The sequence below is a fragment of the Enterococcus bulliens genome, assembly GCF_053761865.1.
Genome location: NZ_JBSMXK010000007.1, coordinates 57672 through 103963 on the forward strand (window position 1 = coordinate 57672; position 46292 = coordinate 103963).

Below are 46292 nucleotides of genomic sequence, written 5' to 3' on the forward strand. Positions count from 1 at the left end.
GAATCGATATGAACATTGAAGCTGGTGAAGTCGTTGTGATCATCGGTCCTTCAGGAAGTGGGAAAAGTACGTTTTTACGCTGTTTAAACTTACTAGAAACCCCAACAGACGGCAAGATCATCTTTGAAGGAACAAACCTTTTAGATAAAGGGGTCAATATCGATCAATTGCGTCAAAAAATGGGAATGGTATTTCAAAGTTTTAACTTATTCCCACATAAAACCGTGCTAGAAAACATTACGATCAGTCCAGTCAAAGTTAAAAAAGAAGCGGATGCCACAGCCAAAGCGGAAGCAGAACGTTTACTAGACTTAGTTGGTCTAAAAGATAAAAGCCAAGCCTATCCTTCAAGTCTTTCTGGTGGGCAACAACAACGGGTAGCCATCGCACGTGCCTTAGCGATGAATCCTGATGTGATGTTGTTTGACGAGCCGACTTCAGCACTAGACCCAGAGATGGTCGGTGAAGTATTATCAGTGATGCAAGGTTTAGCCAACAATGGGATGACGATGGTAGTCGTAACGCATGAAATGGGATTTGCCCGCGAAGTAGCCGATCGTGTGATCTTTATGGATGAAGGGGTGATCCAAGAAGAAGGAACACCAGAACAAATTTTTACTAATCCTGAAAACCCACGTACACAAAGTTTCTTAAATAAAGTGTTATAAAAGGAAGTCAACTATGGATCAAACAAGAGTAGCCAAACGGTTTCAAACACCGGAAGAAAATTTGTTGATGGATATCGGGATCTTAGCCAAACAAACAAGTGGCTTGATCGATTTATCGATTGGCGATCCTGATCTAAATACCGATGATGAGATCATTGAATACGCGATGAAAGCGGCCAAAGAAGGCCATACGCATTATACGTTATCTGATGGTAGTGAAGAGTTCCGTCAAGCAGTCGCAGACTTTTATCAACGAACGTATCAGCTTAGTGTCGATAAAAATCAAGTACGGGCTACAGTCGGAGTTTCTCACGGTCTGTATCTGGCTTTGATGGCGATCTTAGACCCAGGCGATGAAGTGATCATTCACGAACCGTACTTTTCGCCGTATAAAGATCAAGTCGAATTAGCAGAAGGCATCCCAGTCATCGTACCTACGTATGAAAAAGATAGGTTTCAATTAGATCCTAAAGTGTTAGAAGGTGCGATCACCAAAAAGACTAAAGCGATCATTATCAATAATCCAAATAACCCGACAGGTGCAGTCTTTAGTGAAGCCACTTGTCAGGCGATCGCAGATCTAGCGATTCAACATGACTTGTTCATTTTATCTGACGAAATCTATGAGGCGTTCTCATTTGATCAGCCATTTTATCCAATGGCGGCATTTGCTCCAGAGCATACGATTACGTTTAGTGGATTCTCAAAAGCCTTTGCGATGACTGGATGGCGTATTGGGTATATGATCTCACCTGTTTTTGTAAATGATGTTGCGCGTTACTTGAATGAAAATATTTCGTATTCAGCTAATGCGTTATCTCAACAAGGAGCGATCTATGCGTTAACACACGCCGATGAGATCGTACCGAATGTGGTCAAGATCTTTAAAGAGCGTTTGGCCTATGTGGAAAAACGTGTTGTAGCCCATCCACGCTTACACATGAATCCAATCAAAGGGACGATGTATGCGTATATCAATGTAGCCGATACAAACATGAATGCTTTGGAATTTACAAAAGTATTATTAGAAGAGGCGAAAGTTTTAGTGATCCCAGGGGATGCGTTTAGCCAAACCAAACCGACGACGCATATTCGTATTGCAGTCACACAAGATCTTGAACAATTAAAAGAAGCCTTTGATCGAATCGATCAGTGCGTATAAAACGTTAAAAAAAGAAGCGAAAATTCGCTTCTTTTTTTATTTTTTTCAACAGAAATACGGTTACATGAGAAAGCCTATGCTATAATGAGAAAAATATTAAAGGGGGCACACCAATGAGAGCGGTATTAACAGTAATTGGACAAGATAAAGTAGGGATCGTGGCAGGTGTTAGCGCACAACTGGCTACGTTAAATATCAATATCGTCGACATGACACAAACAATCATGCAAGACTTTTTTACGATGATGATGATGCTAGAATTACCAGAAGATGTTGATTATGAAGTGATTCGTCAAGCATTAGATGCTTGTGGTGAGACATTAGGTGTCAAGATCACGATCCAAAATGAAGCGATCTTTGACGCGATGCATAAATTATAGGAAGAACTAGACAGGAGAGAATCATGGAGAGCAATCAAATATTAGAAACGATTCGCATGGTCGAAGAAGAAAATTTAGATATCCGGACGATTACGATGGGGATCTCTTTACTCGATTGTATCGATGCGGATGTCGATGTAGCATGCGAGAAGATTTATCAGAAAATTACCACAAAAGCAAAAGACCTCGTCGCTGTTGGGGAAGCCATCGAAATGGAATATGGGATTCCGATCATCAATAAGCGGATCTCGGTAACACCGATTGCGCTAATTGCAGCAGCCAGTCATGTAGATGCTAAAGAATGCGTGAAATTTGCCAAAGCGCTTGATCGTGCAGCCAAAGCTGTAGGAGTAAACTTTATCGGAGGTTATAGCGCTTTAGTAGAAAAGGGTTATCAAGCCGGCGATCTCCCGTTGATCGAATCGATCCCTGAAGCGTTAGCGCAAACCGATTTTGTTTGTTCATCAGTCAATATTGGCTCAACAAAAGCTGGTATTAATATGGATGCTGTGAAATTGATGGGAGAGATCATCAAAAAAACGGCAGATACATCTGATATGGGCTGTGCGAAATTAGTCGTGTTTGCCAACGCTGTCGAAGACAATCCGTTTATGGCAGGTGCGTTCCATGGTGTCGCTGAAGCGGATTGTGTGATCAATGTCGGCGTCAGTGGTCCTGGTGTAGTGAAACGAGCATTAGAAAAAGTCAAAGGACAATCGTTTGATGTCGTCGCAGAAACGGTCAAACAAACTGCCTTTAAAATCACACGTATGGGGCAATTGGTCGGACGGGTGGCCTCTGAGCGATTAGACGTTCCGTTTGGGATCGTCGATCTATCTCTTGCACCGACACCAGCTGTGGGCGATAGTGTGGCATTGATCTTAGAAGAAATGGGTCTAGAATCTGTGGGTACACATGGAACGACAGCTGCGTTAGCGTTATTAAACGATGCTGTGAAAAAAGGTGGCGTGATGGCGTGTAACCACGTGGGAGGGTTATCCGGTGCGTTTATTCCGGTTTCTGAAGATGCGGGGATGATCAAAGCGGTCCAAAATGGATTGTTGAATCTTGAAAAATTAGAAGCGATGACGGCGATCTGTTCTGTAGGATTAGATATGATTGCGATCCCAGGTGAAACCAGTGCCACAACGATTGCGGCGATGATCGCTGATGAAGCAGCGATCGGAGTCATCAACCATAAAACGACGGCAGTCCGTTTGATTCCAGCTAAAGATACCAAAGTCGGTGACATGGTAGAATTTGGTGGATTATTAGGAACGGCTCCTGTGATGAAAACCAATCCGGCACAGTCAAGTGATTTTATCATGCGTGGTGGACGAATCCCAGCACCGATTCATTCCTTTAAAAACTAAAAAAAGGCTGTGACAGATGTCACAGCCTCTTATAAAATAGAAGAAACGGCGTTCCAGAAGTAGCTCCTTAAGAAATAAGCCAAATAATTCCGATAATAGGTTTACCTATTTCGGTAATTATTTGGCTTATTTCCTGGAGCTGCCCACTTCTGTCACAGCCTCTCTTTTAAAATAGAAAAATATTGACGAACTTGAGTAAAATAAAGCCATAGATTGCAATTGAGATCGGTTTTAAGGTCAAAATAATAATCAAATAATCTTTAAATTTCATTCTTGAGATCCCAGCGATAAAACAAGCGATATCATCTGGCGCAAAGGGGATCAAGAAGGTCAGAATCATAAATCGTTTGATATTTTTATGATGTTTTGCAATCGATGCTTCGAAACGTTCATAGTTTTTTTTCGACAAGACCATTTTGACAAAGGCGTGACCGTAATGTTTGACTAAGTAATACGCGATGATTTCACCAATGATCAAGCCAATATAGCTGTAAATCAGCCCTTCGATCGTACCAAAAAGCAACATCCCAGCGACAGTCGAGATCCCACCAGGCAAGATCGGTACGATGACTTGAACGATTTCTAAGATGATGAAAAATAAAATTCCTAAATGACCAAATTGTTCAATAAAGGTTTGTAATGTTTTAGTGGATTTAAAAATCCCTAAGTGGATGCCATAGACGACAATTCCGATCAAAGCAGCTACACCAAGTAATGGTAGGATCTGTAAAAAGAGATGTAGCCATTTGCGCCAGTTTTTTTTCATCACGTAGAAAAACTCCAATCTAAAATACTTATCTTATTATTTTAAACGATAATCGATGTGATAGAAAGTCTAAATTGAGCAATTTGTTTTTTTTACAACTTTCCGCTACAATAGAACAGAATCAAAAAAGGTAGGGTGAAGATGAAGTATACACATTATATCTGGGATTTTGATGGGACACTTTTTGATACCTATCCCATTATTTTAAAAGGATTTATGGATACGTTACACGCGTATGGTATCCATGCCGATGAAAAAGAAATTTATTATTTATTAAAATCGCAATCATCAAAAGCGATTGCCGAAAAATACGATCTGGATTTTGCTGGATTTACACGAATCTTTAAAAAATTTGAAGCCAAAGATCAACGTGAGCCCGCGCCGTTTGCTGGTGCAAAGGAAATTTTAGAAAAAGTCATCGCTGAAGGTGGAAAAAATTATATTTTGACACATCGTGATACACCGGGGACGAAGCAATTACTTGATGAGTATGGCTTGTCTGCTCATTTCGTGGAGATCATTGGATCAGAACGCCCTTTCCCGCGTAAACCAGCGCCTGATTCATTGTTATATTTGATTGATACATACAATATGGAGAAAGAACAAGCTGTGATGATCGGGGATCGTTTTATGGATATCGATGCCGGAAAAGCAGCTGGGATTCAAACTATATTTTATGATCAAGATCAATTGCTAAAAGATGTTTCTGCTACACAAAATGTGGATGCATTACTCGATATTCTTTAACCTATAACTAGTTCGTTTTGTACGAACTAGTTTTTTTGCGTATTTATAGAGGAGTAAGGAGGGAGAGCTATGCCAATCGAGTCATCTATCTACCAAAAGATTCGCGCGCTAGTTATGAAGTATAAATGGCCATCAGGGATACTTGTTTTTTTAGTTATCTTAAGTCTAGTTAGCGTGACGATCTATTGGGTCCTCACACCAAAAACGACTGCTGTTTCAAGTGAGGTGTTGAAAAGTACCGAAATGACAAAACAAAGCGAGTCGACGAAATCGAGTGATTCAAGTACAAGTGAGATCTATGTCGATGTAAAAGGTGCAGTCAAACATCCTGGAGTCTACACGATCCATCCAAGTGCTCGAGTCAAAGATATCATCCAATTAGCTGGTGGAATGACCGGGCAAGCCGAAATACGTGCGATCAATTTAGCTCAAAAAGTAAGTGATCAAGCTGTGATCTATGTGCCAACAGTAGGTGAACAGGTCAGTGATACATGGTCTAGCCAGCAACAAAGTACAGGACAAGCAATACAAGCAACCGAAAAAATCAATATCAATACTGCAGATGCTAGTACCTTGATGACGCTAAATGGAATCGGCGAGAAAAAAGCACAGGCTATCATCGATTACCGAACACAAAAAGGCACATTCAAACAAATCGAAGAATTAAAAGAAGTTGATGGATTTGGTGAAAAGACAGTTGAAAAATTAAAAGACTCGATTACAATAGAGTAAAGTCAACTAAAATGAACGAAAGGAGACAAGAGATGACCAAACGAATTCCTTGGGATCAATATTTTATGGCGCAGGCCTCTTTACTTTCATTACGTAGTACATGTACACGTTTAGAAGTAGGCGCAACACTAGTCAAAGATAAACGGATCATTGCAGGTGGGTATAACGGTTCGGTTAGTGGCGATGATCATTGTATCGATCACGGTTGTTATGTGGTAGATAATCATTGTATTCGAACGATCCATGCAGAGATGAATGCGTTGTTGCAATGTGCAAAACTAGGGGTATCGACGAATGGTGCAGAGATCTATGTAACTCATTTTCCGTGTCTACAATGTACAAAATCGATTTTACAAGCTGGGATCACAACGATTCATTATTTGAACAACTATCGAAATGATCCATATGCATTAGAGCTGATCGAAAAAGTCGGCGCGAAAGTCCATCAAGTCGTACTCGATCCACAATATTTTGCGAAATTATCTTTTATTCCTTCAGAAAGTCGAGAAGATGAAGTATAAAAACTTCTTCTTCTTGCCTGTAGGTTTGGCGACCTGCTGTTTTTTTACCCTCATTTCATCCTTCTTTTTCACCGGATTACTTTGTATCTTCTTTTTGATCTTGTTACTGTATCGTAGACAGTGGGGATTGATCTTGATTACAGTCGCACTCGTCACTTTATTTTTAATACGGTATCATATGACTCAAGTTACTATCAAACAAGATATCCCTGTTTCTGGTCAGCTTAGCATCTATCCGGATACCATCGCTCTTTCTGGTGACCAAGTCATGTTTGATGGCGAATTGTCTACGCATAAAACTAAATTTCGTTATCGTCTGAAAACGAAAAAGGAAAAAATGCTTTGGCAAGATCGCAACACACGCTATCTTGAATTGACATTTACAGGAGCATTTACTTCGATCATGCCAAGTACGAATCAGCATAGCTTTGATTACTTCGCGTATTTAAAGAGCGAACATTATCAAGGTGTTGTGCAAATTGACCAGATTACTGCTGAAAGAGCACTTGATCGCTGGACGTTTCCTTTACATTATTTACGGATGCGCGCGATTTTTCATACTGAAAAACATTTACCAAATACAACGGCTCTTTGGCTCAACGGATTATTGTTTAATTATCGTCAAAGTGAATATTATGAGTTTTTGACTACGTTTACTCAAAATGGGTTATTGCATTTATTTAGTATTTCGGGCTTGCATGTTTATTTTTTTCTGGGATGGTTAGATTTTTTCTTTCGCCGTTTGGGGTTTACTGCCAAAAGTCAATTGCCGTTTTTTTTACTAGCTAGCGTGGTGCTTACCGGCTTATTTGGTGGCTCGATCAGTATCCTTCGCGCGGTATTGGCTTATCTAAGCTACTGGTTCGTGAAAGAGTTCCCTCTAAAGTTTAGTGCAACCGATCGTTATGCGTTAGTCTTAATGATTTGCTTAGTCATCGAACCACAAGCATTACAGCAACTTTCCGCACAATTGTCTTTTTTATTCTCATTTTTCTTATTATTTTTACGCCCTTCAGCTACGACGATCAAAGCGAGACTCTATGCTGCCTATCTATTCCCGATATTAAGTATTCCAATGTTGCTGTATCAATTTTACGATTGGCCTATTGCAAGTGGAATATGGACATTTTTTTTAGTTCCTTATTTTGAATTGTTTTTGTTACCTAGTGCAGTCTTACTGTTTCTGATTGCTAGTATCGAACCGATCAGTCATCCTTTAGCCTATGGACTCACAAGCAGTTTACAAGTGGTCGATTGGTTGATCACATGTTTTCCTTTTTTAAAGTGGTATGCTGGAGCGCTGCCTATATTTTGGGCGATTAGTTGTACAATAGCTGCTTTATGGGCGATCACTAAAAAACGAATTTTTTTATTTTTACTAGCAAGTGCAGGCGTTCCTTTGATCGTAACGTCGATTCATCCATTTGAAAAAATCACTTTTTTAGATGTCGGACAAGGGGACACAACGGTGATCCAAAGTCGAGGAAACCGTGAGATCTATTTGATCGATACGGGTGGTAGGCTAAGTTTTCAAACGGAAGCTTGGAAACAAACAAAACCTAAAGTGAATGCTACTTATTCGGTCATTCCGTATTTAAAAGGAGAAGGAATCCATACGATTACCGGTCTTTTTTTGACGCATGGAGATACAGATCACATGGGAGATGCTGCAAGTCTTTTGAGCCAGTTTCATGTGCAGACGCTCTTTCTTGCAAAGGGGAGTCAAGACCATCCGAATATCAAGCGCTTACTAAGAGCGTTTCCTCGTCAACGTGTCGAGCTGTTAACAGTCGATCAAGTTATAGGAGAGCGTTTCACTATCCACGTATTATCCCCTCTACAATTAAGTAAAGGAGAAAATAATGATTCATTAGTGCTGTATACTACGATTGCCAAACAACGCGTTTTACTGACAGGTGATTTAGAAAAAAGTGGTGAGCTTGATTTACTGAAGCGTTATCCTAGCTTATCTGTCGATTTGTTGAAAGTAGGACATCACGGGAGTAAAACCTCGACTGATCCAACATTTGTCACAGCGATCCAGCCGAAAATCGCAATCATCTCAGTGGGAAGAAACAATCGCTACCATCATCCACACCAAGAAACACTTCATGTTTTGGATCAAGAAGAAATCAAAACGTTACGCACGGATCAACGTGGTATGATCCAATACCGCAGTTTTGGATCGTTCGTAAAGCAAATTCAAGGATTAGATGACTAGAATTCATGGGAATTCCATGATAACATAAGGATGATAGTAGGAGGGTATATGACGATAAAACAATTAATCAAACCAATCGAGACAGATCCTTTAGCACCATGTTATTTGGTCGAAGGCAACGAGGAATATTTTCAGCAGTTTATTAGACAAGCTTTTTTTGATCGTTTAAAGATGGATGAGAATCATTTGAATTTTAGTCATATCGACATGGATACACAGACACTAGATACCTTGATCGATGAAGCGGAGACCTTACCATTTTTTGGCGATGAACGATTGATTTTTGTGGAACAACCTTATTTTTTAACTTCAGAAAAACGTAATGGTGCGCCGGAGCAAAATATCGAACGCTTCATAGCCTATCTAAATGATCCAGTTCCTTCAACGGTTTTAGTTTTTTTTGCCAATTACGAAAAATTAGACGAGCGTAAAAAAATCACGAAACTATTAAAGAAAACTAGTGTGGTATTAGATGTAAAACCACCAAGTGATCAAGAAGTCAAAAAAATGGTGCAAGCGCGAGTCAAAGAAGCTAAAGTCGATATAAACGCCCAAGCGTTAAACTATTTATTAGAAGCAACTGAATTGAATCTAAGCAAGATCATGCGTGAATTGGATAAACTGATCGTCTATGCAAATCAAACAAAAACGATCGATTACCAAGCTGTCGTTCAGCTAATTCCTAAGAGTCTAGAAAATAATGTTTTTGACTTAACACAAGGTATCTTGCAAGGGAAAACAGAACAAGCGATTCGACAATATCGCGAGTTAGTGTTGCAAGGAGAAGAAACGATCAAAATCAATGCGATCTTAATCGGTCAAGTACGATTGTATCTTCAAGTAGCACTGCTGATGAAAAAAGGGATGCAACAAGGGGCGATCGCCCAACAAGTCAAAGCACATCCTTATCGCGTAAAACTTGCCATGCAACAAGTCAAAAAATATACAACACGTGAATTAATGACGTTGTATGACGAATTAGTAGAAAATGACTATCAAATGAAAACAGGTCAAATGGTCAAAGAATATTTATTTGAATTATTTATTTTAAAGACAACACGTCAAACAGCATAAAAAAAGAAGCCTCTAGAGGCTTCTTTTTTTAGACTTATTTCGCGATTTTTTTGTTTAGGCGAGATTTGTCACGACTAGCTTTGTTTTTGTGGATTAATCCTTTAGTTTCAGCCATGTCGATAGCTTTTACAGCATCTTTGAATAACGCGTTAACGTTATCAGATCCAGCAGCTACAGCTTCGTCAAATTTTTTGATCGCAGTACGCATTGCGCTTAATTGTGAAGAATTTTTCGCGTTAGCAGTTTCGCTAGTACGTACGCGTTTGATAGCAGATTCAATGTTTGGCATATTTTTCACCTCCAAAAAAATTTCTTATACGAATACGAAAAACGTATAAATCAACACTAGTCATTATACCTAATGATAGACGTGATTGCAATTAAAAGTTGTAAAGAATGTTTACTTAACACAAAAAAAGAAAGCAGAGGTTCTGCTTTCCCACTAATTATTTACTCATCCACCAGTAACCGATCAAGATAACCCCTAAAACGATACGGTACCAACCGAATACTGTAAAATCATGTTTTTTGATGTAAGACATCAAGAATTTGATTGCGAGAACAGAGACGATGAATGAAACGATCGTACCTGTCAATAAGATGATCAAGCTTTCTGTTCCAAAGGTATTTCCCGCATGGAAGAATTTATACATCTTAAGTAAACTTGCGCCGAACATCGTAGGAATCCCTAAGAAGAACGAGAATTCCGCAGAAACAAAACGTGAACCACCTAAAATGATTCCCCCAAGGATCGTTGAACCAGAACGAGAAGTTCCAGGAATTAACGCCAGTACTTGGAACATTCCTACTAAGAAGGCAAATCGATAACTGATTTGATTTAAACTACCGATTTTTGGTTCCACGCCACGTTTATTGCGTTCTACTACGATAAAGGCGATTCCGTAAACGATCAAGACGATTGCTACCGAAATGAAGTTATAAAACGTCGCATCTAACCAGTCATCTAAAAAGAGACCGATAACAGCAGATGGAAGAATGGCAAAAATCACTTTAAACCATAAACTCCATGTGTCGCGTTTTTCTTCTAGTGATTTGCTTGGCGCGAACGGATTTAACTTTGTAAAATACAACACAACGACAGCTAAAATCGCACCCAATTGAATCACGACATTAAACATGGTCATGAATGCCTCAGATTCTTGGATTTTCAAGAATTCATCTGCTAAAATCAAATGTCCCGTACTACTGATCGGCAACCATTCGGTAATCCCTTCGATGATCCCAAAAATAATGGCTTTAATAAAGTTTTCAATAAACAAATAGTTCATTCCTTTCAAAAAAATTTCACCTTTTTCAGTATACCTTGTTTACATTCAGAAAAAAAGAAAAATTGTAGCCTATTGCCTATTCCGGCGGCATAAGGCTACAATTTTTCGCAAAATAATTAAGATTGTAATAAGGTACGTGAAATTTCTTTACCTTGTTCGATAAATTTAGTAGTTGCAAATTCTTCGATCGTAAATTGACCGTTTTCAAATACCAAGCGTGTGACTGAACCATTTTGGATATCGACTCTGACGTTGTTTTCATCATTGATCAGATGCATCAAAAAGGAAATCGTTAATCCATGAGAGACAACAAGGGCTTTTCCGCCGCCATTTTTTTCCACACGGTGTGCGATATCTTCAAATCCTGTTCGTACACGGTGGCTCAAGGTATCATAGGTTTCTGCCCAATTCGCTGTATCGACATCATAGATTGCTTCGCAAATTTCTTTAAACGAAACTTTTTTAGCAATCATGTCGTCGTAATCAGGAAAATTTAAAATTCTGGGAATGACGCCCCACATTTCAGCATCATAACCACCTTCTAATGAGCCAAAACACCATTCGCGAATTCTTGGATCGACACGGTAATCTAACTTTTGAGCACCAGGGTGTTCACCTAGGATGAGACGCATCGTTTCGATTGCACGTCCACTATCACTAGAAACGGCCTCAACAAACGGTGTATCTTTTAGTCCAAGACCCAAATAATGGACGTCTTCGATTCCAGACTTTGTTAAGGGAGTATCGCACCAACCTTGGACTCTTTGAATTGTATTGAACATTGTTTTTCCATGTCGAACGACATAAAGTTCTGTTTTTGCCATGATAAATTCCTCCTTTTATTCAGTGAAAAATGGATTCGTTTGTTTCTCATCGCCAATCGTTGTCTGCTCCCCATGTCCTGAGAGCGCGATCGTGTTATCGGGTAAGGTAAAGAGCTGTGTGGTAATACTTGTCAACAATTGTTCAAGATTTCCTGAGTATAGATCCGTGCGACCAATACTGCCTTTAAATAAAGCATCACCACAAAAAACAACTTCATCAAAGATAAAGCTCACACTTCCCATAGAGTGTCCGGGTGTGGGTACGACCGTAAATTCAAATGGTCCGATCATATATGGGGTAAATAATTCAAACTCATATTCTGCTGGCGCTAAAATCAAATCGTCCATTTCAGGATGGCGTCCAGAAAGATTTTTGATTGGATCTTGTAGCCAATCTTGTTCGAGTTCACTGACATAAACCGGAACGTCAAAGGTTTCTCTGACCTGCGTCACAGCACCGATATGATCATAGTGAGTATGTGTTAGTAAAATCGCCAATAGCTTTGTTTGAGTGTGCTTGATCGCTTGGATCAGTGTATTTGCTTCAGCACCCGGATCAATGATCAGAGAAGCACCATTCTGTTCTAAAAGGTAGCAGTTTTCTTGTGCTGCTCCAGTAATAAAACGCGTAATTTTCATCGCGTATCCTCCTTTAATCAGCTTACATCTAGTATAACGTAAAAGTGGAGACAAACAAAGGATCGCCCCTTTTTTTAAAATAGCGATAAAATAGCAAAAATTCACTAAGAAAAGACTAAAAAATCTCACAAAAAAAAGTGTTGGCCGTACAGATGCGCTATGATATGAAAAAAGGAGGGAGAACTGATGAAAACACAAATGAAAAAACAATTCATGATTGGCGCATTAGGTCTCCTTGTGATCGGGCTTTCTGGTTGTCAGCAAACCGTAGAATCTGAATTTGTCACGCAACCTGTCAAAGAAGTTTTACCCACGAAAGAAAATTTAACGACGCAACAAAATTTCTTGTTGTTACAAAAGGACAGTCAACTCTTTCCTCAAAGTCAAGGAGTGTACGACGTGGTCAAAGACCAACTGACGATCGTCAAACAATACGTTCCAACACTTGATACGAGTAAGATACGTGCAAATGCAGTCGTGATCGAACAAAAAAAATTAGAACAAGTCAAACAAGATTTCAAACGTAGTTTTCCTGGTTTGATCTATGAAGATGATCCGTATAAAGTTTATGAACAAAAGTTTACCCAAACGACAGTCGAACTGCATCCAACCTACTTTATTTTACGTGCCCAACCTGATTTTGAACAAAAATTCCAATTCGTCGATGAGAGTGATACAAAAGTGACGGATGAAAATGGCACGATATATGAAATTCAATATAGTACCTAACACATAAGAAAAAATCTTGTGTGTTTTTTTTGACATTTTTTCTGTTTCTTTCGTTTATAAGGTAAAGGAGGGAAACAAGATGATCGAGTATATCCATGAATTACGACAAGCAAAGGTTTTGTATATTTTAGCCATGATTGGTCTGGCGATGACACTTGATTTTATTAGTGGTGTATTGGCTGCACGCTACACGCGAACATTTACTTCTAAACAAGGAATCAACGGCCTGATTCGAAAAATGGCCAGTTTATGTTTGTTATTGTTTTTTCTGCCATTAGCATTAGTGATCCCCATGAAAGTTGGAATTGGGATGTTGTATATGTTTTATAGTGGTTACTTGTGGTTCGAATTGCATTCGATTTTAGAAAATTATCAAAAATTAGGGGTCGATACCCAGTTGTTCCAACAATTTATCACGCAACTTAAACAGTTGTTTATCGACTATATCAAACGCAAATAATGTGAAATACCTGTCCAAATCCTAAAAAAATCCTAACCAAAATGATCTTCTCGTTACCTTTTGTTTGAAAAACTGCTATGCTTTGAAAGCAAACTATATGGGTGAGGGAGTGTACAAAACGTGGCACAAAAAAAAGGAACGTTTGATTTGGAGCAAATCAAGAAAATAGTTGTCCTAGTCTTTACAGGAATCGCTGGAGCATTGAGTATCAATTTCTTTTTGAATCCAGCACACGTGTTTTCAGCGGGTATGAATGGATTGGCCCAGATTATTGTCGGATTAGCTCAACAATATTTAGGGATTTCGTTAAGTATCGGACTCTTTATTTTGATTTTGAATATTCCCATCTTTATTTTAGGATTTATTAAATTAGGTGGCAGTTCTACTTTTTTAAGTTTTATCAATGTGGTACTAATTTCAGTATTTACGATTGTGTTACCGGAAGGACAAGTGACTGATAATATTTTACTGAATGCGTTAGTTGGAGGCGTTTTAATCGGGATTGGTGCAGGATTCTCATTAAAAATGGGATTTACGACTGGCGGTATGGATATTTTGTCTTTAGTTTTTTCTAAAATTACCGGAAAGACAGTTGGCAGCTATATGTTGCTATTAAATGGGATCATCGTCTTGATTGCAGGATTTTTATTTTCATGGGAAAGTGCGCTATATACGATCATTTCGATCTATTCCATGAGTCGTGTAGTCGATGCGATTCATACGAGTCATCAAAAAGTAACGGCGATGATCACGACACGCCATGCGGATCAAGTGGGAAAGAATATTTCAAAACATGTCTTTCGCGGTATGACGCTTCTCCCTTCCATTGGTGGATACTCTGGGATTAATAGCCAAACGATCATGATGGTGATCACGCGTTATGAATTATATGATTTGGAACAAGCTGTTTTAGAAATCGATGAAAATGCATTTATCAATATTTTGCCGACGCAATCGATTATGGGACGATTTGCAACAGATGATGAACAACGGATTTTTAAAGCAACCGGAGCTTTTCCAGAATTAAAAAGAAATCGACGATAAGCAATTTACAAATTGTAAAAAAACAAGTATCATTTGTCTAAATAGAGGACAGGGGGATACGACATGAGTCAAGAACCAGAAGATATCGTGGTAGACGAAGAATTAGAAGAAATCAAAGAGCGTATTTTAATGGCTCTAGAGACGGTTATCGATCCAGAGCTTGGCATCGACATCGTCAATTTAGGATTAGTGTATGAAGTCGATTTTGCTAAAGATACAGGAGATACAGTCATCAAGATGACGTTAACCACAATGGGCTGTCCATTAGCAGATGTATTAACTGAAAATATCCACGATGCATTAGCAGAAGTCGATGAAGTCAATAAAATCGAAGTCAAATTAGTCTGGTATCCAGCGTGGACGACCGATAGAATGAGCCGTTATGCTCGAATTGCTTTAGGGATTCGTTAAACAACAAAAAGCTGCCTCCAATTTGGAAGCAGTTTTTTTATTGTTTTGGTTGTGTTATGATTTATTCAATTTAATTTTAATTAAAATTTCATAAAAAGCGAGGTTGTGAAATGAAACTAAGACAGCTATTCCTGTTACAAAAAATAAAGACTACGATAACGGTACTGTTGATTGGCCTTCAAGCAATTACACAGACGCTAGCTGCGTTGATTCTCGCTCTAGCCATTAATGACTTGATTGCTAAAGAATTACAGTCTTTCTTCATTCAAATAGGTTGGGTTATTTTGATGTGAGTGATCACGTTGAGCAGCTCTTATTGTGCCGCCTTTTTAAAGCAAAAAATTATTCAAGATAGTGCCGAGTATCTTCGTGAACAAGCGCTGACCAAAGCATATCAGACCACTGAACAATCTGAAGGTGAAGTGAAAAAAGCCTATTATATAAATTTAGCTACAACAGATATTTTGACCATTGAAACAGGTATTTCCAGTGTATTTGTGTTAATCGGTTCGATCATGGCTGCTATTTCTTCCAGCATTGCTTTATTTTATTATAGTTATTGATTAGTACTTGCTACGTTTTTCTTTTCATTGCTTTTTTTAGTGATTCCAATCGTATATAAAAAACAATTAATTGAAGTAACGCAGAACGTTTCAAAACAAAATAAATTAATTACTAAAGATACTACCAATTTGATTATGGGGATTTTTGATTTATTCAACGAAAAAATCAAGTCAATTCCTTAAACATGAAACATGTAAAATTGGCATACACTAAAGTAACGAATTTAGTGACGGTAATGATTGCTTTGGAGAATATTTTAAGTCAATTTTGTTTGATTGGTTTAGTAGGTTATCTGGCCTATCAGGGTCAACTAGGGTTTGGAGTCATTTTAGCTGTGGGCAATCTAGCAAATCAATTTTTCTCAGCAATCAGTGAATTGAGTGAAACCAATGCAAGTATTTTGAGTACACAAGCAATTTTAAATAAATTTGAATCAATTACAAACGATACAAAAATAAATAGACCACGAATATTTACAAAAGAGATTCGCGCAGTTCAACTTGAATATGTTTATCCAAATAAACAGGTCTCTTTTCCCGATATGCATTTTGAAAAAAACAAAAAATACCTAATCGAAGGCGAAAGCGGTTCTGGAAAAACAACATTGATCCAACTATTGACCCGAAGTTTGAAGCATTATAAAGGATCTTTACAATTTGATGGAACAGAATATGTGAAATTAAGCACAGTTGACGTGTTACAATCAGTGGCGTTGATGTCTCAACAAACATTTATTTTAAATGGAACCATCAAAGAAAATATCTGCTTAGCTCTTCCGTTTGATCAAATACGATTTGATCAAGTACTAGAAAATAGTCATTTGAATGAACTTATTGCTACCTTACCGCAAAAAAGCGATACCGAACTAGATAGTGATCATTTACGGTTGTCTGATGGACAATTGCAACGAATCGCGATTGCACGAGCATTTTATCATCATAAGGATATTTTGATTTTTGATGAAGGAACGGCCAATCTAGATGCTAAAACAGCCAAAGCGATTGAAGAAATCGTACTAACCACACCAAATCAAACCGCAATTATCATCAGCCATAGCTTTAAAGAAGAGCTAAAACGATTCATAGATCTTAACGTAAACACACACTTGCTACTTCTAAAACTATAGAAGTAGCAAGTGTGTGTTATTTAGGATTCGATTCTTGGAGATTACACACTAGCAAACAGGATATATACATTCGATAGAAATAGTAAACTACCGATGCCTATTAGACTACAGGAAAGTGTAATCTTTATCTTATGATTGTCGATTTTTTTAAGTAAAGCTAAGCTCAATAAGCTGATCAACCCTAAGGTGAAGAGATACGTTCGACCAGAGGATGCCCAAATTGTAGGTGAAAATGCTAAAATCATGCGCACGACGATGGCAGCACTAAATAGCAAGCTAAATAGCCATTTTTGCCCTGTAGTGATCATAAGGCGATGAAAACTAAACAGTACACCGATTACAACAAGGAATAAGATTAAATCTGGGATCCATGTAGTGGGGTGTTTAAATTGAAATGTTGTCCCATATTGATTGAATTGAGCATAAAAAAAGGTGCGGAACGTTTCAGGTACGATTTGAAATAGATTGTACGCCAATGCTAAACTTAAGCCCAATGGCACGACAGATCCAATAAGGTCGATTGGTTTGAGCGTTTTCTTCACCATTAAACAAATCAACAATATAATCAACAACAACACAGGTAAGGCCAACTGATCAAAAAACAAATGACGAATAGTAGAAGAAAATCCTATTTCTAACTTGCGAAAGAGACTTAAGCTTTCGTAGTCCGCAAACCATTGTGTCACTTCTGAAGCATACCGGACTTGATTTCCTGGAGCGAGTAGGATCACGATCAAATTGATCAATGTGATGCCTAAAAAAGGTAAAACTTGCATGACAGCAAGATCTGAGCGATAAAGCAAGTATGCGATTATCAAGACAAGATAAGTTCCAAATAGTGGTAACATTTGTTCATGATTCGTGGCATAAATACTGGTTACTAAACCGATTAGATATAAAGGAAGTTTGACTTGATGTTGTGCGATCTGCCAAACACTGTAACTTGCGAGTAAAGCGCATGCGTAGACCCAAAGGTAATTCGTGCTTGTCGCAATCCAACCTGTATCATAAAATAAAGTCAAAGGGATACATAAAAATAGCGCCGTTGAACAACATAAATCGAGTATACGAGGCGATCGACGTATAAAAAAAGCAGGCAGAATACTTGCGATCGTCATCATCAACGCATCAAGAAGACGCCAAAACCAAAAATGTGTGACACTATAAAGCGTAAACGTTTCGATCACCAATCGTGAGCTCCACGTATGATACCGATGTGTTAAAAAAGTACTATAATTTCCGTGGTACTGTGTGTGTAACGGTTCAAAAAATAAGACCAAATCGTCTTTTGCATGGGTCAAAGGGATCATAAAATGAAAGCCTAAAAAACCTAAGAAAATCAAAAAAATCGTCAGATAAAGCTTGCGATTTTCGTGTATCGATAGTCGATTCATCAAGACACTCCTAACATAATAAACATTCTAGTCCATTTTATCGGTTCTAAAATGAAAAAGCTAGATGTAAATAAATGAAATGAGGAACGTAGTTATGGCTTTAACCTGGAAAATCAAATCATTTTCAACATTAACTCCTAAAGAACTCTATAGCATCATGCAACTAAGACAAGAAGTATTTGTGATCGAGCAAGCATGTATCTATCAAGATGCGGATGGATGGGACGAGCAAGCATTGCATCTGTTTTGTTTAGATGGACAACAAATTTGTGCCTACAGTCGCTTATTTTTAGCTGGAGTGAAATATCCTCAAGCATCGATTGGCCGTGTTGTAGTCGCAACATCGCATCGAAAAACCGGATTAGGCCGCATATTATTCGCTGAAGGTGTACGCTATTTGACAAAGGAATATCAACAACAAACGATTTATTTACAAGCACAAGCTTACTTGGAATCGTTTTATGCAAGTTTTGGTTTTCAAACGATCTCAAAACCTTATCTAGAAGATGATATCTTGCATGTTGATATGTTGAAACAAGAAGAAAACTAGCTTTTATTTGCGTGAAACAAGGCTTTCAAGTATGATACACATAATAAGAAAGAAGGGAACGATCCTATGCAAGAACGACAAAATGACGTGCTGATCCGCGGGATTTTTGAATGTTTAGATATCCCAGCTGAAATCGCGAATGAAACAATCGAGAACAATACGATTTATTGTTATGAAAATGGTTCATGGAATCCTCATAAAAAAGAGCAAGAAGTTATAAAGGCTACTATGGAATTAGGGTTACGTCCTTTTTTAGTGATTCAACAAGAGCAACATACCATTGTTTTGTATGTTGATAAATTAGTAGAAAATGCAGACGCGATTAAAGAGACACAAAAAGAAGCACATGCGCGTGTCAGTCAATGGTTAGCCGATGCTGAAAATGAAAAATATCACGTATTGGTGTATACTGAAAATCATACGCAAGCAATTCAAAAAGAAGTCGTGATCCGTAAAACAGCAGAGGGAAATTATACTGTTTTGTAAAAAAAGACAAATATGAGAAAGTAAAGAGAGATGAATGCTTGATTGAAGCCGATTCTTCTCTTTTTTTAATGTTTTCTGAAAAAAATATTGCAAAAACTCACATTATTCTCTAATATGGGGAGGAGTCATTTAGATAGAGAGGGTGCGTTATGGAAAAGGAACGTTTACAAAGAAAACTCGGTGCACGTCAGATACAGATGATTGCATTGGGAGGAGCCATTGGAGTTGGCTTATTTATGGGGTCAGGAGCGACGATCGCTTGGACTGGTCCATCCGTTATTTTAGCGTATCTAGTAGCGGGAATGTTTTTATATTTGATTATGCGTGCGTTAGGTGAAATGCTCTACATTCAGCCAAATTCTGGTTCATTTTCTCATTTTGCAAGCAATTATTTAGGTAAACCATATGGCTATATTACAGCATGGAGTAACGTATTTGAGTATTTAATTGTTGGGATGAGTGAAATTATTGCAGTCGGAGAATACATGAAATTTTGGTTTCCAGACTTGCCGTCGTATATCCCAGGGATTATCGCGATTGCGACATTAGGACTTGCCAATTTGATTTCTGTAAAATTTTTTGGTGAATTAGAATTTTGGTTTTCATTTATCAAAGTTTTCACGATTATTTTAATGATCATTGCAGGTTTTGGGTTGATTTTCTTTGGTTTTGGTGATGGTGCGATTGGATTTTCAAATCTTTGGGCACATGGAGGTTTTTTCACTGGTGGATTTACAGGCTTTTTCTTTGCCTTATCGATCGTCGTGTCTTCGTATCAAGGGATTGAATTGCTCGGAATGACAGCCGGAGAAGCAGAAAATCCTCAATCGACGATTACAAAAGCGATCAAATCAACTGTTGGTCGAATTTTAGTTTTTTATGTCGGTGCGATTTTTGTCATTGTGACGGTCTATCCATGGAATGAATTGACCACATTGGGTTCACCTTTTGTCCAGATTTTTTCTAAAATCGGGATTACATTTGCTGCCGGACTGATCAACTTTGTCGTATTAACGGCTGCTTTATCCGGATGTAATTCAGGGATTTTTAGTTCAAGTCGGATGTTATATAGTATGAGCTTGCGTGGAGAAATGCCAAAATCCTTTAGTAAATTAACAGCTCACGGTGTCCCATTGTTTCCAGTAGTGACAATGTCTGCAGGTATTTTGATTGGGTTTGTCTTAAATGAATTGCTACCGTTTGTATTGCCAAGTGTCAATAATTTATTTATTGTCGTATATAGTTCAAGTGTACTTCCAGGAATGATTCCTTGGATCGTTATCTTATTAAGTCAGATCAAATTTAGAGAGCAACACCAAGACTTGATGGAGGATCATCCGTTTAAGATGCCATTTTCGCCTTATAGTAATTATTTGACGCTAGGATTTTTAGCGATCGTGTTGATCTTTATGTTTATCAATCCTGAAACAAGAGTGTCTTTAATAGTGGGAATCATCTTTTTGATTCTTGTACGTATCGATTATTACCGACGATTTGAGCGTAAGATGCGATAAAGAAAAAGAAGCTGTGACAGAAGTGAGTAGTTTTAAGAAATAAGCCATTTATTCGATTTTTAGAGGATGTGATCAATTTTTGTCACATCCTCTTTTTTTGATATCAAATGGAGTATAATAAACAAAAAAGGAGTGATTTTAATGGATTGGCAAACGATCATGAAAAGACGTGCAGAGCGTAAAGCGCGTAAAAAAGCGATGTTAAGACAAAAAAATGCTCAGCTTCGTGCACAAGGAAAAAATCCGTTAAAAGGCTGGGGGACAATGGTCGACAGTGGATATGGCGGGATAAATAACGGCACTAGTAAATTGGATACAAAACCCTTTTTACTAGAAGAACAACGAAGAATCCGAAAAAAATAGAGCCAGAGAACAAATCAGTGAAGTTAGACTATTGGTTTAGATGACCGGTTTTTGGCGCTCGTGAGCAAACATTCAATCTAAAATAGCTAGAAACTGACAGAACAAAAAATAGTAGAAAAAAGATTGACGCTAAAAATTGCTTATGGTATATTCTCTATAACGTTTTGACGTTACCGAAATAACCGAGTAGATTGGTCAATCCCTCTATCAGAAAGTCGATGGTTGCTGTGAATCGATGAAATTGACAAATTGAATTACATTAAAGTAGGTTACAATTGCATAGAGTCAGAGTGGAAAACGAATCGTTTTCAATTAAGGTGGTACCGCGGAATAAACTTTCGCCCTTAGCATTAGGCTAAGGGCGTTTTTTTATACCCTTTAATTGAATGACATTAGAACTGGTAATCAAGAAAGGAAGAAAAATATGAGTTTTGAAGCATTAAGTAGTCGCATTAATTTAGAATTAGTCAAAAACACTTCTACCCTAACGGCGGAACAAACTGCCTATAAACAAGCACGCGATATCGAATTAGCCAATATCATCAAAGGGGACGATCCACGCTTTTTACTCGTTATGGGTCCTTGTTCAGCAGATAATGAATTGGCAGTGATGGAGTACGCGAAACGTTTGTCACAATTACAAGAACAAGTCAAAGATAAGGTCTTTATCGTGCAACGAGTCTACACCAATAAACCTCGAACGAATGGGGATGGCTATAAAGGTCTATTGTACCAAAAATCACCCGAAGAAGAAGTCGATTTGATCCAAGGACTGGTTTCTGTACGTAAGATTCACCGTCGTGTAATGACTGAAACTGGATTAACGACAGCAGATGAAATGTTGTATCCAGAAAATTTTGAAGTGGTGTCAGATCTAGTGAGTTATCATGCTGTCGGTGCGCGTTCAGTAGAAGACCAACAACATCGTTTTGTAGCAAGTGGAATCGATGCGCCAGTCGGCTTGAAAAATCCAACAAGTGGAAATTTGTCGATTGCTTTTAATGCGCTACACGCGGCACAACGCCAACAATCATTTATCTATAATGGAATGGAAGTATTGACAAGTGCCAATCCACTTGCACATTTGATCTTGCGTGGTGGCGTCAATGAGTTTGGTAAAGTGATTCCAAACTATCATTATGAAGATTTACTGCAAGCGGCGAACCTTTACGAAAAAGAAGCCTTCCATAATCCGATGGTGATGGTTGATACAAACCATGACAACTCGGGTAAACAATATTTAGAACAAGTTCGGATCACCAAAGAAATTCTTTCGAGCCGTAAATGGAACGATAAAATCGCTAAGACTGTTCGTGGATTGATGATTGAAAGCTATTTAGAAGATGGCCGTAATGAACCAGGAAAACAAGCTTTTGGCCAATCGATCACGGATCCATGTTTGGGTTTTGAAAAAACTAAAGAATTAGTAGAATACATCTATAAAGAAGTTTAAATCAAAAAGAGACTGTGACAAAAGTTGGTCACAGCCTCTTTTTTGTATGTATTGATCGATTTAGCCTTCAAAAAAAGTAGCACAAGCATGTATTCGACTGAACGAGAGCGCTAGGTTGTAAAAGACCGCGCTTTTTTTATGTCTAAAAAGAGCGTTTTCATTTTTGCTTTCATATTGAGAAGGATTCTTTTGCCTAATTATTAGATTTTGATGATAAAAAATGTATTAAATTAAAATTAGATGAGTTAAAGTAGGAACAAGCCAAAGAGGAGACAACCAAAAGGAGGATCTGTTATGACACAATTTTTTCAACCGCAATTAATCGTTCAGTATTTTCCCAAAATTTTAAGTGCACTACCTGTAACACTAGGAATCGTACTGATGGCTACAGGGATCGGTTTAGTACTAGGTGCGCTGATTGCATTTAGCCGCATCGAAAAAGTTCCTATACTCGCACAAATAAGTACCGTATTTGTTTCATTTATCCGTGGAACACCGATCTTAGTACAACTATATATCGTCTATTACGGGATTCCGGCACTTTTACAAGCGACAGGACTTGATATCTCCAACTGGAATAAGCTGATTTTTATTTACATCACATATGGATTAAATACTGCAGCCTTCCAATCGGAAACGATTCGCGCAGCAATATTAAGTATCCCGGAGCATCAAAAAGAAGCGGCCATTGCATGTGGGTTATCCCGGAACCAATTTTACCGTAAAATTTTGTTCCCTCAAATGTTAAAAATCGCACTTCCTTCTTTTGGGACAACGACAATTGCCTTATTACAAGATACCTCATTAGCTTTTACAATTGGTTTGATCGATGTAGTCGGAAAGGCAAAAGCGATCGGAGCAGTCACTTATCATACATTAGAAGGATATATTGGAGCGGCTATTATTTTTATCGTACTTAGTATCGTACTCGAACAAGTTTTCCAAGTATTAGAAAAAACAGTGCAATACGAACGAACCGTACAATTGGCAAAACCACGTATTTTATTTTTCAAAAAAAATTCCCTATCGACAGGGTATAAAGGAGAAAATATATGAAAAAACAATTGAAATGGATCATGATGACGGTCGCAGTAATTGGATTGAGTGCAACGTTAGCTGGATGTAAATCAGAAAGTAAAACAGCCAAAGCCGATGCGAATCAAACGATTAAAGTAGGAACAGGAAACGATGCCTTGCCTTATGCTTATTTGAATGAAAATGGTGAGTATGATGGCTATGATGTCGCAGTTGTCAAAGCGATCGCAGAAAAATTACCAGAGTATACTTTTGTTTTTGAAGGCGCCGATTTTCCAACGACCCTGTCGAATCTAGAAAGTGACAAGGTCACGATGGCTGCGTATGAATATGAAATGAATGACGAACGAAAAGAAAAATTCGTTTATGGTGATGTAGGATATGTCACATGGGATACGTATATCGTCTATGATGCCGATAAAAAAGAAACCTACCAAACATTTGAAGATTTGAAAGGGAAAAAAGTCTATGTGACAACAGCGACCAATCAAGCAGCGATGGCTGAAAATTATCTAAAAGAACATCCTGATGCGTTTACACTCGTTTATGGTGAGTACAATAATGAGCAAATCGTTCAAGCACTAACCTCAGGAGCAGTGGATGCCACGCTCGCACCTAAATATCAAGTCGATAACTATAATCGCACTTTCGATACAAATCTAAAAATCGGCGATCAACCAGTCCACAATTCGGATGCCTATCTTTTATTCAATAAAAAAACTGATCCAGCATTCATCAAAAAGGTCAACACCGCTTTAGCCGAGTTGAAAAAAGAAGGGACATTAAAAACTTTATCTGAAAAGTATCTTAAAGGAGATTATGTCAGTAAATAGAAAGTAGGGATGAAAATGAGTTTTCATATTGATATCATGTTGCAAACACTGCTGGTTGCGAGTCGTTATATTTGGATCACGTTGTGGATGTCTGGATCGTCTTTAGTGATTGGTAGCTTATTGGGACTTGGGATCGCACTTATTCGTTATTTAAAGATCCCGCTTTTTTCTCAGCTATTTCAATGGACGATGCCCATCTTCAAAGGAATCCCAATCGTTTTATTGATCTTAGGAGTTTATCTAATTGCTTCTAAAACATTTGATAATGTGGCTCAATCCATGCATTGGTCTTTACGTTTTAAAAACTTTCCGTTGATTACAATCGTGATTTTTGCCCTTAGCTTTATGGCGATGATTAATAGTAGTGAAATTTTCCGTGGCGTGTTCCAAGGTGTTAAAAAAGGACAACTAGATGCTGCTCGTTCACTGGGGATGAGCAGAGGTCAGATGATTCGTCGTGTCTTGCTTCCCCAAGCCTTTCCAACAGCGATTCCAATGTTGAGTAATTTATTTATCCAAATTATTAAAGCGTCAGCATTAGCTTCTATGGTTAGTGTAGTCGATGTGTTTTCAGCAGCTAAAATCACTGCTCAACAAAATTATCGTTTTTTAGAAGCCTATATTGCCGTAGCGATCGTGTATTGGGGCTTGAGTCTTGTGATTGAACAAGCGACAAAAGGCTATGAGAAAATCCAACACAAAAAATTTAGGAGGACTGTTTGATGAGCTATATCGAAATTCGCCAACTTAAAAAATCATTTCGTAAACACGTTGTATTGGATGGTCTTGATCTTGATATTGAAGAAGGGAATGTCATTGTCTTACTAGGACCAAGTGGATCGGGGAAAACGACTTTTCTACGTTGTTTGAATTTTTTAGAACAACCAGAATCAGGCACGATCAAACTAGATCAAATGCAAGTCGACAGCGCGCGATTAACTAAAAAAGTGCGTGTAGCCTACCAAAAGCAGACTGCGATGGTTTTTCAACATTATGCTTTATTTCGCAATCAAAATGCTTTAGAAAATATTGCACTGCCACTAATGGCAGCACAAGGCTATACCAAAGAGGAAGCTTTCAACCGCGCAGCTGAATTGCTCGATCAGGTAGGATTACGTGAACGTGCACAATTTTACCCTAGTGCATTATCTGGAGGACAGCAACAACGAATCGGGATCGCACGTGCGTTGGCTTTAGCACCAAAACTCATGTTATTTGATGAACCGACAAGCGCGTTAGATCCCGAATTAGTTCAACAAGTCTTGCTCGTTTTGAAAGAGATCGCTAAACAAAAGCAAACAATGGTCATTGTGACTCATGAAATGCGTTTTGCTTATGAAGTGGCCGATCATATCGTATTTATGGAACACGGTAAAATTGTAGAACAAGGGCCACCCAAGCACTTTTTCCATCATCCAAAACAAGAACGAACACAAGCCTTTATTGCGAAATTTAGAGAACAATTACCCTTAGACGAAATGGAGGAAGCGATATGAACTATTCATTTGCCAACCGTATTGAAACATTAACAGGATCTGTATTACGTGAAAATGCAAAAAAACGTCAAACAAATACACAACTTATTTCGTTTGCATATGGCTATCCATCGGTTCAAGCGTTTCCGATGGAGACTTTAGGCAAAATATCAGAAAAACTGTATACGAAAATCGATCCCGAAACCTTTTTGCAATACGGGGCTACAGAAGGGGATAGCCGATTGCGCCAATTGATTGCTGCTCGTTTGCGAAATACGGTCGACATCCAAGTAAAAGAAGATCCTTTGATCGTTTCAGGTTCGACACAAGCCATCGATTTGGTTATCAAAACATTATGTAATGAAGGTGATATTGTGTTGTGTGAAGCCCAAACCTTTTCAGGTGCTGTCAATGCAATCAAAAGCTATGGTGCAATTCCTAAAGCGATTCCTTTTGATGTTGAGGAACAATCGATGGATCTTGCTTATTTAGAAAAAACCTTAGCACAAGATCATGAACACAAAATCAAGTTGATCTATGTCATCCCAACTTTTCAAAATCCTTTAGGAACATCGATGCCGTTAGAACGTCGTCAAGCGCTCTATGCGCTGGCGTGCCAATATGATGTGTTGATTTTAGAAGATGATCCATATGGCGATTTGCTTTATACAGGAAAAGCGATTCCCAAAATAAAGAGTTTGGATAACGAGGAGCGTGTGATTTACGCTGGCTCATTTTCAAAGATCTTAGCACCAAGTACCCGTCTAGGATTTATTGTGGCACCCACACCAATCTTTGATAAATTGGTTCTAGTCAAACAAACGACAGATTCGCACACAAATTTTTATTGGCAAGTCATGCTTGCTGAATTTATGCAATATTATGCATTTGAAGCGCATGTAGAAACATTAAAGCAACTTTATGCACGCCAAGCAAAATTGATGATGAGTGGGTTACAAGCGTGTCCAAGTGACTTATTGACCGTTATTGAACCAACAGGTGGGTATTTTATTTGTTGCCATCTGACTGAACAAGTCGATCCACTTCGTTTTTATGATTATCTTGAAACACATGGATTAGCTGTCATCCATGGCAATATCATGAGTGTTTCAGGTAAAGGATATGATCGTTATTTCCGCTTGAATTTTACAAAACCGAGTCCTAAAGAAATCCAACAAGGCTGCCGTATCATACAAAATGCTTTAATAGATGCAAGTGTATATATGCAACCAGTCAGCGTTTAGAAAGGAGAAGCCAATGAGGATTATTTATTATGGTGTGCAGCCAGAAGAGGAAAGTACCATCCATCAATGGGCATTTCGCTATCAGATTCGTGTCACGATCGTTCATAAAGCGATCGATACCGTCAATGTCCATCTAGCAAAGCACCATCAAGGTGTATGTTTGTTTCCAAGCCAAGTGATGCGTACGTCAGAAGAAATCTATCGAATTTTGGCTGCTTATCAGATTCAAACGATCGCGATCAAATCGACAGGAGTTGAAAGCGTGAATTTTGAATGGGCAAAAAAATATGGCTTAACGATTACGAACGTGCCTGCATATAGTCCAACTTCTGTAGGTCATTATGCTGTGATGGCGATTTTGATGGGATTACGGAACGTACCACAAATTATCCAACACTATAAGATGCCAGCAGGTAAGGAAATGAGTGAAGTCACGATAGGATTAGTTGGGATGGGGCGGATCGGGAAAGTCGTAGCAAAAAATTGCCAGGCACTTGGAGCCAAAGTGATTGCGACCACAAGGAGTAAGCAGTTTGGAACTTACGAGGGAATCGAGTATTGTTCGTTTAAAACCTTGATCACGCAGTCAGACGTCATTTCCTTACATCTTCCCCAAACACAAGAGAGTTACCATTTGATTGATGAGCAAGTATTTGCCCAACTAAAAAAAGATGTCGTATTCGTCAATACAGCCAGAGGCGCGATCATTGATACCAAGGCGATGCTGTTGTGGCTAAAGGCAGCGCCATTTGCCTCAGTGATTTTAGACACAGTAGAAGATGAAGAGGAGTATCGCAGTAATTATACCGATAATCCTTGGTATCAGCGGCTATCAATTCATCCTCAAGTCATGATGACCCCGCATATTGCCTATCACACGAAACGCGCAGTGGATGAGATCGTTTGGACGGCACTGAGTAATACAATGGAGATCTTGACGACTGGAAAATCAGCCAATCAAGTGTTCTCATAAGGAGGAAACCAAATGATTAAAGCACAAGTAAAAGCCTTGAAAAAAAGTTTTGGCAAACAAGAAGTATTAAAAAATATCGATTTTACAATTCAAGAAGGTGAGGTTGTCTGTATAATTGGACCAAGTGGCTCTGGTAAAACGACCTTTTTACGTTGTTTAAATGTGTTAGAAGAACCCGATGAAGGACTGTATCAGTTAGGGGAAGTGCAATATGATTTTGCCAGAATGGGAAAAAAGCAAGCTCGTGAAATTGCACAACACACCGCGATGGTCTTTCAATCTTACGAGTTGTTTGAGCATCTGACCGTTTTAGAAAATATTATGGAAGGATTACGCACGGTACAAAAAATTCCGAAAAAACAAGCACACAAACTGGCATTAGAAAATTTGGCTAAAGTGGGATTAAGCGATAAACAACATGCCTATCCCATCCAGCTATCCGGTGGTCAACAACAGCGAATCGGTATCGCGCGTGCGATGGCCTTATCTCCTGAATTATTATTATTTGATGAACCAACCAGTGCTTTAGATCCAGAATTAGTTGAAGAAGTCTTACAAGTCATGCGTGAATTAGCGCAACAAGGGCAAACCATGGTGATTGTGACTCATGAAATGCAGTTTGCTCAAGAAGTAGCCGATCAGGTTGTATTTATGGCAGATGGACTCGTGATTGAAAGTGGGTCGGCTACAACTTTATTTCAATCACCTCAACAAGAACGAACGCAGCATTTCTTAACACAACTTAGATTTCAAGAACTTCAGCTGACCTAAATGAGGGTCAGTTTTTTTGTGTTTACATAATAAAGTTATCGTAAGTGTTATAAAATCTAACATGTAAAGGGAGGTCTAGCTTGCATCTTTTGCCTAAGCTCGTTAAAATAGAAAAAAAGGTGAGGTGTAGCGGATGGATGCAATTGATCAAAATATTTTAAATATTCTACAAAAAAATGCACGAGAGACAGTAAAGCAAATGGCCGAAGAGTGTTTTATTTCGTCACCATCAGTATCTGTGCGTTTGCAAAATTTAGAAAGCCAAGGATATATCAGTTCTTATCAAGCGATACTGGACTATCAAAAAATTGGATTTGCTATTAAAGCGTATATCCATTGTGCAGTGAATGCCAAAGATAAGGGATCTTTTTATGGATTTATCGAAGACGTTCCCAATGTAGTAGAGTGTGATTGTATTACGGGAGATTTTTCGATGATGTTAAAAGTATATTTCACCAACACGGTCGAACTTGATGAATTTATTAATCAGTTGCAACGCTTTGGCGATACCAAAACGAATGTGGTCTTTTCGACTAGAGTTGCTGCTCGAGGGCTACAATTAGAGCATGATGAACTTTCAGATAAAAAAAATAAATAATCCGTAACTTGCTTTCTATTACTTATCTAGAAGGCAAGTTACGGATTATTTGCGGTCCATTTTAGATGTTGTTGGTGTTGCAATTGATTTAATTCTAATTGTGCTAAAATCGTCGTTGGTACTTTAGATAGCTCGATTGGTTTAGGTGTTCCAATCAGGTGACCAAATAAAATAAAGGCACGGATATACGTTTTTGGGGCTAGTGGGATAACCGTTTCTCCGGATCGTTCGTATGTGATTTGTTGAGTATGTTTTTGGTTATCTACTGCAGTTAAGTGATAGGTGTAGGTATATGAATCCAAAATCGGATTTCCTTGATCGTCTAAAGTATGTAATTTCAAAGGGATCTGTTCAGGAACGGCTGCGTAGACGACAAACGAATGATACACGTCAAGTACTTCACGAGAGAGGGTTTGGTGAAAATAAGCCACGACACCAATGAACAAGATACAAAAACATGCAATAAATTTCTTCATACGCGTGAACATCCTTTCGTTTAGTGTGTCTCTACTATACGAAAAAATAACAAAAAAATTCCATCGAAATGCGTAACATTTTTGTCACACTAAACGATGGAAGGCAAGACTTAATCAATAAAGCATTTAAATTGCGTGATGTGTTCAACTAAAGGTTTTTGGTTGTGGGTAAATTCAATCTGGATCAATTGTTCGCCTAAAGCCTTGACGCTGGCAATTTTGTTTCCATATTGATCTTTTAGTGATTGGCTCGCTTTTAATGTGTGTAACAAATGATTGATCGTTTGTTCAACTTCTTGCGCTGCGGACATGTCCATTCCTCCTCTATGTTAACTTTATCATACCAAAATTAGCAAAATATGACTATGATTTACTGCGTCTTTTAGGTCTTTTTAAATGAGCGATCATTTCTGTCAGCTCTGCTAACACCGTCTCATCTTGCTCTTTTTCTAACAACTCTTCAAATAATAAAATCGTTTCTTCTGGATAACGTTTTGTTAATTCCCCAATAGCCCAAACGGCAGTTGCCCGAATCACCGGACGAGGATCTTTTAAGCATTGCATAATTTCAGGTAGATGCTCTTTTGCACCTAGGTTTGCTAATGCCATAAGCGCATTGCGCTGGAGCGGTTTTTTTCCGCGCCATGATCCAGCTAAGTGTCCGAATTGTTCTTTAAATTCTCGGTTCGATAACTGCAACATCGGGACTAGTTTTGGAAAAGCTTCTTCTTGTTTTGGCTCCATCTCAGCATGAAAATCTTTGCCTTTATTATAAGGGCAAACCAATTGACAGATATCACAACCATAAATGATATTACGGATTTTTTTTCGATATTCGATCGGCATCATGCCTTTTGTTTGTGTTTGATAGGATAAACATTTTTTGGCATTCATTTGTCCATTTCCTAATAGTGCTGTGGTCGGACACCCCGTGATACAACGTGTACAAGAACCACAACCATTTGGAATGGGCGTATCTGCTTCGAATTCTAAATTAGTGACGATCTCACCTAGATAAACGAAAGAGCCGAATTCTTCAGTGATCAATAACCCGTTTTTTCCAATAAAGCCTAAGCCCGCTCGTTGTGCAACGGCGACATCGATGAACTCCCCAGTATCGACTTCGGCTTTAAAGCGTGGATCATCTTGTTGGGCTTCTTGTTTGATAAAGGCAATCAATTCATTGAGTCGACTTTTTAATATATCATGATAATCGATTCCCCAAGAAGCACGTGCGAATTGTCCGCGCTTTTCTTTACGGTCAGGTTCTTCATGTAATTTAGTAGGGTAAGCAAGTGCGATCGAGATGATCGATTTAGGTTGATCGAATGTCAGTGATGGATCGATCCGTTCTTCGATATCTGGATGTTCAAAACCAGAAGTATGCCCAGCCTCTTTTTGTGCATATAACGATTCCCGATAGTCAGTAAAAGGCTCAGCAGTGGTAAAGCCGATCTTATCGATGCCGATGCGTTTACTTTCGGCAATAATTCGTTCTTTTAGCGTATGCATAGTGATCTCTCCTTTAAGGTAATCATACCGAGAAAGTCGCAAATATTCAAAGAAATCTTGTTCTTTTTCAGAGAAAGTATAGTTTCTTTTCGCAATAAATGATAAACTAATGAAAATTACGAGAGAATGAAAAGAGGTCTGTTATGACAACAATCTACACGAGTACGCGTGGTGGACAACAACACGTTACAGCGTCACAAGCGATTTTACAAGGTTTAGCTACAGATGGTGGGTTATTTGTACCTGAACATTTCCCACAAGTAAACTTAGACTTTGAACAATTAAAGGAACAATCGTATCAAGAGATCGCGCTATTGATCATGAAAGCTTTTTATAGTGATTTTTCAGAAGCTGAATTAAAAGCGTGTATCAAAGCGGCTTACGACGATAAATTTGATACCGACGTTATTGCACCTGTAAAAAAAGTGGGGACGGAGTATTATTTAGAATTATTCCATGGTCCGACATTAGCCTTTAAAGATATGGCGTTATCGATCTTACCTTACTTGATGACGACTGCGGCAAAGAAAAATCAGTCGACAAATGAATTAGTGATTTTAACGGCCACTTCTGGAGATACAGGAAAAGCGGCAATGGAAGGGTTTGCGGATGTCGAGAATACGAAAATTATTGTATTTTATCCTAAAGAAGGCGTCAGTAAGATTCAAGAACAACAAATGCGCACTCAAAAAGGCGACAATACGTTTGTTGTCGCAGTCGAAGGGAATTTCGACGATGCACAAACACGCGTGAAAGAGATGTTTAATGATCTTACTTTACGTCAAACATTGGCATCACATCAAAAACAATTCTCATCAGCAAATTCAATCAATATCGGGCGTTTGATCCCACAAGTCGTCTATTATGTATATGCTTATGCACAATTGATACACCAACAAGAACTGACCAACGGGCAAACACTGGATGTCAGTGTACCGACTGGAAATTTTGGAAATATTTTAGCGGCTTACTATGCGAAAAAACTGGGTGTGCCGATTGGAAAATTGATTTGTGCATCCAATCAAAACAACGTGCTAACAGATTTCTTCACGAGTGGTATGTATGATCGAAATCGTGAATTTTATGTCACAAGCTCGCCTTCGATGGATATTTTGATTTCAAGTAATTTGGAACGTTTATTATACGAAGTTTCAGGACAAAATACCGACACGACAAGCTATTTGATGGAAGAACTTACGACGAAAGGAAGTTATGAATTAGAGGTCGCTTTACGTGAAGGATTAAGTGACTTTTTAGTGGCATATGCCACGGATGAACAAACGCAATTGGCGATCAAACAAGTTTTTGATCGTGAAGGATATGTGATCGATCCACATACAGCGGTAGCCAAACATGCACTAGACCAAATGACGCAACTTTCAGATCCTGCCTTGATCGTATCGACGGCAAGTCCATATAAATTCCCTGAATCTGTGGTGCGTGCCTTTGATGAAGTCAAACATGTTGAAAACGAATTTGGGTGGGTAACTGCTCTGTATGAAGAAACAAAGCTAACGGTTCCGCCGGCTGTAAAAACATTATTTGAATCCCCTGTTTTACACGATCGTACCATCCCAGTAGATGAGATGTTGCCTTGTGTGAAAGAGATTTTAAATATCAATGAATAACCAAACGAGGCTGTAACAAAAGTGGACAGCTTAAAAAAAATGAGCCAAATAACTACCGGTTTCGGTAATTATTTGGCTCATTTTGTTAGGTGTTACGCAGAGTAATCACTGCGGTAATACCGTAAGACTAAAATCGTTTGACTGATCGACAAGTATAAAAATAAGGCTGAGATGATCAAAATCGATTTTTCAGCAAATACGCGATAACTAATCCCCAACACAACAGCGCCAATCAAAAAAGCAACGACGACTAACGTAAAATGGATAAACGTACCTAAAGCCTTTTTATCTCGTGTCAACAGATAATCGTAAAGACCAACAGCCATGCCTTTTAAATTTCCCGTAGTAAATAAGCTCGTATAGACACGACCATTGATCTTGTCAAATGAGATCCACTGAGCGGCAGTAATAAAGGAAATCGCAATGGTCACTAACGTTGTATGCTCGTGGATAAATGATAGACTGAATAAGAAAAAGAGTAGTGTTTCTGCATAAAGAATGATCAAACGCCAAAATGGCCAATTGCGTTTGCGAAAATAATGCATCAAAGCTTTCCCAAAAAAAATTCCTAAAAAGAAAAAAAGTGTCGAAAGAAATTTTTTCCAAACACTTCCCCATTGACCATCTATCGTTTGCATGATTGCTAAGATTAAATTTCCGGTTTGAGCAGAAGCAAAAGAATCGTAATGCATATACGTATATAGATCGACCGCACCACCGATAAAGGCAAGGATCAACCCTACCGAGCGAAACTCATGAATGTCTTTTTGCACATCTTCACCTACATATTCTATGATTTTGCTAACACTATAACAAATATTCTGAAAATTTCAATAAAAATGAAAAAATCATCATAAAAAAAGAGGCTATGACAATCATCTGTCACAGCCTTAATGTTTAACGTGAACGTAGAGAAGTGATCAAGGTTTCAATACCTGATAAAATGATCACAACACCTGCTAGTTGTAGCGCAAGTAAGATACTTTTGAAGGGATTGAATAAAAGTAACAATCCGACAATCAATAAACATAACCCAAACACTACTCGGGGCCAACGTGTACGATTGACTACGCGTACACCTTTAGGCTGTTGCATCAAATACACTAACCCTTGAATAATCAAAATAATCCCAAAGAAAATCGGGAAGATCGAGATAATTGGTTTTGACAAAACTAAAATGGCCAAAGCAGCGATGAGAAGCAATACACCACTTGTCACGCCAAATCCGACAAAACCAGTGTCTTTGCGCATTCGATATGTGGTCCATAAATTCATGATCCCCATGATTGCGACATAAGCCGCTAATACATACACCACTCCGTTAAAAAACTTTTTAGGTTCGATTAATAATAAAAAGCCGATAATAACATAAACGATCGTTCGAACCCAAGCGTAACGTTGCATATGATCTAAAAATTGTCTCATATAGATTCACCTCTTTTTTTATTGTCTCGTTGGACTTGTGTATAGTATAACATACTCTAAAAAAACCATGTATTGAAAAGAATTTGATGCAAGAAGGATAACGTGTGAACTTCTCGAATTTTTCGTGGAAAGGCCAAGAAAAAAAGTATGAATAATGGTAAAATGAACATATGTTTTGTTTTTTTTAATTAATATAAAGAGAGGACGAGGAAACGATGACAGTACAATTTGTCTTAGGCGATGGTGTGTGTGATCACACAGAGACGTTAGTCCAAAAAGCAGACGAGTGGTTACAACAAGATGCCAACCATCGTGTCTTTTTTTTGGTCCCTAACTACAATAAATTTGAACGAGAAATCGAAATTTTACAAGCCTTGAAACAAAAAAACGAGCAGACGCATTTTAGTAGTATGAAGACACAGATTTTTAGTTTCCAACGTCTGTCTTGGTATTACACACAGCAAAGCGGATACTATCAAGCAGACACGATTACAGAAATCGGTGCTAAATTACTAATGCGTAAGGTGTTGACCAATCTAAAGGAACAATTGCACCTATTTCGTGGGGAGATCGATAAAGTAGGGTTTTTGACCCAATTACTCGAGTTGTATCAGGAATTTCAATTGAGTGGACTTACGACAGAACAATTACATGGAATTGACACGACACAAATTACGTTAAAACGTGAATTGCAAACAAAATTAAGTGAATTGACGTTGATTTTTACAGCATATGAACAAGAACTCGTACACCATCAAGTCACGCTTTATGATCCTTTACAATGGTTAATCCAGTATTTGAAAACACCGGAGGCGACTTTAGCAGCGCAATTAAAGCAAACGCTGTTTATTGTAACAGGGTTCTCATCTTTTCAAGCCAAAGAGTTCCAATTACTGACCCAACTCATGATACACAGTACGTTAACTGTAGATCTTATTTTGACGAATCGTCAGCAACATACCCAGGGGCTTGATTTATTCTATGATGCTGCTAGAACGTATACTCAGATTGCGACTTGGATGAAACAACACCAGCTGACGATCTTGCCTGATCATGTGATCGATACGCCGCTTGCGACAACACCGCGTAGCAAAGGACGCTTGGCACTGTCTGAATTTTGGGAGAGTACCCAGCAGATGCAAGGCGTAACGATCGATTCGGTAATGAGTGAATATGCAACGATTTGGCAAGTCGAAACACCAGAAGAAGAGGTCCGTCAAATCGGTCTAGAAATCAAGCGTTTGGTCAGTCGAGAACATAAACATCAGCTCCCGTTGACCTATAAAGATATTCAATTGTCTACGTTAGATCCAGCACTTTATGTTCCTTATATCGAACCGATTTTTAGTGAATTGGATATTCCATTTTATATCGATCAAGAAAAGTTAATTCGTCAGCATCCAATTGTTCAATTTTTAGCAACGTGGTTTGATTTAGATCGTTATTATTATCGCGAAACCGATATTTTTAATCTTTTAAAATCAGAACTGTTTATCCCAACAGACTATGATAAACCAATCGCTTCTTTTCGCGAATTGGTGGATCAAACAGAAAACATTAGTTTGGCTCATCATCTAAGCGGTATGTTATGGATCAGTAAAACGGACTGGGAGATCTACGCTTATGATCCTATCTTAGGACAACCGATCAGAGATGAAGCCTTAACGTTGAAGACAAATCAGTTGCGTCGCGCCTTTTACACACAATTGTATCAACCGTTAAGCAAATTAAAAAAAGCCCGTACGATGAAAGAAGCAATCACGTTGTTTTATCAGTTTTTATTGGAGCAACAAATTGATCAACAACTCATCCAGTGGCGCAATCAAGCAGTTTTACGTGGTCAATTAGATGAAGCGCGTAACCATGAACAAACATGGCAACATTTAATGGATATTCTAGATGAATTTGTGAATATCTATGACGAGGAAGCATTTGACTGGGAAGGATTTACTGTATTATTGATGAGCAGTTTAGAAAATTTGAGCTTCGGTAAAATTCCGACTTCACTAGATCAAGTGCAAATCAATCGTTTGGATTTAGCGCGTCCAAATCAAAGTAAAGTGACCTTTGCTTTAGGGTTAACAGAAACTGCTTTTCCACGTAAAGTCGAAAATCATACGTTATTAGATGTCACAGAACGTGAATGGTTAAATGAACAATTAGGTGAATTAGGCTATATTTATGACCGGGCAAAAGAAACCCGTCAAAAAGAACCATACGTGGCCTATAGTTTATTTTTATCGAGTACGCAATTGTTGTATTTGACGTATCCGGCGACTTCTGAAACCGATCATACCTTGCAACCTTCACCATATCTCGCACGCTTTTTATCAAGTATGCCACAGCTACTTGTGAAAAAAGGATTGCTCACGTTGACTGCGGATCCTTTAGATTATGTTGGATCATATCGAGGGGCGATCAGACAGATCAATCAGTTAACAAGGCAAGCGAAACAAGACGAACGTTCGCTACCGACTGCTTGGTCCCAACTACAGCGTAAAGTTAGACAAAGCAAATGGAATACATTAGCGCAACGCGTGTTTTTAAGTCAAGATGATCAGAACGTACCTGTTGCCTTAACGCAAGAACAAGCCCAACGATTATATGGGCGTGAAATGTATAGTTCAGTTTCACGTCTTGAAACCTTCCACGAATGTGAATATCGTTACTTTATGCAATATGGGCTAAAGTTGAAAGAACGTGATATCTATGGGATTACACCTGCTGTTACCGGTGAATTTTTCCACGATGCACTTGATCGCTTTTTAAGTATTTTGATCAAAGAAAATATTAGTTTATCGAGTTTAACACCAGAAACTAGACAAGAATTCATGCAACAAGTCTTAAAAGAAATTTTTGGCGAAACACGCTATCAACTACTTAGTCGTTCGGCACGGATGGACTTTTTGTTCCAACAATTAGGCAAAACGATCAACCGGGTCAGTTGGGCATTACACGAACAAAGCCAAAAAACCAAATTATCTCCAGTTCAAACAGAAGTATTATTTGGCCAAGTAGCGGCGAAAAAAGGAATCAAGGGATTAGAACTTGATTTAGCTAGCGGAGGTAAGCTGCACGTCAGAGGGAAAATCGATCGCATCGACCAAGTCGATGTCGACCAAAAAACGTATCTTTCTGTCGTCGACTACAAATCTAGTAAAAAAGAATTTGATCCGACTGAAGTTTACTATGGGTTAGCCATGCAACTGGTGACGTATTTAGATGTCGTCTTGCAAGATGCGGCACAGTTAGTAGGTAAGCGTGAAGTACAGCCAGCTGGGGCGTACTATGTAAAAATGCAAGATCCTTTGATAAGTGGAAGTACAGCGAAAGAAAAACGCGAAAGTGAACGGTTGAAGGCGTATAAATATTCTGGACTTTTTATTCAAGATCAGGCTTTATTTGCCGCTTACGACACAAGTTTGGCTAAAAGCCAGCATTCTGAAGTATTTCCCATTCGCAAAGACAAACATGATGACTACACTATGATTGCTCAAAGTAAAGACCGCTTTTATACGCCAAACGAAGTTGAGACATTAAGAGCGTATAATCGAGAAAAAATGCGTCATAGCGCCGATCGTTTGCAAAGTGGTGAGATTGCGCTAAATCCTAGTCTACGAGTGGAAAAACAAGCTAGAGCGTGCGAACATTGCCCATTTCGTAGTGTTTGCAAATTCGATGCGGTGTTGCCAGAAAACCACTACCAAAAAATTGAAACCATACCAAAACAAGAAATATTGAAAAAAATGGAGGGTATTATTCATGAGTAAGATCCCCAATAAGCCAGAGGGTGCAATGTATACGGATCAACAATGGCAAGCGATCTTTGAAACGGGCCATCATGTATTGGTCTCGGCTTCTGCTGGTTCAGGAAAAACACGTATTTTAGTCCAACGCGTGATTGAGAAGATTAAACAAGGACATGCGATCGATGAATTGTTGATCGTGACCTTTACTGAAGCTGCTGCAAAAGAGATGAAGCAGCGGATCGAAGTTGCGCTAAAAGAATTGCTCCATACAGTAAGTGCTCAAGAACGTCAGTGGTTTTTAAAGCAGATCCAGTTGTTGCCGACAGCGATGATTTCAACGTTGCATGCATTTTGCTTACGTGTTATCCGTAAATATTATTACGTCCTTGATTTAGAACCTGGTTTTCGTTTGTTAACTGATGAAACGGAGCGCCTCCTTTTAAAAGAAGAAGTAATGGAAACGTTGATCGAAGAAGCTTACGAAGCAAAAACCCCAGAATTCTATGCCTTTGTCGAGAATTTTATGAGCGATCGATCAGATCAAATGTTAGGAGAATTATTGCTACAGTTGTACGAATTTTCTAGGGCCAATCCAGATCCTGTGGCTTGGTTAGATGCATTGCCAGACGCTTATAAATTAGAAGAAGATATCACGAAAACGCCACTGTATCAAACGTGTATTAAAGTACAGATCGCAGAAAAATTAGGTGAAGCAAAACAACAGTTGCTCAAAGCGCATGCCTACAGTCAACAGTTAGACAAGTTAGCACTTCTTTTGGAAACGGAACAACAACAAATTACACGCTTGCTTGCGTATTTAGAACAAGATCAAATCGATCTACTCTATGAAGCGTTAACCAGTATTTCGTTTGATCGTTTTCCAAGTTATCGCAAGGCAGAAGACAAAGAGAGCGCACAATTGGTCAAACCTTTACGAGAACTCGCCAAGCAATTGGTACAAGAAGCAAGTGTCTTGCTACCTTATCCGCCTGAACAAATGCGTACGATTTTGGCGGTATCACAACCGATCGTAAAAGAAGCGGTACGCTTGGTCCATGAATTTATGGCACGCTATCAAAAAAGTAAACAACAAAAAAATATATTGGATTTCAACGATTTAGAACACTTAACACTGGCGATTTTACAAGTGAAAACGCCAGAATTAGATGTTCAAGCAGCATATCGTGACAGCATTCATGAAGTGTTGGTAGATGAATATCAAGATATCAATCGCTTGCAACAAGCGATCCTAGAAAGTGTGGCGACCCATCAACCAGGGAACCTTTTTATGGTAGGCGACGTCAAACAGTCGATTTACGCTTTTCGTTTAGCCGATCCAACATTATTTATTGAAAAATACGCTGCCTTTAAAGCGCATCAGATGGGGGAGAAAATCGATTTAAAGGAAAATTTCCGTTCACGTCAAGAAGTATTGGCGTTTACCAATTTGATCTTTGAACAATTGATGGACCAACGCGTGGGGCAAATCGACTATCAAGATGAAGCGCGTTTAGTGAGTGGAGCGACATATTATCCTGAAGGGAGTAACCAACAGCTCGTACCTGAATTATTGATTTATGAAAAGCAGACTACAGCAAAAGAAACGGTGATCAGCACGAAAACAGAAGGCGAGATTCATCTCGTGGCGCAAAAAATACGAGACTTGATCGAACAACGCTATCCGATCTTTGACCGTAAAACGGCCACATTGCGTCCACTTTCTTATCAAGATATCGTGTTACTGACGCCGACACGTAGTGCACATTTGACGATGATCGATATTTTTCAAGAATACCAGTTACCGCTTGCGATCAAAGATGCACAAAACTATTTCCAAGCAACCGAGATAAAAGTGATGTTAAGTTTGTTGCAGATCATCGACAATCCACTGCAAGATATTCCGTTGGTCAGCGTCTTGCGTTCGCCTATTGTCGGATTAAATGAATCGGAACTAGCAGATATTCGTTTAGAACATCCCGATTCGACCTTTTATCAAGCGGTAGTGTGCTATCCAGAAGAGCATGTGCTATTAAAACCGAAGCTGACGCGTTTTTTAGATCAATTGAACGCATGGCGCGAACTGGCAAAACGGCAACCGATCGCAACGGTCTTACAAGATATCTATGCTAAAACAGCATATCCAGATTATGTCTTAGGACTGCCTTCAGGTGAACAACGCTATGCCAACTTAATGGCTTTGGTCAATCGAGCGCAACGCTATGAAGAAACGAGTTTCCGAGGGCTCTATCCATTTATTCGGTTCATTGAGAAAATGCGTGAGAAAAACAAAGACCTGTCTCAGCCAGTCGCAAAAGTCCAAGAAGAATCGATCCAAGTGATGACGATCCATGCAAGTAAAGGATTAGAATTTCCAGTAGTTTTTGTGATGGATATGACCAAAGAAGTCAATACGCAAGATCTAGTAAAACCTTATTTGATGGACGAACACTTTGGCCTAGGCGTCAAGTGGATCGACAAGACACGTACGAGTTTTACGAGTTTGCCTTATATGGCTATCCAACAAATCAAACTCGTTAAATTGTTATCAGAAGAAATGCGTAAATTATATGTTGCCTTGACGCGTGCAGAGCAAAAACTCTTTTTGGTGGGTTCGTATAAAACACAAGAAGAAGCGTTAGGTAAATGGTCAAAAGCATTGTCTCAAACAGAACAATTTTTAGATCCGCAACTGCGTCTATCGACTAAAGCGTCTTTGATGGACTGGATCGGAATGACATTAGTTCGACACCCTTTATTCGAACCTTTTTTAGAAGAACTTCGTTTAAGAGGGAAGAAAATCAGCCATGATGGGCAATTTTCTTTTGCGTTTGTTGACAATGAAACACTGTATACACGTTATCAAGAAATGAAGGCTCAGTTAGCGCACACACCACAACAGATCTTCACAACAACTGAATTTGGTGCATTATCAGATACGCTAGTGAAACGCCTCAATTATGTCTATCCCTATGAAAAAGCAACGAAGACATCTAGTTATCAGTCGGTATCAGAAATCAAGCGGCTATATAATGATCCAGACGAACAAGAATTGCAACTCTTAGATTGGAATGCACCGCAAGAAAAGGCCTATCGCCAAGTCGATACGTTTAGTCAACCAAAATTTTTAGCAAAAAAGGAAGTCAAAGCGACCGTTATAGGACAAGCGACACATTATTTATTGCAGCAAGTCGATTTGACTAAAAAGCCCACTAAAGCTTCTTTAGAACAACAAAAGACAGCATTACTGGCGACGAAACAGTTTCCTAGTGAGATGGTGGCAGCCATTAATATTGATCATTTAGTATGGTTTTTTGACACACCATTAGGACAAGAATTGTTGCAACAGCCACAACGAGTCTTTCGAGAACAACCTTTTTCGATGCTAAAAGCAGCAGCAGACATTTATCAAGATTTTGATGATCCGCATTCAGAATTGTTGATTCATGGCATTATCGATGGGTATATCGAATACGATGAATCGATTGTATTATATGATTTTAAAACCGACCACATTCGCTCAGGACAAACCGCGATGCAACTAGCTGAACGTTACCGAGGGCAATTGCGTCTATATAAACAAGCCTTGGAGCAGTCTTTAGGAAAAGAAGTAATCAAAACGTATTTGGTCTTGCTTTCTGAGCAAAACGTGCTATCCTTATGACGGGCCAAAAGAATCAAGCGGCATTTCTTACAAATTGTAAGAGATATGGTAGACTATAGTCAAAGAGGTGAGACGAAATGGAAACAAAAAAAGTGAATTATACTCTTTGTCCAAGATTTGAAAAAGCCTTCTCGATTCTAGGGAAAAAATGGAACGGCTTGATTATTGACGTGTTATTAGAAGAGCATGGCCAACGTTTTGTGGAATTGTCAAAAACGATCCCGATGTTAAGTGATCGCGTGTTGGCGGAACGATTGAAAGAATTGGAAGAAGAACAAATCGTTCAAAAAAATGATCATTTGTATTCGTTGACCGAAAAAGGGATTGCATTGCATGAAAGTTTTGATTCAGTTAAAAGATGGAGCGAAGAATGGTGTACAATTGACGAAGGCTAGTTGCTTTTTTCACTCATTTTTAGTACACTGTCAGTAATTGGATAAAGAAAAAACGTTGACGGAAACGAGTAGTTTTGTCCCAGCTGAAAAGGGAGATTTGCCATAGACTGTAAGCAAATCCAGTATGGAAAAATGAAGTTCACTTCCTAGTTTGCATTTGAGAAAATGCCGGTAGACTATTATCGTTAATGAATAAAGAGCGTGAGACGTATCTCACGAATTAGGATGGTATCGCGAGCCTTCGTTCCTTTATAGGGATGAAGGCTTTTTTTATTTGATTGAAAGAGTACTAGAGGAGGAAAAATTCCATGTCGTTACAAGAAAAATTGGAAACATTACAAGTGGAAACACTTGCTAAAATCAAAGAAATCACAGACTTAAAAACATTGAATCAAATTCGTGTTGAAATTTTAGGTAAAAAAGGCCCAATCACAGAAGTCTTGCGTGGAATGAAAGATCTATCTGCTGAAGAACGCCCTAAAGTAGGGAGTTTTGCTAACGAGATTAGAGATACGATCTCAAGTCATTTAGAAGCACGTAAAGATGCATTAGAAACACAAGCGTTGACCGAAGCGTTGGCCAAAGAAACACTCGACGTGACGTTGCCTGGGACACAAATTAAACGAGGAACACGTCATATCTTGACACAGATCATGGAAGAAATCGAAGATATTTTTATTGGTATGGGGTATCAAGTGATCGAAGGTTATGAAGTCGAACAAGATGAGTACAATTTCGAACGGATGAATTTACCTAAAGATCATCCAGCACGTGATATGCAAGATACCTTTTATTTAACAGAAGAATTGTTATTACGCACACATACCTCACCTGTTCAAGCGCGAACAATGGAAACGCACGATTTTACAAAAGGTCCCTTACGAATGATCTCACCTGGGAAAGTATTTCGTCGTGATACCGACGATGCAACACATAGCCATCAGTTCCATCAAATCGAAGGGTTGGTTATCGATAAGCATGTAACCATGGGCGATCTAAAAGGAACATTAGAAGTCTTGATGAAGCAAATGTTTGGTGAAGAGCGAAGTATTCGCTTACGTCCAAGTTATTTCCCGTTTACTGAACCTTCTGTTGAAGTAGATGTGAGTTGTTTCAAATGTGGTGGTGCTGGTTGTAATGTCTGCAAGCACACTGGTTGGATCGAAATCTTAGGTGCTGGGATGGTTCATCCAAATGTATTAGAAATGTCTGGGATCGATTCTACGACCTATAGTGGATTTGCTTTTGGTTTAGGACCAGATCGTATCGCGATGTTGCGTTATGGCGTCAATGATATTCGGAATTTTTATTTAAATGATCAACGCTTTTTAGCGCAGTTCAAAGGGGAATAATCGATGTTAGTATCTTATAAATGGTTGAATGAATACGTTGATTTAACCAACGTTACACCTAAAGAATTAGCAGATAAAATGTCTGTTACCGGAATCGAAGTTGAAGGAATCACTGTCTTAGAAGAAGGATTGAAAAAAATCGTCGTGGGACACGTAGTCGAGTGTATCGATCATCCAGATTCTGATCACTTGCATATTTGCCAAGTCGATATTGGTGAAGAGGAAGTATCCCAAATCGTTTGTGGTGCACCAAATGTCAAAGCTGGAATCAATGTGATCGTGGCATTGCCAGGGGCACGTATCGTGGATAATGTAAAAATCAAAAAAAGTAAAATGCGTGGAGAAGTTTCAAATGGAATGATTTGTTCATTAGAAGAAATCGGGTATTCAGATAGTGTGATCCCTAAAGCTTATGCAGAAGGAATTTATTATTTACCAGAAGAAGCCAAAGCCGGAGATTCGGTATTTCCTTATTTAGAAATGGACGATGCGTTGATTGAACTATCGATTACGCCAAACCGTGCAGATGCATTAAGTATGCGTGGTGTCGCTTATGAAGTCGGAGCGATCTACAATCAAAAACCTGTCTTTCCTAAGATAGAACTAACAGAAAATGCAAAACCAGCTAGCGAAGTATTGACAGTCGATGTTCAAGAAAATACATTGGCGAAAGCTTATCAAGTCCGGATTATTGAAGGGGTGACGATCGCGCCAAGTCCAGAGTGGTTGCAAGTTCGTTTGATGAATGAAGGCATTCGCCCAATTAATAATGTTGTGGATATCACGAATTATATTCTATTAGAATACGGACAACCTTTACATGCGTTTGATGCAGCTAAAATCGGATCTGAACAATTGGTGATCCGCCGCGCGCATGAAAAAGAAACGCTTGTGACATTAGATGGCGAAGAACGTCAATTGACAAGTGAAAATCTACTTGTTACAAATGGAAACACGCCACTTGCCTTAGCCGGTGTTATGGGCGGATTGGATTCTGAAATCACAGATCAGACCACGGCTGTAGTATTAGAAGCGGCTATTTTTGATCCAATCAATATCCGTCGTACATCGAAGCAATTCAATCTACGTAGTGAATCTTCAGCGCGTTTTGAAAAGGGAATCAATCATGCGACAATCGATGAAGCATGTGATAAAGCTGCAATGATGATCGCGCAATTAGCTGGTGGTGAGATTTTAGCAGGTAAAGCGATTGGAGCCACACTTGACGTTACAGATACAAAAATTGAAATTTCACTTGAACGTATCAATCATTATTTAGGAACGACGCTTATCCTTGAAGAAGTTGCACAAATTTTTGCAGCACTAGACTTTGGGTGTACGACGACAGAAGAAACATTTGTTGTTAGTGTTCCGCCACGTCGTTGGGACATTACGATTGAAGCAGACTTAATTGAAGAAGTCGCACGTATCTACGGGTATGATCGTTTACCATCAACGTTACCAAGTGGTGAAACAGTTATGGGAAGTTTGAGCGCAAAACAACGATTCACGCGTCGTTTACGCCAAGTATTAGAAGGATTTGGTTTGACGGAAAATATCAGTTATGCGCTATCGACACCTGAAAAAGTCCAACAATTTATGTATCAAACAAGTGCGATCACAAAATTAGATTGGCCAATGACAGAAGACCGTTCGGCGTTACGCATGAATTTGATCTCTGGTTTATTGGATAATGTTGCTTACAATACAGCACGTAAAAATACGGATCTTGCGATTTATGAAATTGGACGCGTATTTTATCAAAATGGACACACTACATTACCACTCGAAGAGACACATGTTGCCTTTGCATTGACTGGAAACTGGATTGAAAAAGATTGGCAAACTAAAGCAGATCCAGTCGATTTTTACAGAGCAAAAGGCATATTCGATGGACTATTAGCGCAATTAAACTTAAGTGGTGTAACATTGGAACAAACAGATACGCTCGAACAGTTACATCCAGGGCGAACAGCGTTGATCAAAGTAGACGATCAAGTGATCGGATTCATCGGTCAAGTCCATCCAATAATTGCCAAACAATATGGAATCTCTGAGACCTATGTATTAGAATTATCGGTAGATGTTCTGAGTACGTTACCGACGACGACTGTTTATCAAGTCGTAACCAAATTTCCAACTGTTAGTCGTGATGTGGCATTTGTTGTCGATGAAGCTGTTGCCCATACGACGATCGTAAGTACGATTACAGCGGTTGCGGGACGCTTCTTGAAATCGATTCGTTTATTTGATGTCTATCAAGGAGAATCGATCGAAAACGGCTCAAAATCAATGGCGTATAGTTTGCTATTTGAAAATCCTGAAGCTACATTGACGGATGAAGAAATTACTAAAGCAATGGAAAAAGTAGAACGTGCGTTGACAGAAACCTTACACGCAACCATTCGCTAAATCTAAACAAGGGGTGTGACGAAATTTTGTCACACCCTTTAAAAATGCAAAGCGATACTCCAAGAGTAGAAGAAATAAGCCAAAGCATGCCGATAATCGGCATGCTTTGGCTTATTTTGTTATTGCTGTAATTATTGGGCTCTATAATTTAATGGACTGATGAATTGAATTCAATTCATCAGTCCATTTGTCATTTTAGGTATTAAAAAACATACTCGCTTCCTGTATGATTAAATCACCACAAAATAAACAAACGAAAGGAG

46 protein-coding genes and 1 other annotated feature (1 of these 47 only partly in view) are annotated in these 46292 nt (G+C 38.7%); of the genes, 35 read left to right on the forward strand and 11 right to left on the reverse strand.

Annotated elements, in window-relative coordinates; translation table 11 throughout:
* From ACWOEC_RS05200 to ACWOEC_RS05215, 4 genes are all read left to right on the forward strand, one after another.
* Positions 1-668, forward strand: the 3' portion of a protein-coding gene (locus ACWOEC_RS05200; RefSeq protein WP_297079638.1) for an amino acid ABC transporter ATP-binding protein. It extends 55 nt beyond the left edge of the window; only the last 668 of its 723 coding nucleotides appear in the window; its start codon lies off the left edge, out of view; its stop codon occupies positions 666-668.
* A gap of 13 nt (positions 669-681) precedes the next feature.
* A complete protein-coding gene (locus ACWOEC_RS05205) occupies positions 682-1830 on the forward strand; it encodes an aminotransferase class I/II-fold pyridoxal phosphate-dependent enzyme (RefSeq protein WP_455306524.1) in 1149 nt (382 codons plus the stop codon).
* 113 nt (positions 1831-1943) lie between these two features.
* Positions 1944-2210, forward strand: coding sequence for an ACT domain-containing protein (locus ACWOEC_RS05210; RefSeq protein WP_455306526.1), 267 nt, complete (start codon positions 1944-1946; stop codon positions 2208-2210).
* 23 nt (positions 2211-2233) lie between these two features.
* Positions 2234-3583, forward strand: a complete 1350-nt coding sequence (locus tag ACWOEC_RS05215) for a DUF711 family protein (RefSeq protein ID WP_455306528.1) — start codon at positions 2234-2236, stop codon at positions 3581-3583.
* A 166-nt stretch (positions 3584-3749) separates the two neighbouring features.
* Here the strand turns inward: ACWOEC_RS05215 and ACWOEC_RS05220 are convergent, their stop codons facing one another.
* A complete protein-coding gene (locus ACWOEC_RS05220) occupies positions 3750-4349 on the reverse strand; it encodes a TVP38/TMEM64 family protein (protein ID WP_297079629.1) in 600 nt (199 codons plus the stop codon).
* A 141-nt stretch (positions 4350-4490) separates the two neighbouring features.
* On the opposite strand from ACWOEC_RS05220, the gene ACWOEC_RS05225 reads away from it, so the two are divergent.
* The 5 genes from ACWOEC_RS05225 to holA all read left to right on the forward strand — a co-directional run bounded on the left by ACWOEC_RS05225 (position 4491) and on the right by holA (position 9644).
* Entirely contained in the window at positions 4491-5096 is a 606-nt protein-coding gene (locus ACWOEC_RS05225; protein WP_455306530.1) for an HAD-IA family hydrolase, read from the forward strand.
* A gap of 69 nt (positions 5097-5165) precedes the next feature.
* Positions 5166-5828: a helix-hairpin-helix domain-containing protein gene (locus tag ACWOEC_RS05230; RefSeq protein ID WP_455306532.1), complete on the forward strand. Its 663-nt coding sequence runs from the start codon at positions 5166-5168 to the stop codon at positions 5826-5828.
* Positions 5829-5860: 32 nt separating this feature from the next.
* Positions 5861-6349, forward strand: coding sequence for a ComE operon protein 2 (locus ACWOEC_RS05235; RefSeq protein ID WP_297079623.1), 489 nt, complete (start codon positions 5861-5863; stop codon positions 6347-6349).
* Entirely contained in the window at positions 6339-8570 is a 2232-nt protein-coding gene (locus ACWOEC_RS05240; protein WP_455306535.1) for a DNA internalization-related competence protein ComEC/Rec2, read from the forward strand. The genes ACWOEC_RS05235 and ACWOEC_RS05240 overlap by 11 nt, the downstream gene beginning before the upstream one ends.
* Before the next feature lie 48 nt (positions 8571-8618).
* Positions 8619-9644, forward strand: a complete 1026-nt coding sequence (gene holA, locus ACWOEC_RS05245) for a DNA polymerase III subunit delta (RefSeq protein ID WP_455306537.1) — start codon at positions 8619-8621, stop codon at positions 9642-9644.
* Positions 9645-9678: 34 nt separating this feature from the next.
* On the opposite strand, the gene rpsT is transcribed toward holA, so the two are convergent.
* From rpsT to ACWOEC_RS05265, 4 genes are all read right to left on the reverse strand, one after another.
* Entirely contained in the window at positions 9679-9933 is a 255-nt protein-coding gene (gene rpsT / locus ACWOEC_RS05250) for a 30S ribosomal protein S20 (RefSeq protein WP_297079616.1), read from the reverse strand.
* 157 nt (positions 9934-10090) lie between these two features.
* Complete coding sequence (locus ACWOEC_RS05255) at positions 10091-10924, reverse strand: undecaprenyl-diphosphate phosphatase (protein WP_297079614.1); 834 nt, start codon at positions 10922-10924, stop codon at positions 10091-10093.
* A 125-nt stretch (positions 10925-11049) separates the two neighbouring features.
* Positions 11050-11757 carry a histidine phosphatase family protein gene (locus ACWOEC_RS05260; RefSeq protein WP_455306539.1) on the reverse strand — a complete coding sequence of 236 codons (708 nt, stop codon included), beginning with the start codon at positions 11755-11757 and terminating at the stop codon, positions 11050-11052.
* Positions 11758-11772: 15 nt separating this feature from the next.
* On the reverse strand, positions 11773-12396 hold the full coding sequence (locus ACWOEC_RS05265) for an MBL fold metallo-hydrolase (protein ID WP_455306541.1): 624 nt from the start codon (positions 12394-12396) through the stop codon (positions 11773-11775).
* Between the two features lie 186 nt (positions 12397-12582).
* Here ACWOEC_RS05265 and ACWOEC_RS05270 point away from each other — a divergent pair, with 186 nt between their 5' ends.
* The 7 genes from ACWOEC_RS05270 (at position 12583) to ACWOEC_RS05300 (ending at position 16730) form a co-directional block, all read left to right on the forward strand.
* On the forward strand, positions 12583-13125 hold the full coding sequence (locus ACWOEC_RS05270; RefSeq protein ID WP_455306543.1) for a hypothetical protein: 543 nt from the start codon (positions 12583-12585) through the stop codon (positions 13123-13125).
* Positions 13126-13204: 79 nt separating this feature from the next.
* Positions 13205-13585: a phage holin family protein gene (locus ACWOEC_RS05275; protein ID WP_455306545.1), complete on the forward strand. Its 381-nt coding sequence runs from the start codon at positions 13205-13207 to the stop codon at positions 13583-13585.
* Between the two features lie 120 nt (positions 13586-13705).
* Positions 13706-14629 (forward strand): YitT family protein, encoded by a 924-nt coding sequence (locus ACWOEC_RS05280; RefSeq protein ID WP_455306547.1) that lies wholly within the window; start codon positions 13706-13708, stop codon positions 14627-14629.
* A 63-nt stretch (positions 14630-14692) separates the two neighbouring features.
* The gene (locus ACWOEC_RS05285) at positions 14693-15040 is read left to right on the forward strand and encodes a metal-sulfur cluster assembly factor (RefSeq protein WP_297079600.1); all 348 of its coding nucleotides are present in this window, start codon (positions 14693-14695) and stop codon (positions 15038-15040) included.
* A 110-nt stretch (positions 15041-15150) separates the two neighbouring features.
* Complete coding sequence (locus ACWOEC_RS05290; protein ID WP_455306549.1) at positions 15151-15333, forward strand: hypothetical protein; 183 nt, start codon at positions 15151-15153, stop codon at positions 15331-15333.
* A gap of 9 nt (positions 15334-15342) precedes the next feature.
* On the forward strand, positions 15343-15603 hold the full coding sequence (locus tag ACWOEC_RS05295; RefSeq protein WP_455306551.1) for a hypothetical protein: 261 nt from the start codon (positions 15343-15345) through the stop codon (positions 15601-15603).
* 185 nt (positions 15604-15788) lie between these two features.
* Positions 15789-16730: an ATP-binding cassette domain-containing protein gene (locus tag ACWOEC_RS05300; RefSeq protein ID WP_455306553.1), complete on the forward strand. Its 942-nt coding sequence runs from the start codon at positions 15789-15791 to the stop codon at positions 16728-16730.
* Between the two features lie 41 nt (positions 16731-16771).
* Here the strand turns inward: ACWOEC_RS05300 and ACWOEC_RS05305 are convergent, their stop codons facing one another.
* Positions 16772-18124: a DUF6056 family protein gene (locus tag ACWOEC_RS05305; protein WP_455306555.1), complete on the reverse strand. Its 1353-nt coding sequence runs from the start codon at positions 18122-18124 to the stop codon at positions 16772-16774.
* A gap of 94 nt (positions 18125-18218) precedes the next feature.
* Here ACWOEC_RS05305 and ACWOEC_RS05310 point away from each other — a divergent pair, with 94 nt between their 5' ends.
* From ACWOEC_RS05310 to ACWOEC_RS05370, 13 genes are all read left to right on the forward strand, one after another.
* Positions 18219-18674 (forward strand): GNAT family N-acetyltransferase, encoded by a 456-nt coding sequence (locus ACWOEC_RS05310; RefSeq protein ID WP_455306557.1) that lies wholly within the window; start codon positions 18219-18221, stop codon positions 18672-18674.
* A 66-nt stretch (positions 18675-18740) separates the two neighbouring features.
* Positions 18741-19160: a hypothetical protein gene (locus tag ACWOEC_RS05315; RefSeq protein ID WP_455306559.1), complete on the forward strand. Its 420-nt coding sequence runs from the start codon at positions 18741-18743 to the stop codon at positions 19158-19160.
* Between the two features lie 149 nt (positions 19161-19309).
* Positions 19310-20674: an amino acid permease gene (locus ACWOEC_RS05320; RefSeq protein WP_455306561.1), complete on the forward strand. Its 1365-nt coding sequence runs from the start codon at positions 19310-19312 to the stop codon at positions 20672-20674.
* A gap of 141 nt (positions 20675-20815) precedes the next feature.
* Positions 20816-21037 (forward strand): hypothetical protein, encoded by a 222-nt coding sequence (locus tag ACWOEC_RS05325; protein WP_455306563.1) that lies wholly within the window; start codon positions 20816-20818, stop codon positions 21035-21037.
* Between the two features lie 391 nt (positions 21038-21428).
* On the forward strand, positions 21429-22490 hold the full coding sequence (locus ACWOEC_RS05330; RefSeq protein ID WP_455306599.1) for a 3-deoxy-7-phosphoheptulonate synthase: 1062 nt from the start codon (positions 21429-21431) through the stop codon (positions 22488-22490).
* A gap of 294 nt (positions 22491-22784) precedes the next feature.
* Positions 22785-23546, forward strand: coding sequence for an amino acid ABC transporter permease (locus tag ACWOEC_RS05335; RefSeq protein WP_297077758.1), 762 nt, complete (start codon positions 22785-22787; stop codon positions 23544-23546).
* On the forward strand, positions 23543-24358 hold the full coding sequence (locus tag ACWOEC_RS05340) for a transporter substrate-binding domain-containing protein (RefSeq protein WP_455306567.1): 816 nt from the start codon (positions 23543-23545) through the stop codon (positions 24356-24358). Before ACWOEC_RS05335 ends, ACWOEC_RS05340 begins: the two co-directional genes overlap by 4 nt.
* Positions 24359-24373: 15 nt before the next feature.
* A complete protein-coding gene (locus ACWOEC_RS05345) occupies positions 24374-25081 on the forward strand; it encodes an amino acid ABC transporter permease (protein WP_455306569.1) in 708 nt (235 codons plus the stop codon).
* Positions 25081-25854: an amino acid ABC transporter ATP-binding protein gene (locus ACWOEC_RS05350; RefSeq protein WP_455306571.1), complete on the forward strand. Its 774-nt coding sequence runs from the start codon at positions 25081-25083 to the stop codon at positions 25852-25854. The genes ACWOEC_RS05345 and ACWOEC_RS05350 overlap by 1 nt, the downstream gene beginning before the upstream one ends.
* Positions 25851-27077, forward strand: a complete 1227-nt coding sequence (locus ACWOEC_RS05355; protein ID WP_455306573.1) for an aminotransferase-like domain-containing protein — start codon at positions 25851-25853, stop codon at positions 27075-27077. Before ACWOEC_RS05350 ends, ACWOEC_RS05355 begins: the two co-directional genes overlap by 4 nt.
* 13 nt (positions 27078-27090) lie before the next feature.
* The gene (locus ACWOEC_RS05360; RefSeq protein ID WP_455306575.1) at positions 27091-28050 is read left to right on the forward strand and encodes an NAD(P)-dependent oxidoreductase; all 960 of its coding nucleotides are present in this window, start codon (positions 27091-27093) and stop codon (positions 28048-28050) included.
* A gap of 12 nt (positions 28051-28062) precedes the next feature.
* Entirely contained in the window at positions 28063-28821 is a 759-nt protein-coding gene (locus ACWOEC_RS05365; RefSeq protein ID WP_455306577.1) for an amino acid ABC transporter ATP-binding protein, read from the forward strand.
* Positions 28822-28954: 133 nt separating this feature from the next.
* Positions 28955-29419, forward strand: coding sequence for an Lrp/AsnC family transcriptional regulator (locus ACWOEC_RS05370; RefSeq protein ID WP_455306579.1), 465 nt, complete (start codon positions 28955-28957; stop codon positions 29417-29419).
* Between the two features lie 38 nt (positions 29420-29457).
* On the opposite strand, the gene ACWOEC_RS05375 is transcribed toward ACWOEC_RS05370, so the two are convergent.
* From ACWOEC_RS05375 to queG, 3 genes are all read right to left on the reverse strand, one after another.
* Complete coding sequence (locus tag ACWOEC_RS05375; RefSeq protein ID WP_455306581.1) at positions 29458-29895, reverse strand: DUF1093 domain-containing protein; 438 nt, start codon at positions 29893-29895, stop codon at positions 29458-29460.
* A gap of 110 nt (positions 29896-30005) precedes the next feature.
* Positions 30006-30206, reverse strand: a complete 201-nt coding sequence (locus ACWOEC_RS05380) for a hypothetical protein (protein WP_297077739.1) — start codon at positions 30204-30206, stop codon at positions 30006-30008.
* A 52-nt stretch (positions 30207-30258) separates the two neighbouring features.
* A complete protein-coding gene (gene queG, locus ACWOEC_RS05385; RefSeq protein WP_455306583.1) occupies positions 30259-31407 on the reverse strand; it encodes a tRNA epoxyqueuosine(34) reductase QueG in 1149 nt (382 codons plus the stop codon).
* 143 nt (positions 31408-31550) lie between these two features.
* Here queG and thrC point away from each other — a divergent pair, with 143 nt between their 5' ends.
* A complete protein-coding gene (gene thrC, locus ACWOEC_RS05390) occupies positions 31551-33035 on the forward strand; it encodes a threonine synthase (protein WP_455306585.1) in 1485 nt (494 codons plus the stop codon).
* A 92-nt stretch (positions 33036-33127) separates the two neighbouring features.
* Here thrC and ACWOEC_RS05395 read toward each other — a convergent pair whose 3' ends face one another.
* Complete coding sequence (locus ACWOEC_RS05395; RefSeq protein ID WP_455306587.1) at positions 33128-33808, reverse strand: YoaK family protein; 681 nt, start codon at positions 33806-33808, stop codon at positions 33128-33130.
* A gap of 124 nt (positions 33809-33932) precedes the next feature.
* The gene (locus ACWOEC_RS05400) at positions 33933-34460 is read right to left on the reverse strand and encodes a DUF308 domain-containing protein (RefSeq protein WP_297077730.1); all 528 of its coding nucleotides are present in this window, start codon (positions 34458-34460) and stop codon (positions 33933-33935) included.
* A gap of 215 nt (positions 34461-34675) precedes the next feature.
* On the opposite strand from ACWOEC_RS05400, the gene ACWOEC_RS05405 reads away from it, so the two are divergent.
* The 5 genes from ACWOEC_RS05405 (at position 34676) to pheT (ending at position 46029) form a co-directional block, all read left to right on the forward strand.
* Positions 34676-38230, forward strand: a complete 3555-nt coding sequence (locus ACWOEC_RS05405) for a PD-(D/E)XK nuclease family protein (protein WP_455306589.1) — start codon at positions 34676-34678, stop codon at positions 38228-38230.
* Positions 38223-41870 carry a helicase-exonuclease AddAB subunit AddA gene (addA, locus tag ACWOEC_RS05410; protein WP_455306591.1) on the forward strand — a complete coding sequence of 1216 codons (3648 nt, stop codon included), beginning with the start codon at positions 38223-38225 and terminating at the stop codon, positions 41868-41870. The genes ACWOEC_RS05405 and addA overlap by 8 nt, the downstream gene beginning before the upstream one ends.
* 77 nt (positions 41871-41947) lie before the next feature.
* Positions 41948-42265, forward strand: coding sequence for a winged helix-turn-helix transcriptional regulator (locus tag ACWOEC_RS05415; RefSeq protein WP_455306593.1), 318 nt, complete (start codon positions 41948-41950; stop codon positions 42263-42265).
* A 46-nt stretch (positions 42266-42311) separates the two neighbouring features.
* Positions 42312-42517, forward strand: a binding site (T-box leader).
* 56 nt (positions 42518-42573) lie between these two features.
* The gene (gene pheS, locus ACWOEC_RS05420) at positions 42574-43617 is read left to right on the forward strand and encodes a phenylalanine--tRNA ligase subunit alpha (protein WP_455306595.1); all 1044 of its coding nucleotides are present in this window, start codon (positions 42574-42576) and stop codon (positions 43615-43617) included.
* A 3-nt stretch (positions 43618-43620) separates the two neighbouring features.
* A complete protein-coding gene (gene pheT, locus ACWOEC_RS05425; RefSeq protein ID WP_455306597.1) occupies positions 43621-46029 on the forward strand; it encodes a phenylalanine--tRNA ligase subunit beta in 2409 nt (802 codons plus the stop codon).
* Positions 46030-46292: the final 263 nt, after the last annotated feature.

Excerpts from the sequence above, each read along its gene's own strand:
- ACWOEC_RS05205 (WP_455306524.1), top strand. The coding sequence starts at position 682 with ATGGATCAAACAAGAGTAGCCAAACGGTTTCAAACACCGGAAGAAAAT.
- ACWOEC_RS05210 (WP_455306526.1), top strand. The coding sequence starts at position 1,944 with ATGAGAGCGGTATTAACAGTAATTGGACAAGATAAAGTAGGGATCGTG.
- ACWOEC_RS05215 (WP_455306528.1), top strand. The coding sequence starts at position 2,234 with ATGGAGAGCAATCAAATATTAGAAACGATTCGCATGGTCGAAGAAGAA.
- ACWOEC_RS05220 (WP_297079629.1), bottom strand. The coding sequence starts at position 4,349 with ATGAAAAAAAACTGGCGCAAATGGCTACATCTCTTTTTACAGATCCTA.
- ACWOEC_RS05225 (WP_455306530.1), top strand. The coding sequence starts at position 4,491 with ATGAAGTATACACATTATATCTGGGATTTTGATGGGACACTTTTTGAT.
- ACWOEC_RS05230 (WP_455306532.1), top strand. The coding sequence starts at position 5,166 with ATGCCAATCGAGTCATCTATCTACCAAAAGATTCGCGCGCTAGTTATG.
- ACWOEC_RS05235 (WP_297079623.1), top strand. The coding sequence starts at position 5,861 with ATGACCAAACGAATTCCTTGGGATCAATATTTTATGGCGCAGGCCTCT.
- ACWOEC_RS05240 (WP_455306535.1), top strand. The coding sequence starts at position 6,339 with ATGAAGTATAAAAACTTCTTCTTCTTGCCTGTAGGTTTGGCGACCTGC.
- holA (WP_455306537.1), top strand. The coding sequence starts at position 8,619 with ATGACGATAAAACAATTAATCAAACCAATCGAGACAGATCCTTTAGCA.
- rpsT (WP_297079616.1), bottom strand. The coding sequence starts at position 9,933 with ATGCCAAACATTGAATCTGCTATCAAACGCGTACGTACTAGCGAAACT.
- ACWOEC_RS05260 (WP_455306539.1), bottom strand. The coding sequence starts at position 11,757 with ATGGCAAAAACAGAACTTTATGTCGTTCGACATGGAAAAACAATGTTC.
- ACWOEC_RS05265 (WP_455306541.1), bottom strand. The coding sequence starts at position 12,396 with ATGAAAATTACGCGTTTTATTACTGGAGCAGCACAAGAAAACTGCTAC.
- ACWOEC_RS05270 (WP_455306543.1), top strand. The coding sequence starts at position 12,583 with ATGAAAACACAAATGAAAAAACAATTCATGATTGGCGCATTAGGTCTC.
- ACWOEC_RS05275 (WP_455306545.1), top strand. The coding sequence starts at position 13,205 with ATGATCGAGTATATCCATGAATTACGACAAGCAAAGGTTTTGTATATT.
- ACWOEC_RS05285 (WP_297079600.1), top strand. The coding sequence starts at position 14,693 with ATGAGTCAAGAACCAGAAGATATCGTGGTAGACGAAGAATTAGAAGAA.
- ACWOEC_RS05290 (WP_455306549.1), top strand. The coding sequence starts at position 15,151 with ATGAAACTAAGACAGCTATTCCTGTTACAAAAAATAAAGACTACGATA.
- ACWOEC_RS05300 (WP_455306553.1), top strand. The coding sequence starts at position 15,789 with ATGAAACATGTAAAATTGGCATACACTAAAGTAACGAATTTAGTGACG.
- ACWOEC_RS05305 (WP_455306555.1), bottom strand. The coding sequence starts at position 18,124 with ATGAATCGACTATCGATACACGAAAATCGCAAGCTTTATCTGACGATT.
- ACWOEC_RS05310 (WP_455306557.1), top strand. The coding sequence starts at position 18,219 with ATGGCTTTAACCTGGAAAATCAAATCATTTTCAACATTAACTCCTAAA.
- ACWOEC_RS05315 (WP_455306559.1), top strand. The coding sequence starts at position 18,741 with ATGCAAGAACGACAAAATGACGTGCTGATCCGCGGGATTTTTGAATGT.
- ACWOEC_RS05320 (WP_455306561.1), top strand. The coding sequence starts at position 19,310 with ATGGAAAAGGAACGTTTACAAAGAAAACTCGGTGCACGTCAGATACAG.
- ACWOEC_RS05325 (WP_455306563.1), top strand. The coding sequence starts at position 20,816 with ATGGATTGGCAAACGATCATGAAAAGACGTGCAGAGCGTAAAGCGCGT.
- ACWOEC_RS05335 (WP_297077758.1), top strand. The coding sequence starts at position 22,785 with ATGACACAATTTTTTCAACCGCAATTAATCGTTCAGTATTTTCCCAAA.
- ACWOEC_RS05340 (WP_455306567.1), top strand. The coding sequence starts at position 23,543 with ATGAAAAAACAATTGAAATGGATCATGATGACGGTCGCAGTAATTGGA.
- ACWOEC_RS05345 (WP_455306569.1), top strand. The coding sequence starts at position 24,374 with ATGAGTTTTCATATTGATATCATGTTGCAAACACTGCTGGTTGCGAGT.
- ACWOEC_RS05350 (WP_455306571.1), top strand. The coding sequence starts at position 25,081 with ATGAGCTATATCGAAATTCGCCAACTTAAAAAATCATTTCGTAAACAC.
- ACWOEC_RS05355 (WP_455306573.1), top strand. The coding sequence starts at position 25,851 with ATGAACTATTCATTTGCCAACCGTATTGAAACATTAACAGGATCTGTA.
- ACWOEC_RS05360 (WP_455306575.1), top strand. The coding sequence starts at position 27,091 with ATGAGGATTATTTATTATGGTGTGCAGCCAGAAGAGGAAAGTACCATC.
- ACWOEC_RS05365 (WP_455306577.1), top strand. The coding sequence starts at position 28,063 with ATGATTAAAGCACAAGTAAAAGCCTTGAAAAAAAGTTTTGGCAAACAA.
- ACWOEC_RS05370 (WP_455306579.1), top strand. The coding sequence starts at position 28,955 with ATGGATGCAATTGATCAAAATATTTTAAATATTCTACAAAAAAATGCA.
- ACWOEC_RS05375 (WP_455306581.1), bottom strand. The coding sequence starts at position 29,895 with ATGAAGAAATTTATTGCATGTTTTTGTATCTTGTTCATTGGTGTCGTG.
- ACWOEC_RS05380 (WP_297077739.1), bottom strand. The coding sequence starts at position 30,206 with ATGTCCGCAGCGCAAGAAGTTGAACAAACGATCAATCATTTGTTACAC.
- queG (WP_455306583.1), bottom strand. The coding sequence starts at position 31,407 with ATGCATACGCTAAAAGAACGAATTATTGCCGAAAGTAAACGCATCGGC.
- thrC (WP_455306585.1), top strand. The coding sequence starts at position 31,551 with ATGACAACAATCTACACGAGTACGCGTGGTGGACAACAACACGTTACA.
- ACWOEC_RS05400 (WP_297077730.1), bottom strand. The coding sequence starts at position 34,460 with ATGAGACAATTTTTAGATCATATGCAACGTTACGCTTGGGTTCGAACG.
- ACWOEC_RS05405 (WP_455306589.1), top strand. The coding sequence starts at position 34,676 with ATGACAGTACAATTTGTCTTAGGCGATGGTGTGTGTGATCACACAGAG.
- addA (WP_455306591.1), top strand. The coding sequence starts at position 38,223 with ATGAGTAAGATCCCCAATAAGCCAGAGGGTGCAATGTATACGGATCAA.
- ACWOEC_RS05415 (WP_455306593.1), top strand. The coding sequence starts at position 41,948 with ATGGAAACAAAAAAAGTGAATTATACTCTTTGTCCAAGATTTGAAAAA.
- pheS (WP_455306595.1), top strand. The coding sequence starts at position 42,574 with ATGTCGTTACAAGAAAAATTGGAAACATTACAAGTGGAAACACTTGCT.
- pheT (WP_455306597.1), top strand. The coding sequence starts at position 43,621 with ATGTTAGTATCTTATAAATGGTTGAATGAATACGTTGATTTAACCAAC.